The organism is Oceanisphaera psychrotolerans (assembly GCF_001870485.1).
GTDB lineage: Bacteria > Pseudomonadota > Gammaproteobacteria > Enterobacterales > Aeromonadaceae > Oceanimonas > Oceanimonas psychrotolerans.
On the sequence record NZ_MDKE01000006.1, the window covers coordinates 1 to 55,272 of the forward strand.

Below are 55,272 nucleotides of genomic sequence, written 5' to 3' on the forward strand. Positions count from 1 at the left end.
CCAAATATGGCGCATCGCGACGCCGGTTACACAAGAGGTGTCCATCTCATCATCCATGGCATTTCACGGTCGTGGGAGGTTGCTTCCATTCGACAGCAGGGAGTCATGATGACTGAAACGGCATTACAGGCGGCCGCCTGTCAGGCCCTGAGCCTGATGGATCTGACCAGCCTCAACGACGACGACACCGAAGCAGGCATCATCGCGCTGTGCAGGGCGGCCGATACGCCGTTCGGTACTCCGGCCGCGGTCTGCATCTATCCGCGTTTTATCGAGGTTGCGCGTCAGGCCCTGAATGAACGGGGGATCTCGGGGCGGGTCGGCATTGCCACCGTCACCAATTTTCCCCACGGTCATGACGATATCGAACTTGCCGTGCGGGAAACCCGCGCGGCGGTGGCGGCCGGCGCCGACGAGGTGGATCTGGTGTTCCCCTGGCGGGCTCTGCTGGCGGGGAATGAACAGGTGGGGCTGATGATGGTCCGCGCCTGCAGGGCCGCCTGTGGTGAGGCCACACTCAAGGTGATTATCGAAAGCGGGGAGCTGCAGGAGCCTCGCGTTATCCGGCGGGCCGCCGAGCTTGCCATCGAAGGCGGGGCCGATTTTATCAAAACCTCCACCGGCAAGGTGCCGGTTAATGCCACTCTGGCGTCCGCCGATGTTATGCTTAAGGCGATACGCGACTCGGGCCAGGATGTCGGCTTCAAGGCCGCCGGCGGCGTACGGACCGCCGAAGACGCGCAGCAATATCTGCGGCTGGCCGCCAACGTCATGGGGGCCGACTGGATCAACCCTCGCCATTTTCGCTTCGGCGCTTCCAGCCTGCTCGATAATCTGCTGCAGACACTGGGCGAGGGTGATGCGAGGGCGCAAGAAACCGGCTACTGATACGGTCTCCTTGGTGGCGGACAGGTAGCTGGCTACCCATGGGGCCGGTCACCATTCATGGCCGGGTATTGATGATGACAAGTCACCTGGAGACAGAATGAAACGTGCAATAGTGCTGGTACTCGACTCCTTTGGCATTGGCGCCTCGGCCGATGCCGCCCGCTTCGGTGACGAAGGGGCCGACACCCTGGGGCATATCGCCGCGGCCTGCAACCGGGGCGAGGCGGACAAGGGACGAAAGGGGCCGCTCAGTCTGCCCCATCTCGCCCGGCTTGGCCTTTTTCACGCGCACCGGGACAGCACCGGCCAGGTGGCCGAGGGGGTCACCCTGCCCACCGAAGTCACCGGCAGCTACGGCTACGCCCAGGAGCTGTCTTCCGGCAAGGATACCCCTTCCGGCCACTGGGAACTCGCCGGGGTGCCGGTGCTGTTCGACTGGGGGTATTTTCTCGATATCGACAACAGTTTTCCCCCGTCACTGCTCGACGAGCTGATCGAGCGGGCTCGTCTGCCCGGCATTCTGGGCAACAGCCATGCCTCGGGTACCACCATCCTCGAGCAGCTGGGTGAAGAGCATATCAGGAGCGGCAAGCCTATCTGCTACACCTCGGCCGACTCGGTATTTCAGATTGCCTGTCATGAAGACCACTTTGGCCTGGAACGGCTCTATGAATTGTGCGAACTCGCCCGCGAGTTGCTGATGCCTTACAACATCGGTCGGGTCATCGCCCGGCCGTTTACCGGCGAATGCGCCGCCGACTTTGCCCGCACCGGCAATCGACGGGATTACAGCATTGCGCCGCCGGCCCCGACGGTACTGCAGAAGCTGGTGGAAGAAAAAAATGGCGAGGTGGTGTCGATCGGCAAGATAGCGGATATCTATGCCCACTTCGGCATCACCCGCAAGGTCAAGGCCACCGGCATGGATGCACTGTTCGATGCCACCCTGAACGAGCTCGAGCGGGCCGGTGACCGCACCCTGATCATGACCAACTTCGTCGATTTCGACTCCAGCTTCGGTCATCGCCGCAACATCGCCGGCTATGCGGCCGAGCTGGAAGCCTTCGACCGCCGTTTGCCCGAGCTGCTGGCCAGGCTGCAACCGGACGATCTGCTGATCATGACGGCGGATCATGGCTGTGATCCCACCTGGGTGGGCACCGAGCATACCCGTGAACATATTCCGGTGATCTGCCTTGGTGGCGGGCTCGAACCCGGCTCCCTCGGCGGGCGCGATACCTTCGCCGACGTCGGTCAGAGTCTGGCACGGTACTTCGGCACCAGCCCCATGGATTACGGCTCGTCGTTTTTGCAAGACTGAGCACTGCAGGAGCAGCGCACCATCATGCAGCGAGCCTATCTTTCAAGCGGATGCCTGGTTAATCGCCTCGCTGCGTTCACGTTTTACCAACAAAGGAACCCGTAACCCATGGCGACTCCCCATATCAATGCCGAACGCGGCGACTTTGCCGACACCGTACTGATGCCGGGCGACCCGCTGCGCGCCCGCTATATTGCCGATACTTTCCTGTCCAACGTCAGGCAGGTGAATCAGGTACGTAACATGCTCGGCTTTACCGGTACCTACAAAGGCCGGGCCATTTCGGTGATGGGCCACGGCATGGGCATTCCCTCGGTATCCATCTATGCCAAGGAGCTGATCACCGAATTTGGCGTCAACACCCTGATACGGGTCGGCTCCTGTGGTGCCGTTCGCGATGATGTGGCGCTCCGGGATCTGGTGATTGGCCTGGGTGCCAGTACCGACTCCAGGGTCAATCGTATCCGTTTCATGGAGCATGACTTTGCGGCCCTGGCCGACTTCGAGCTGGTCACCCGGGCGGTGGCGGCGGCCAAGATCTGTGGCGTTCCGGTCCGGGTGGGTAATATCTTCTCGGCCGACCTGTTCTATTCGCCCCAGCCCGAGCTGTTCGAATTGATGAAAGACTACGGCATTCTGGGGGTGGAGATGGAAGCGGCAGGGCTGTACGGTGTGGCCGCCGAATACGGCGCCCGCGCGCTGACCATCTGTACCGTGTCCGACCACATACTGCGGCACGAAGCATTGAGCTCCGATGAACGCGAGACCAGCTTCAACGACATGATGGAGGTGGCGCTGGAGTCGGTGCTCCTGGGCGACTCAGCCTGAATGCTTCGCCGGCGGTGAGGTGTTCGCCACCCGCTGCCGGCCTTGCCGCCGGCGTTTTAGCCCCAGGCCTGCCAGTATGCCCAGCAGAGCACTGAGCGGCAGCAGCCAGCTCAGGTGATGCAGCAGCTGTTGCCAGATACCGCGTTGCGCTACCGTCAGGTCCGAGGGGGCCAGTTGCAGGCGCAGGAAGCCGACCGGCCTGTCTTCCTGATACAGCGGCCGGATGTAGGGCGACTCCCCTTCCTTGATGAGGCCGGAGCCTGCCAGTAGCTGTCCGCTACCATCATAGAGCTGGGCTGCCATCACCAGTCTGGCGCTGAGCAATTCATCCACCAGCTGACGCTGGCTCTCGTTGTCTTTTGTCTGCAGGGCTCGAATCGCCTGCAGCTCGGCGTAATCCGCGAGCGGTCCGGCGAGGGTGCGCTGGGGCAGCTGGCGCCAGCGTTGTCCCAGCTCGGTCACTTGCAGCCATTGCCAGCCGGTGAACGACACCAGCAGCAGGATCAGTAACCCTGGCAGGGTTTTGTATATAACAGGGAGAACTTTCCGCATAGTGACCAATATTGTCTCTTGCCTGGCGAAAAAGCAATACGCTACCCTGAGCGCCGGTTTTTGTGAAGATAGGAACTCCAAGTGGCACTGTTAATGGACGTTTTACCCGAGAAGGTGCGCGACTGGGCACCGATGCTGTCTGGCGGCACTCATCTCTGGCAGCAGGGGCAGCTCACGCCCGGACAACTGGCGGAGTCCGGCGGGCATCTGGTGCTGCTGGCAGAGCAGCTGGAAAAATCCGCGCTGCACCACAGCCTGAAGATACTGGACGAAGAAGGCGTGATCGTAGAAGTCTCCGGGGTGAAGCTGGTTGCAGAGCGGGATCTGCTTAGCCTGCGCTTGTCTGCCTGGTCACCGGCGCTCAAGGCGCGTCTGCAAGCGGTGGCCGATGGCTGGGATCTGGCGTGTGTTCCCGCCCTGCCACAGGCGGATACCATGGGGCTGGTGCTGATGGACATGGACTCCACCGCTATCCAGATGGAGTGTATCGATGAAATCGCCCTCCTGGCCGGGGTGGGAGAAGAAGTGGCCGCCGTTACCCGGGCGGCGATGGAAGGGGCTTTGCCGTTTTCCGAAAGCCTGCGCCGGCGGGTCAAGGCGCTGAGCGGTGCCGATGCCGCCATTATCGAGCAGGTTATCGCTCGTATGCCACTGATGCCGGGTCTGATTACCCTGGTCGAGGGGCTGAAAGCCATGGGCTGGAAGGTGGCGCTGGCTTCTGGTGGCTTCACGCCCTTTACCGGTCACCTGCAGCAAACACTGGGTCTGGATGCAGCCTTTGCCAATACCCTGGAAATTCGCGATGGGCGCCTGACCGGTGAAGTGCTTGGCGATATCGTGGATGCCGAAGCCAAGGCCCGGATCCTGGTTGAGCTGGCCGAGCAATATGATATTCCCATCAGCCAGACGGTTGCCATTGGCGATGGTGCCAATGACCTGTTGATGCTGGCTCAGGCCGGCCTGGGCGTCGCCTTGCACGCCAAGCCGCTGGTACAGGAAAAGGCGCCGGTGTGCCTTAACCGGCTGAGCCTTGAAGGGGTGCTGGGGTTGCTGCAGGCGCGTTGAGTGTCTGCCGCCACCTGACCATGTCGGTGATGTCAAAGACCTGGCCCAGGGCGGACAACTCCGCCAGTTGTCGTTCCAGCTGCTGGGCCTTGTGCAGAGACGTCTGAGTCAGCTTGTTCCATTCGGGTACGAAATAATCCAGTTGCCGCAGTTGCAGGCGATTGACGATAAGCAGGCTGACTCTAAGCTCCCTGGCCTGGCGGGGATCCAGCAAAAAAGCACGCTGACTGGCATCCGGGTTCATTCGGTGCCACTGCTTTTCGCTGCTATCTGCCGCCACGGCGGTCCAGATTTCGAGACACTGGTGGCTGTTCCCGTCCGGGCGCAGCAGTTGGGAGAATATGGACTGCAGTTGCTGGCGCGATACCAACCGGCTGAAATGAGCCTGCTGGTCGTCGTTGGATAAAAACGTCATCAGCTCGCCCTGCGAGGGGCTGGCGATGGCGCCCTGTACATAAAATCCCCCTTCGTTGCGGCCCAGCATAAAGGTGGGGGCCGAGAGCTGTTGCAGGGCCTGGCGAGCAAGCCAGGTCAGCCAGGCCGGGGCGTGGGCGGTGTCCGGCCGGGCGCGCAGTTTGTCCTGATTCTGTTCGAGCAGGGCGGAGAAGAACTGAAAGCCCGGGTGAGCCTCCTCCTTGCCCTCGATACGCAGATGCAGGATCTTGCCGTTACCACTCTGGTTGACGACCCGGTAGGGCAGGTTTTTCAGTTTCCACTTGCGGCTGCGTGTACTTAGCTCGGTCAGGTTGATGTCAACCAGACAGGGAAGATCGAGTCGTACCGGCTCGTCCAGAATTATTTTTATGCCGCTGTTGGACACGTCTTCCGTGTGTCCGGGTTTAACTTGCCCGGCGATGGTCAGCTCCACCACACTCTGATATTTGAAACGGACTTCCCGTCGTTTGGACGCCTGCTGAGCCAGAGGGGTCACGCTGATCTTGCGTGGCCGGGCCTGACGGATAAAGGGAGCCAGTTGCTGGATTTTGACCTCGGCAGGGACCGGTGCGATTAACGCCGGCAGTGGCGTCAGCCAGAGCTGCCATTTCAGTTGCTGCAAGCGGCGTACACTCTGTTGATCCAGCGCTTCGGTATCCTGATCGGTAAAGTCCAGCGGGCGAATGCTCAGATAATAGCTGTGCAGGGTACCGGCCCGCAGCCCTTCGTTAATAAACACGGAATAGGCCTGATGCCGTTCCAGTTCATGCTGGTCGGCGACAAAGTGGAACCGCTGGCTCTGGCCATGATAGTGGAAGTAATACAGCAACAGGGGGCGCAGGGGCTGGCGCCCCATCTGTAATATCCGTTCTGGAGGCAGCAGGGTGGTCAGCAGATCGCCGGGGGCGTCTTGCTGCCAGGTGGTCAGGGTTTTGCCGTGGTGTCGGTTGCTCAGGATTTTCTGCAATTCGCCCTGCCCATCAAAAAACAGCGGCAGGCTGAGGCTGTTGTCCAGCAGGACTCGTCCCCAGCAGTGAGAGCGTGCCGTGCTGTACAGATCTTCCGCATCCAGACCGTACCGAGGGCGCTTTTGCTCGATAAACCGGGTCAGCGCCTCTTGCATGTCGTCGTCTGCGTCCATGCGCCGCATCTTGAGACGCTCCGGCTCGTCCGGACTCTGGTTCAGATGATAGCGTCTGGGTGTGGACAGACAGCCGAACCCGGGCAACTGGCCGAGTTCGGGGAAGGACACCATGATCTGCTCTGGCAGGCGCCGGGCGTAGGGCATCTGCACCAGCAGGCCGTTTGCGGAAATGTCCAGGCTGTTGCCCTGCAATGTCTCATCTTGCAGGTGCAGCCGGACCGGCGTCACGAAGCGCAGGCGGTTTTCCTTGCGCCGGGTGCCTGCGCCGGCTGCTGCCAGGGGGAAGTATTGAACTGGGCGGGTTGTTTGCGCAGGGCTGCCAGCTCGGCAAGCAGTGCTTCGTACAGGCCGCGGGTGTATTCTCCGTTGAATTCCTCAAGCAGTACCTTGAAACGGCGCTCCAGAGGCTCCGGCAGCATGTGATCCAGGCCCTGATGGCGTACCAGCTGACACTGCTCCGGAAACAGGCTGCGCAGATCCAGTACGCGTAGACAGGGGCTGGTGAGGCGACGAACCTCTGCCTGTAGCTTGAAGCGAGTCTGACTGTCGGCGGTGGGCAACAGGTTATCCAGTAGTCCATCCAGATCGTGGTGGTAGCTGAGGGAGACCAGTTTATCGAGCAGGGGCTTGTAGGGGCTGAGATCCATCTTTGCCTGGGGTTGAGTGGGTGAAAAACTTGGTCCAGTATAACAGCTCGTTAATGAATGAGTGAGTATGCATGGCCAAGTCCAAAACGGCATTTGTCTGTGGTGAATGTGGTGGCGAGTTTCCCCGCTGGCAGGGACAGTGTTCCGAGTGCAAGGAGTGGAACACCATCAGCGAAATCCGGCTGGCCCCGGCGGCCTCTGCCGGCCGCAACAGTCGTTTTTCCGGTTATGCCGGTGCCCAGGACAGCAAGGTGCAAACCTTGGATGAGATTTCGCTGACCGAGATCCCCCGTATCAACAGTGGCTTCAAAGAGCTGGATCGGGTGCTGGGCGGCGGCATGGTTGCCGGATCGGCGATTCTGATTGGCGGTAATCCGGGCGCGGGCAAGAGTACCCTGTTGCTGCAGGTGATGTGCGGCCTTGCCAGCCGAATGAAGACGCTTTATGTCACCGGTGAAGAATCCCTGCAGCAGGTGGCGATGCGGGCCCAGCGCCTGGGGTTGCCGCGGGATCAGCTGCGCATGCTGTCGGAAACCAGCGTCGAGCAGATCTGTCATACCGCCCGGGAGGAACGGCCGGCGGTGATGGTGATCGACTCCATTCAGGTGATGCACGTGGCGGAGGTGCAGTCGGCACCGGGGTCGGTGAGCCAGGTGCGAGAGGCGGCGGCCCAGCTGACCCGTTTTGCCAAGCAGCAGGGGGTGGTGATCCTGATGGTGGGCCATGTAACCAAAGATGGCTCTCTGGCCGGCCCCAAGGTGCTGGAACACTGTATCGACTGTTCAATCCTGCTGGACGGTGCCAGCGACAGCCGCTTTCGGACGCTGCGCAGCCACAAGAACCGCTTCGGGGCGGTGAATGAGCTGGGGGTGTTTGCCATGACCGAAACCGGCATGAAAGAAGTCAGCAACCCTTCGGCCATTTTTCTGAGTCGGGGTGAAGAGCAGACCACGGGATCCGTGGTGATGGTGATCTGGGAAGGCACCCGGCCCCTGTTGGTGGAGTTGCAGGCGCTGGTGGATTATTCCCAGCTGGCCAACCCTCGGCGGGTCACCGTCGGCCTGGAGCATAACCGGCTGGCCATGCTGCTAGCGGTGTTGCACCGTCACGGCGGCTTGCAGATGGCGGATCAGGATGTGTTCGTCAACGTCGTCGGTGGGGTGCGGGTCGAAGATACCAGCGCCGATCTGGCGCTGTTGCTGTCGCTGGTGTCGAGCTTTCGCGACAAGGCCTTGCCTCAGGAGCTGGTGGTATTCGGGGAAGTGGGGCTGTCGGGAGAAATTCGCCCGGTGCCGTCGGGTCAGGAGCGGCTGATGGAAGCGGCCAAACATGGTTTTACCCGAGCCATAGTGCCCTGGGCCAACCGGCCCAAGCAGGCGCCCGCAGGCATGGAGGTGATCGCCGTCAAGAAACTGGACGAGGCGCTTGAAGCGCTGTAATCCGGTGAGCGGCTAGTCTTCGGTCACCAATTGCGCCAGCTGGCGCTGAAGCAGCGACTCGTCGGCCAGGTTGAGCTCAATCAGCCGGCGCAGATGCCCCGCGCTGTCGATATCCAGCTGCAGGCATTCCAGCCCTATGTAGCCGTCCCGGTGATAGCGCTGGCGGGCCTTCATGATGATACGCTGGCCGTGACCGTCCAGTGACAGTTGCAGCTCGTATTCGTCGCCGTCCTGCCCTGGCCAGTTGTCATTCACCGTGGTCAGGGCGCCGTGCAGGGAGAGGTCATGCACCCGGGTCGGATAATGATGGCCGCTGGCGTCGATCAACCAGGCTCCCGCCTCGAAACCGATGCGTGCAAACAGTCGGCGTTCAGCCATGGGGTGCTCCTGTTCAGGCCGGTTCGGCTTTGCCGGTATCCAGATGATCCACCAGTGAAATGGCCGATACCAGCCGATCTTCAAGCTCAAACCGTTCTTCGAGTATTTCACCGAGTTGGCTGAGATCGCCATCCAGTTCCATCAGGGTGTCTTCACTGGCCTGGGTATATTTGTCATGAAAGTTCAGCGCCTCATCGGTATTTTTCTTGATGAGCGGATAGATGCGTTCGGCCAGCACGCGAGCATTACCCCGGGCCGCTTCATAGGCGGCCACCACATAATCGTAGATTTCAAAGTGACCGGTGCAGACATAGTCGACCAGCTGGCCACAAAACTCCACCAGCTCTTCTTCGGTCGGCAGTGTCTTCTTGTCGGTGGACAGGCGGATATATTCGACCAGCAGGTTCTGGCGGGCATTGATAAAGGTATCCAGCGCCTGGTGCTTGCCGGCCAGCTGAGCCTTGGTTTGTTCCATTTTCCTGAGCATGATTCCCTCCTTGGGCTACCTGAGCAGGTGGCTACCCTCATCATTAAAGAAAAGCGCGGCACAGGTCAATAGGTGTACCAGCAACTTGGGCGCCGGGTCGCTATTATCCTTGTGGTCCCCTCATCCGTTGCGGTGGTGCTCACGCAGTTTTTCCGATTGTGGTATCTGATGTTACAATGCGGACAATTTGCCACCTGATCTGGAACGACGGGATGAAACCACTTAAGAATGACAGTTACTTACGCGCCCTTTCACGCCAGCCGACGGACTATACCCCGGTATGGATGATGCGCCAGGCGGGCCGCTATCTGCCCGAATACAAGGCGACCCGGGCTCAGGCCGGTGACTTTATGTCGCTGTGCAAGAATGCCGAACTGGCCTGCGAGGTAACGCTGCAACCGTTGCGCCGGTTCCCACTCGATGCGGCTATCCTGTTTTCCGATATTCTGACCATTCCCGATGCCATGGGGCTGGGACTGTACTTCGAGACCGGAGAAGGCCCCAAGTTCGAGCGGCCGATAGCTTCCATGGCCGATGTGCAGAAAATCGGTATTCCGGATCCGGAAGGCGAGCTGGGTTACGTGATGAATGCGGTGCGTACCATCCGCCGTGAACTGCAGGGCGAAGTGCCGCTGATCGGCTTCTCCGGCAGCCCCTGGACCCTGGCCACCTATATGGTGGAAGGCGGCAGCTCCAAGGCCTTCACCAAAATCAAGAAAATGATGTATGCGGATCCTCAGGCCCTGCATCTGCTGCTCGACAAGCTGGCCGACAGCGTGACCAGCTACCTCAACGCCCAGGTGGCGGCCGGTGCCCAGTCACTGATGATCTTCGATACCTGGGGTGGCGTGTTGACCCCGCGTGACTACAATGACTTCTCGCTGCAGTACATGGCCAAGATAGTCGATGGTCTGACCCGCGAAAACGAAGGTCGCCGGGTACCGGTGACCCTGTTTACCAAAAACGGTGGCCAGTGGCTGGAAGCGATTGCCGCTACCGGCTGTGATGCGGTGGGCCTGGACTGGACCATCAATATTGCCGATGCCAAGCGCCGCATCGGCGACAAGGTGGCACTGCAGGGCAACATGGATCCTTCCATGCTCTATGCACCCATTCCCCGCATCGAACAGGAAGTGGCGACCATTCTGGAAGGCTTTGGTGAAGGCCCCGGCCATGTCTTCAACCTGGGTCATGGCATTCATCTGGATGTGGATCCGGAGCATGCCGGCGCCTTTATCGAGTCGGTACACCGCCTGTCCCGGCCGTATCACGCCAAGTAAGAGCTCGATGGAGCATCCGGTAATAAAAAAGCGCCTTGAAGGCGCTTTTTTCATGGGATGATGCTGCCGGTCAGCCGGCAAATTCCCGCTTGTATTTCTCCACGGTCGCGAGGAAGGTTTTCTTCTCGGTACCGGCCAGGCCATCGGCCATCGGCAACTTGACCTGCATGGCGTCCACGGCTCTGTTGTTGACGTGGAATTCGTAATGCAGGTGCGGACCGGTGGAACGACCGGTGTTGCCGGATAGAGCAATACGCTGGCCTCGGCGCACGGTGTCACCCTGTTTGACCAGAAACTTGCTGAGGTGCAGGAAGCGCGTGGTGTACTGGCGACCATGACGGATAACCAGATAGTTGCCGGCCAGACGATGGCGCACGGCCTTGACGACGACACCATCGCCCGGCGCCAGCACCGGTGTGCCTGTCGGTACTGCAAAGTCGGTGCCCTTGTGGGGTTGGACCCGTCCGGTAATGGGGTGTTTGCGGCTCAGGTTGAAGTTGGAGCTGAGCCGGGCATGACGTTCCAGCGGAATACGAATGAAGCCCCGTTCCAGGCTTTCGCCCTTGTCATCGTAAAACTTGCCATCTTCGTGGCGAAAGGCGTAATAGGTACGGCCCTTGTTGGTGAGTTCCACCGCCTGCAGTTCGGATTTTCCGGTGCTCTGACCCTCCACGTATTCACGCTGTACCAGCACCTTGAAGCTGTCGCCCTGGCGCAGATCCTTGGCGAAGTTGAGCTGCCACTGGAACAGGTTGGCGACCCGCTGGATCTGACTGGCAGACAGGCCGGCATTTCGGGCACTGATATAAAAGCTGCCGTTGATCACACCGCTCAGGGCCCGGCTTTCCCAGTTGCTTTCTTCGGTTCTGAGCCGGCTCTGGTAGCCATCGCCATCGCGGGTAAAGATACGGGTATGCAGCAGATCCCGCTTGATCTTGAACTCCTGCAGCAAATTGTCTTCATCGAGCAGCAGCGACAGGGTCTGACCGGGCTTGATGCCGTCGAGAGCTTTACCCTTGTCGGCGTCCAGCAATTTGTACATGGTGGCCAGGGGCAGTCCCAGGCCATTGAAAATGGTACTCAGGGTATCGCCATTTTGTACCACGTATTCCTGCCATTCGGGTTCGGTGGAGGCGATTTCATCCAGGGCATCGACCGGTTCAATCGGGCCGATATCATCGCTGGGCAGGGTATAGAATTCGGTGTTGTCGACCTGCTCTTTGGCGGCTTTCTGCGGCAGGTTCAGGCTGGCCGGGATGCTGATCCTGACCGGTTGTTCGCTCATGTTGTGAGGGGAAGGCAGCATCACGGTGGTGAGCAGGGTCAGGCCGCTGAGAAAGACGATACCGTACAGATGCCGTTTGGGTAATGATACCGGTATGCCTTGCAGTCTGGATTGTATCGGGCGGAGAGGATTCATCCGGATTACCTGTGCCTGTTAGTTGCTGAAAAATGAATGCAAAAAACCGTTTTATCCATCTAAACATAGAGCCAAAGATAATAAAACGGTTAATATTTATCACCAAATGGTCCATTCGAGCGAGACCACCGTGGTTAGTGCATGGTGCAGTAATTAAGTTCCATACTATACCGGACTTTTATTCCATTTTTTAGGGTTCATTCAGCAAGCATGCGGCCATGGCGTTGGCCAGCTGCTGCATAAAATCAAAGTAGCCCTGGGGACCGGGCTCGATAGCGGCCCCAAGGGGGTCCAGTACGCCGGTGCGGGCGCCGGTATTGCGTACCACCGCTTCAATTACCGCCGGCCGGAACTGGGGTTCGGCAAAGACACACTGTGCCCTAGACTGCTTCAGCGCCTGGTGAATATTGGTCAGGGTTCTGGCACCGGGGGAGCGTTCCGGGTTCACGGTAAAATACCCGAGTGACGGCAACCGGTAATGGTCTTCCCAGTATCCATAGGCGTCGTGGAACACGAAGTAACCGATGCCGGCGGCCGGGGCCAGTCGGGCGGCCACCTGACGGTCGGTTTCTTCCAGCCCGGCCCGGAAGGCGGCCAGGTTTTTCCGGTATCGCTCGCCATTGGCCGGATCAAGCTGGCTCAGACGCTCGGCCAGCAGGGTCGCCATTTTTTCTGCGTGATGGGGATCGAGCCAGATATGAGTGTCCAGCTCGCCATGATGATGATCGTGTTCGTCGTCATGGTTTCCGGCCGTGATTTTATCGCTATCATGGTCTGCATGGTCTGCATGGTCTGCATGGTCTGCATGGTCTGCATGGTCTGCATGGTCTGCATGGTCTGCATGATCATCGATGTCGATCTGCGCCATCAATGGCAGGCTGTTGGGCTGGCTGGCGAGCAGCGGAGTCAGAAAGCCTTCCAGTTCGGGACCGATCCAGACCACCAGATCCGCCTGCTTGATCCTGCGCACATCGGATGGGCGCAGGGCGTAATCATGGGGGGAACTGCCCGGAGGCAACAGCAGCTCGGGGGCGGGACCGCCCTCGGTGATGGCACTGGCAATCAGTTGCAGTGGCTTGATGGTGGTCAGCACTTCCATGGCGCGGGCCTGGCCGCTCTGCAGCAGGGACAGCGTCAGCAACAGGGGCGATGCCAGTAAAAACAGGGCTCTCATGATGGGTTTCGTCCGGATTGGTGATAGAGTTCGGCAAGCAGGCAATGTTATAATATTACAAATTGAGATGTAAAGGCGTTAAGCGAATGACCAAGCTGGTTGAACTGACCGACGTCGGGCTGGAAATCGAGGGTAATGTCATTCTCGAACGAATTTCACTGACCCTGAACCGTGGCGAAATACTGACCATTGTCGGACCTAACGGCGCCGGCAAGAGCTCGCTGATGAAACTGGTGCTGCGCCTGAACGAAGGCAATACCGGCCGGTTGTGGCGCAAGCCGGGGCTGCGCATCGGCTATGTGCCGCAAAAATTGCACCTCGACCCGGTACTGCCATTGACCGTGGCCCGTTTCATGAGCCTGTCGCATGGTCGTCGGTTGACGGTGGCTCAGGCGCTGGCCAGGGTAGGGGCCGAGCGATTGGCCGAGCGGGCCATGCAGGCGTTATCCGGCGGTGAAATGCAGCGTATCCTGCTGGCGCGAGCGCTGATGATGGAGCCGGAATTACTGATCCTGGACGAGCCCGCCCAGGGGGTGGACGTGCATGGACAGACCGAGCTTTATACCCTGATCAAGCAGCTTAGCGACGAGTTGCAGTGCGGCGTGCTGATGGTGTCTCACGACCTGCACCTGGTGATGGCGAGTACCCACAGAGTCATTTGTCTGAACCAGCATATCTGTTGTCATGGCGAGCCGGAACAGGTGGCGCGTCATCCCGAGTTTGCCCGTTTGTTTGGTCGGCCGGAGCTGGCCCAGCTGGCGGTGTACACCCACCATCATGATTGTGACGAAGACCACCACGGAGACGTAAGCCATGTGGGATAGTTTTCTGCTGTATGCCCTGTTGGCCGGGTTGGGCATCGCCCTGCTGGCGGGTCCGCTCGGCAGTTTTGTGGTCTGGCGACGGATGGCCTATTTCGGCGATACCCTGGCCCATTCTTCTCTGCTGGGGGTGGCCCTGGGCCTGTTGCTGCACATAGATCTGACCCTGGCGGTGCTGGTGTCTTGTCTGTGTCTGGGCATCTTGCTGGCGGCGTTGCAGCGGGCCAGCTGGTTGGCCACCGATACCCTGCTCGGCATTCTGGCCCACACCGCCCTCTCACTCGGACTGGTGGCACTGGCCTTTATGGATAATGTACGGGTCGATCTGATGGCCTATCTGTTCGGAGACCTGCTGGCGATCCAGTTGACGGATCTGTACTGGATCTACGGTGGTGGCCTGGTGCTGCTATTGATCCTGCGCCGTTTCTGGAGCCAGTTGCTGTCCATTACCGTCAGCGAGGAGCTGGCGCGGGTGGAGGGGATACGAGTCGAGCCGCTTAAATTATTGTTACTGCTGATGATAAGCGTGTTGATCGCGGTGGCGATGAAATTTGTGGGGGCACTGATCATCACCTCCCTGCTGATCATTCCCGCCGCCACCGCCCGTCGTTTCAGTCGCACGCCGGAGCAGATGGCATTGTATGCCAGTGGCCTGGGGATGCTGGCAGTGATCGGAGGATTACAGTTGTCATTCAGTCACGATACCCCCGCCGGCCCCTCGGTGGTGGTGGTGGCCGCCACCTTGTTCCTGCTATCGCAACTGGTACCGAAACGGGGCTGAGAGCACAGCTGTATATGGTTATCGCTCTGCTGCGCAGAGCCCGCCGGCTAAAGCGGCGTCTACAAGGACAGGGTGTGGTTTTGTAGGCGCCACTTTAGTAGTCGGCGCAAACCATCAGATGGTGTTGGTATTGCAGAAATAACGCCGATCTCACAGTCCCATTTGTTTTATAGCTGATGGCTTACGGCTTAAAGCTGCCCTTCCCCCAATACTTCATGTACCCGCGTCCGCAGTGCCGGCAGCTCCTCCTGCTCGAACCAGGGATTCTGGGTCAACCAGCGGCGGTTGCGCGGAGAGGGATGAGGCAGCGGCAACCGGTCGGGGGCAAAGTCTCGCCAGTGGCGTACCGTGTCGGTCAGGGTGCGATAGCGGTTGCCCAGATAATAACGCTGGGCATACTGGCCAATCAGCAGCGTGAGCCGGATATGGGGCAGGGCGGCCAGCAGTTGCTCATGCCAGGCGGGTGCACATTCCGGGCGGGGCGGCAGATCGCCGCTTTTGCCCCGGCCCGGGTAGCAGAATCCCATGGGCATGATGGCGACCACGGCGGGATCGTAGAATTGTTCCCGGCTCAGCTGCAGCCAGCGGCGCAGGGTGTCGCCGCTGGGATCGTTCCAGGGAATACCGGTCTCATGGACCCGGGTACCCGGGGCCTGACCGATGATCAGGATCCGGGCGTCGGGCGCCATTTGTACTACTGGTCTGGGGCCCAGCGGCAGATGGGCTTCGCAGAGCCGGCAGGCCCGGACCCGTTGCAGCAGCCGGTCGAAGTTCTCGCTCATCAGTATCCCAGATTGAAATTCACCAGCCCTTCCATCGGTTTGCCCTCGATGTATTTCAGATAGTTGCGACTGAAACGGGTCACTATCTGATCCGGGAAGCTGTAGCCGGCGTTGTGCGGGGTAATCACCACGTTGGGCATGTCCCACAGCGGGCTGGCGCTCGGTAGCGGCTCGGTGGTAAACACATCCAGTACCGCCGCACCGATGTTGCCATGACGCAGGGTCTGGATCAGCGCGCTTTCATCCACTGCATCGCCGCGCCCCACGTTGAAGAAAATAGCCCCGGGTTTGAAATGTTTCATGCGTTCGCTATCGAACAGGCCTCGGGTCTGGGGGGTGGAGGGCAGTATGCTGACCACTACATCGGCCCTGGGAAGTACCTTGTTCAGGGCCGGGAGCTGGTAGGTATGATCGAAGCCGGGGGCTTCGCGCCCGGAGCGGCTGATGCCCAGCACTTCCATCCCGAAGTGGGCCGCAGTGGCGGCCACCTGCTGGCCGATGCTGCCGGTACCGATGATCAGCATCGTCTTGCCACGAATGCTGTGATAGGGCAGTAGTTGCCAGTTGTGCAGCCGCTGCTGCTCCCGGTAGTGGCGCAGATGACGAGTGAGCGACAGCAGATGGGCAAACACATATTCACTGATCAGGGGGCCGAAGATGCCTCTGATATTGGTGAGCTGGTAATCCTGACGGCAGTCGGGGCTGAGCAACAGATCGACGCCGGCATAGGTGGACTGGGCCCACTTGAGCGCTCGTGCTTCTTTCAACCGTGCGCGAAGCCGGGCCGGCTCGCCCAGCAGGATATCGGCCCGGGCAAGCGCGGCCTGAATCTCGTCCTCCTGTTCCGGGGCCAGTATGGTCAGTCCGGGCAGATAGGCCTGTTTCAGCAGCGCCTGATATTCGGCGTTATCCTGGCTGAGCAGTAACAGGGTATGATTGGCCATACCTTCTCTCCTCAATATGCTTTGTGTGACAGCGTTTTATGCGACAATGGCACAAGCATAAACTTATTTCAGCGTTTCCCGCATAAAGTGTGAGCCCCGGCCGTAAACGGTCAACATGGCCACGGTGCGGTAGCCCCAACCACAAGGAAATATCCGTGTTCGGTGATAAATTCTACAAAAAAATCAACAAGCTGGCACCCTGGCAGCAAACGGTGTTTGCGCTGGCGCTGGCCGAGCGGATGTATCCCAATTATCGGCTGTTTGCCGATACTTCTTCATTCGGCAACGGCGAGCGTTTTCGCGACACCCTGGATGTACTCTGGACCTATCTGACGGTCAAGGGGTCCCGGGTGGATTTGGGTGCCGAGCTGGAATCGTTCGAGGCATTCATTCCCGATCCGTCACGTTTTGAAAGTTACGGGGCCTACCCGGCTCTGGACGCCTGTGTTGCCGTGGGCGCGGCCTATAACTCGGTGATTTGTCGTATCGGAGAAGAGGCGATCGAAGCCAGCGGTGCGTCGCTGGGAACCGTTGCCGGTTTTGCCGAGCTGCTGGCGGAACGGGATTTGAGCGAAGAAGAGCTGTATGAGAATGAACTGATGGCGGCGGAAATGGAGTTCCAGGTGGAGTTGCTGGAGCGGGTAGGCCAGCCGAGAGCGGCCGAAACCATTCTGGCCATCCGGGATTTTGCCGCTCAGGACGGGGTCTCGAATATAGGCATCAGTCTGGAAGAGTAATCGTCGGTATGAGGCGGGTGGATATAAGAGTGTGAAGGGTGAATAGCAAGGCGTGAGGGGAGTGGTTTACCCCTCGCGTCTTCTTATTCGTGCAGCAGGCTGCCGACCTGTAGCAGGGGGGCCACATCCAGATCGTCGGCGTTCATCATCGAGGAAATACGCTGTACCGAAGACAGCAGCAGGTTTTGCTCCCAGGCCTCCAATGCCTGAAAACGCTGCAGAAAGCTGTCTTGCAGCGGCCGTGGGGCCGTTTCGAGTTTGGCCTTGCCATCCTCGGTCAGCACCGCATGCACCTTGCGCTTGTCGGTCTGGCTGCGCTCCCGGCGTACCAGCTGCTTCTGCTCCAGCCGGTCGATAATGGTGGTGGCGGTGGCCTGGCTCATGTGAGTGGCCTGGGCCAGCATGCGCATGGTGATATCGCCATGCTCGCTGATGGCCTGCAACAGCAACAGCTGGGGGCCGGTCAGGCCCGAAGCCTTGCTGAGCTGACGGGAGTGGAGGTCGATGGCTCGGATGATCTGGCGCAGCGCCACCAGCACTTCTTCATGTTTTTCCAAGGTACTCCCGCCGATAGCTGACTGAATTTGCGCGCACCATAGCGTAAATTGACCGCTGTTTAAAGTCCTGCGGGAGCCGGCACATGCTTTAAGCGGTTCTGTCTGGGACAGCCCGGCAATTGTATGTACAATTGGAATCGTTACAGGAGGCCACGTGACTCAATCCATTCCCCTTTATCAGCAGATCAAACAACATATCCTGATTCGAATCGAGTCCGGAGAATATCCATTGCACCAGCAGATACCACCCGAGCAGGAGCTGGCCGAGCAGTTCAAGGTCAGCCGAATGACGGCCCACAAGGCGATTCGGGATCTGGTGCAGGAAGGCTACCTGATGCGTCGGGCCGGACTGGGTACCTTTGTGACCGAGCCCAAGGCCGAATCGCCGCTGGCGGATATCAACAATATTGCCGACGAGGTACGAAGCCGCGGTCACGAATACAGCAATAGCGTGAGAGTGCTGGAGGCGATTCGAGCCAATGAAGAAGTGGCGCTGCAGATGGGGATGCGGCTCAATGCCCGGGTGTTTCACTCGGTGATCGTCCACCTGGAAAACAAGGTACCCATCCAGGTGGAAGAGCGTTTTGTTAATCCGGCGCTGGCGTCCGGTTATCTGCAGTGTGATTTCAGCCAGCAGACTCCCAACGCCTACCTGGTGGAGCATTGTCCGCTGTCGGATCTGGAGCACATAGTTGAGGCACGAATGGCGCCCGTCATGGTCCGTGACTGGCTGCAATTACGGCAAGAGACTCCCTGCCTGCTGGTGACCCGGCGTACCTGGTCCATGCATCAGTTGGTCAGTTTCGCCCGGCTTTGGCATCCGGGCGACAGATACAAGCTGCGGTCAACGCTGAAGCTTTGACCGGCGGGAGCGGGGATTAGGGACTGGATAATGCCCCCAGAATCCAGAATCCAGAATCCAGAATCCAGAATCCAGAATCCAGAATCCAGAATCCAGAATCCAGAATCCAGAATTTTACCGCCACTGACTGAGCTGCAAGTCCAGGCTGTGTTCACCATCGGTCAGCTGGATTTCATTTTCCTGCAGGGTGGCGAACAGATCGATGCTGCGCTGGCACAGCTCGGCCAGCCGAGCCGGTTGCGGATCGTCCAAATGGTAAATCTGCAGCCGCGGCAGCTGAGTCAGTTCGATCTGATGCTTGTTCCACCATTCCTGTGCGCTGCGGCCGCCGTAGCTGTACACCACCACCTGTTCGGCCCGGGACAGCGCCTGCTTGATGCGCTTGACGCTGGGTTCACCCAACTCCACCCATAGCAGGATGCGGCCATCCGGCGATTTCTGCCACAACTCCGGCTCATCGTCGGTGCTCAGGCCCTTGGTAAAGCTCAGATCTTCATCCGCATGGCGCATAAAGGCCAGCAGGCGCACCATCATCCGGGTTTCGGTTTCCGATGGATGACGGGCCACGGTCATGCTGTGTTCTTGATAGTAATGTCGGTGCAAGTCGCTGATATTCATGCGAACTTTATGCAGGGTGGCAGTCAGGGCCATGAGGTCGTCTCGCGTAAAAGACGACATCTTAACGGTAAGCCGCAGTCGGAGCCAGCCCGGCACGCAGAAGCGGCCGGGCGGGGAGGGATCAAGGAGCGATCAGCATGGCCACGGGAATGGCCAGCAGCAGGCTCAGAAAGGCACGGATAAACCATACCAGCACCAGGGTGCCCACTTTCAGCGGCAGTCGGGTGGCCAGAATGCAGGGAATCGACGCCGAGAAGAAGAGTATCGAAGACACACACACCACACCGGCGGCGAAGCGGGCGACAAAGTCGGCTTCGGCCATCAGCAGTGCCGGCAAAAACATTTCCGCCAGTCCCGAGGCGGTCGCCTTGGACAACAGCATGCCGTCTTCCACTCCCCACAGCCAGGTCACCGGGTAGAACAGGTAACCCAGCCAGTCGAACATCGGCGTGTACTTGGCCACCAACAGGCCAATCAGCCCCACCGACATGATGGACGGCAATATGCTGATGGTCATCACCAGACCATCCTTGAAGTTGTCGACCACGTTCTTGCCCAGGCTCGGCGCCTGCTCGGCAATTTCCAGACCACTCTGCCAGGCAATACCCAGACGGTTACCGTTCTCACAGGCCGGTTCCCGGTGTTGGGCCTGGTTATCCAGCCGTGACAATGGCGGCAGCCGTACCGTGATGGCGGTCACCACAAAGGTGATCAGCAGGGTCAGCCAGAAATACTGGTTCCAGATCGCCATCAGCCCCAGGGTCTTGGCCACGATAATCATGAAAGTGGCCGACACGGTGGAAAATCCGGTGGCGATAATGGCTGCTTCCCGGGCCGAGTAATGACCGGACACATAGACCCGGTTGGTGATCAGCAGGCCGATGGAGTAGCTGCCGACGAAGGAGGCCACCGCATCAATGGCGGAGCGGCCCGGCGTGCGCCAGATGGGCTGCATCAGCTTCTGCACCAGGATGCCGATGGCTTCCAGCAGGCCATAACCCACCAGAAAGGCGAGAAACACCGAGCCGATGGGCACGATCAGCCCCACCGAAATTACCAGTTTGTTGAACAGAAACGGCAGCATGTCCGGCGTCTGCAGGGCGGCGGGGCCGGCGCCGGTGAGCGCGAGAATGCCGGCGACCACTCCCAGCCACTTCAGCAGCAGAAAAACGCGATCGGTCAGGCTCTGCTTCCAGCGGCCGGTGATCAGCGGGTAAACCGCCCCGGCCAGTATCATCGCCATGGCATACCAGCCGGCGCCGGCTTCACCCAGGGCGCCGCGCAGCCAGCCCACCATGTGATCCAGCGGTATGCTGGTCTTGCCCTGCAGGCTGATGGGGATGAAGAAGATAAATATGCCAATCGCACTCAACCCGAGCAGCCGACCCACGGCCTTGCCAGGGGCGCTGGATTGCTCCGTAACCTGATTCATAGGAACTCCTTGTAACTGGTGATAAGTAAGCACTGAGGGTAATGAATGACTAATGTATATACAAAATTAAATAAAGTTAATGATGTGTATATTTTTAATGTGGGTTTGGTCAATTTTTTGGCTGATTTGGTTTAAAGGGGTTGCCAGATAAAAAAAATAGGTTTAAATGTATATACAAATAACGCATCAAGGACGCTTTCATGAATCAGTCATCACCTCGCCTCTGGGTAAATGCCTCTCTGTTCGATGGCCTGAACGGCGCCGCCGAGCCGATGGCGGTGGCCGTGAAGGAGGGCCAAATTGCCTGGCTCAAGCCAATGAGCGAACTGAACGCCGCCGATCAATCCGGTTTCGAGTGCGTCGATGCAAAGGGCGCCCTGATGACCCCCGGACTGGTTGACTGCCATACCCACCTGGTGTTTGGCGGCAACCGGGCCGGCGAGTTTGAAGCCCGACTGGAAGGGGCGAGCTACGAAGAGATTGCCCGTGCCGGCGGCGGCATCATCAGCACGGTGCGCGCCACCCGCGCCGCCAGTGAAGACGAGCTGTTCGAGAGCGCCAGGCCCCGCCTGCAGGCCCTGATGGCCGACGGCGTGACCACGGTCGAAATCAAGTCCGGTTACGGCCTGGATGTGGAAAACGAATTGAAGATGCTGCGGGTGGCGCGCCGTCTCGGCCGTGAGCTGCCGGTTCGGGTGGTTACCACCCTGCTCGGTGCCCATGCGCTGCCGCCGGAATACCAGAGCGATGCCGACGGTTACATCGAGCTGGTGTGCAGCCGGATGATACCGGCGGCCGCCGCCGAAGGACTGGCCGATGCGGTAGATGTGTTCTGCGAGAACATCGCCTTCTCGGTCGAGCAGTGCGAGCGAGTCTATGCCGCCGCCAGGGTGCATGGCCTCGCCATCAAGGGGCACACCGAACAGCTGTCCAATCTGGGGGGCAGCGCCGCCGCCGCCCGGGCCGGTGCGCTTTCGGTGGATCATATCGAATATTTGGATGAAGCCGGGGTCAAGGCCCTGGCCGAGGCCGGCACCGTGGCCACCCTGTTGCCCGGCGCCTTCTACATGCTGCGCGAGACCCGGCTGCCGCCCATCGAGCTGCTGCGTCGATACCGGGTGCCGATGGCGCTGGCCACCGATGCCAACCCGGGCACCTCGCCCATCTTCAGCCTGAAGCTGATGCTGAACATGGCCTGCACCCTGTTCCGCCTGACCCCTATCGAGGCCCTGCGCGGCGTGACCGCCCATGGTGCCCGGGCGCTGGGATTACAGGCAGAAGTGGGCCGTATCGCCCCCGGACTGCAGGCCGACTTCTGCCTGTGGGACACCACCAATCCGGCGGAACTGGCCTATAGCGTGGGCCTGCCCCGATTAACGACACGCATTGTTGCAGGAGTGGAAGCATGAAACCGGACATGAGCGCCTGGAGTGGCCGGGTCGATCCCGAGGCCAATACCGCCCGTTGGCATCAAGAGGTGCAGCCGTTCAGCCCTGCGTCCGAGCCGGGCACGACCCTGATCGGTTTTTGTAGCGATGAAGGGGTGCGCCGCAACCAGGGCCGAGTCGGGGCAGCTCAAGGCCCTGCCGCCATGCGCAAGATGCTGGCGAGTCTGGCCTGGCACCAGTCGGCCCCGGTTTATGACGCCGGCGATGTGGTCTGTGCAGGCGAAGATCTGGAAGCGGCGCACCGCGCCCTGGCCGAGCGGGTGGCCGAGTGTCTGGCACATCGGCAACTGCCCATCGTCATGGGGGGCGGCCACGAGGTGGCTTTCGGCTCCTGGAGCGGTCTGGCGCAACACCTGGCGACGCAAGAAGCATGCCCCCGTATCGGGATCATCAATTTCGATGCGCATTTTGACCTGCGGGACCCGGGCTTTGTGGTGTCTTCCGGCACCCCCTTCGCCCAGATAGCCCAGGTCTGTGAGCAAAAAGACTGGCCGTTCCAGTACGCCTGTCTGGGCGTGAGCCGGGGCTCCAATACCCGGGCCCTGTTCGACAAGGCCGAACAGCTGCAGGTACTGACATGGGAAGACAGAACCATGACTCAGAGCCGCCTGACCGAGATGCACAGCGAGCTGGGTGACTTCATCGGTCGCTGCGACCACCTGTACCTGACCATCGATATCGATGTGTTTCCCGCCGCGCAGGCGCCCGGTGTCAGTGCACCGGCCGCCCGGGGGGTAGCACTGGATGTGATTGAACCATTGATTGAACAGATTACCGCCAGCGGCAAGCTGCGGCTGGCGGATTTGGCCGAACTGAACCCCGAGTATGACGTCGATGGCCATACGGCCCGGCTGGCGGCTCGGTTAATTCATACTTTGACACTGTAAGAGGGACCCACCATGTCACAGCAAAATACGTCACAACAAAATACGTCACAGCAAGACAAGCGCCATGCCCCCGGTCGCGTTATCGAATCACCGACCGGTGTGAACAAAGTCTGCAAGAGCTGGCTGACCGAAGCCGCCTACCGCATGCTGCACAACAACCTGCACCCGGACGTGGCCGAGCGCCCCGAAGATCTGGTGGTGTACGGCGGCATCGGCCGTGCGGCCCGTGACTGGAACTGTTTCGATCGCATTGCCGAAGTGCTGACTCGCCTGGAAGACGACGAGACCCTGCTGGTGCAATCCGGCAAGCCGGTGGGGGTGTTCAAGACCCACGCCGACGCCCCGCGCGTGCTGCTCGCCAACTCCAACCTGGTGCCTCATTGGGCCAACTGGGAGCACTTCAACGAGCTGGATAAGAAGGGGCTGATGATGTACGGCCAGATGACCGCCGGCTCCTGGATCTACATCGGCTCTCAGGGAATAGTGCAGGGCACCTACGAAACCTTCGTCGCCGTCGCCAAGCAGCACTTCAACGGTGAAGCCAAAGGACGCTGGGTACTGACCGGTGGTCTGGGTGGCATGGGGGGCGCTCAGCCGCTGGCCGCCACCATGGCCGGGTTCAACTGTATTACCGTCGAATGTGACGAAACCCGTATCGACTTCCGCCTGCGCACCCGTTACGTCGACAAGAAGGCCTACAGCCTGGACGAAGCGCTGGGCATGATCGATGAAGCGAAAGCCAAGGGTGAAGCGATTTCCGTCGGTCTGCTGGGTAACGCCGCCGATGTATTCCCGGAGCTGGTCGCGCGCAACATTACCCCGGATGTGGTTACCGACCAGACCTCCGCCCACGATCCGCTGAACGGCTACCTGCCCCAGGGCTGGACCATGGAGCACGCCGCCGAGATGCGCAAGCAGGATGAGGCCGCCGTGGTCAAGGCCGCCAAGCAGTCGATGGCGGTACAGGTACAGGCGATGCTGGATCTGCAGAGCCGCGGTGCCGCTACCCTGGATTACGGCAACAACATCCGCCAGATGGCGCTGGAAGAAGGCGTGAAGAATGCCTTCGACTTCCCCGGCTTCGTGCCCGCCTATGTGCGTCCGCTGTTCTGTGAAGGCATAGGCCCGTTCCGCTGGGTGGCCCTGAGTGGCGATCCGGAAGATATCTACAAGACCGATGCCAAGGTGAAGGAACTGATCCCGGACAACCCGCACCTGCACAACTGGCTGGACATGGCGCGTGAGCGTATCGCCTTCCAGGGGCTGCCTGCCCGTATCTGCTGGGTCGGCCTGAAAGACCGCGCCCGGCTGGCGCTGGCCTTCAACGACATGGTCAAGAACGGCGAGCTGAAAGCGCCCATAGTGATAGGTCGTGATCATCTGGACTCCGGCTCCGTTGCCAGCCCCAACCGCGAAACCGAAGCCATGCTCGACGGCTCCGATGCAGTTTCCGACTGGCCGCTGCTGAATGCCCTGCTGAACACGGCGGGCGGCGCGACCTGGGTGTCACTGCACCACGGTGGTGGGGTAGGAATGGGCTTCAGCCAGCACTCCGGTGTGGTGATCGTGGCCGACGGCACCGATGCCGCCGCCGTCCGCCTGGGCCGGGTACTGCGCAATGACCCGGGTACCGGTGTGATGCGCCACGCCGATGCCGGTTATGATATTGCTATCGATTGTGCCCGTGAACAGGGTCTGGATCTGCCAATGGTTAACAAGGATTAATGTGATGACAACGCTGACGATCAACCCCGGAAAAATGACCCTGGCCGAGATGCGCCAGGTCTACGAACAGCCGGTCCAGATCAAACTGGCCCCCAGCTGCCACGACGCCATTCAGGCCTCTGTTGACTGCGTTAACCGCATGGTCGCCGAAGATCGCACCGTGTACGGCATCAACACCGGTTTTGGCCTGCTGGCCAGCACCCGTATCAAGCCGGAAGATCTGGAAACCCTGCAGCGCTCTCTGGTGTTGTCCCACGCCACCGGCCTGGGCGAACTGATCAGCGACGAGTTGGTGCGCCTGATCATGGTGCTGAAGATCAATGGCCTGGCCCGTGGTTTCTCCGGCATCCGCCTGCAGGTGCTGGAAGCGCTGATGACCCTGGTCAATCATGAAATCTATCCCTGCATTCCGGGCAAGGGCTCCGTCGGTGCCTCCGGCGATCTGGCGCCGCTGGCCCACATGAGTTGTGTGCTGCTGGGTGAAGGCTCCGCCCGCTATAAAGGCGAAGTGATCAGTGCCGGTCAGGCGCTGGAAATTGCCGGCCTCACACCGATGGCCCTGGCACCGAAAGAGGGCCTGGCCCTGCTCAACGGCACCCAGGTGTCCACCGCCTTCGCCCTGCGCGGCCTGTTCGAGGCGGAAGACCTGTTCGCCAGCGCCATCGTCATCGGCGGCCTGACCGTGGAGGCCACCCTGAGCTCGCGTCGTCCCTTCGACCCGCGCATCCATGAGGTGCGTGGCCAGCAGGGGCAAATCGACGCCGCCGCCGGTTACCGCCATGTACTGGGCGAGTTCAGTGAGCTGAGCCAGTCTCATAGCAACTGCACCAAGGTGCAGGACCCGTACTCTCTACGCTGTCAGCCCCAGGTCATGGGGGCCTGCCTGACCCAACTGCGTCAGGCCGCCGAGGTGCTGCTGGTAGAAGGCAACGCCGTGTCCGACAACCCGCTGGTGTTTGCCGACGACAACGACGTGATTTCCGGCGGCAACTTCCACGCCGAGCCGGTGGCCATGGCGGCGGACAACCTCGCCCTGGCGATTGCCGAAATCGGCTCCCTGAGCGAGCGTCGGGTATCCCTGATGATGGATACCCACATGTCCGGTCTGCCGCCCTTCCTGGTGGAAAACGGCGGCGTCAACTCCGGCTTCATGATCGCCCAGGTCACCGCCGCGGCGCTGGCTTCCGACAACAAGGCATTGGCGCACCCGCACTCGGTCGACTCGCTGCCGACCTCCGCCAACCAGGAAGACCATGTGTCCATGGCCCCCAACGGTGGCCGTCGCCTGTGGCCGATGGTGGAAAACAGCCGCGGCGTGCTGGCCATCGAGTGGCTGGCCGCCTGTCAGGGCCTGGACTTCCGCGATGGTCTCAGGACCACCGAAGCGCTGGAGGTTGCGCGTCAGACCCTGCGTGAAAAAGTCAGCTACTACGACAAGGACCGCTTCTTCGCGCCGGATATCGAGCAGGCCGATGCTTTGCTCAAGGCCAACAGCCTGAGCCATCTGGTACAGCCGGGTCTGCTGCCCAGCCACTGAGCATGAATGCACTGTTAGGGGTATGTGAGGGGTTGCTTGGGCAGCCCCTTTTTTGTTGTCGGTATTGAGGGAACAGGCATGACATGAGCAGGCCATACGCGGGTTGTCCCTTGCCGAAGCTGTCGGGATGGAAGGGTTTGATTGGGTAAAAAGCAACTGATTTTGATTCTTATTTGTTTTAGACTCATCAGCCATTCCATAAGGAGGTGTCAGATGAGAATAACGGTTGGAGTCGCCCTGCTGGCGGTATTGTCCTTTCAGGTGCTGGCCGGGATTCAGGTCACCGATGACAGGGGAGTAAAGGTAGCCATGACCCAGCCGGCCAGCCGGCCGGTGGCGATTTCCACCTTTGCCGCCGATACCCTGGTAGCGCTGGGCGTTGCGCCGGTGGCCGTCACCCAGTTTGGTGAACAGGACAGGCCCGGTTATTTGGGGGAGGCCGTCAGCGGGGCGGTCAGCCTGGGCGCCAGGGGACAACCCAATCTGGAGCTATTGTCCGAGCTGGCACCGGATACAGTGCTGGCGGTACGGCGCTATACCGAGACCATCGCCGGACGACTCGACGCCATCGCGCCCTATGTGGCGTTCGATGATCTGACCCTGTCGGACAGCCTGAAGGCGGTGTCCGACATCGGCACCTTGGTCGGCAAGTCGGATCAGGCCGAACGGCTCAACCAGGATTTCCAGCAGACCCTGAACGAGATGGCCGGGCAGGTAGGGGAGCGGGCCGGGCAGCGCATCGCCCTGCTGGTGACCGCCAGCGAACAGCCCTTCGTCTATTACGATCATTTCCTGCCGGTAGAGCTGGCGACCGCGCTGGGCCTGCACAATGTGGCCGGGGCCAGCCCCGGCTGGCCGGGCAAACTGCCGTTCGGCTTTCGTATGCCGCTGGAGCAACTGCTGGCTGCCGACCCGGATATCCTGGTGCTGTTTCCCAGCGCCCAGCCCAGGGCCTTTGTCAAAAATCCGCTGTGGAAGCACCTCAAGGCGGTGAAAAACCAGCGGGTCTACCTGGTCGGTCAGCACTGGAAAGAGGGCGGTGGCCCCATCGCCCGGGAGCTGATCCTGCGCCAGCTGGGGCACCTGGCCTATCCGGATCTGTTTGACGCACCCGCCGATCTTCCGGCCGACCTGGCATTACATTCCTTTCGATGAAGTCACTTATTTTCGCGCTGATCCTGGTGCCGGTGCTGCTCTGGTGCGGGCTGGCGCTGGGCCGCCTGCCGCTGTCTTCGGCCCAGATATGGGCGGCATTGCTGGGGCAGGGCGAGGGCCTGGCCAGTGTGGTGGTATGGGAGCTGCGCCTGCCGCGGGCCTTGCTGGCCTTTGTGGTGGGCGCCAGTCTGGCGCTGTCGGGGCTGGTGATGCAGCAGGTGAGCCGTAACCCGCTGGCGTCCCCCGGGCTGACGGGGGTCTCCGCCGGTGCCGCCCTGGCGGTGGTCGCCGGTATCCTGTTGCTGAAAGCCGGCGTTAACCTGACCCCCTGGCTGGCGATCATCGGTGGCCTGGGCGCCGGCCTGTTGACCTTGCTGCTGGCCGGAGGCCGGCAGTTGCAGCCAACCCGCATCGTGCTTGCCGGGGTGGCGGTCACCGCCCTGTGCGGCGGCCTGACCACCACCCTGTTGTTGCGGGCGGAGGCGGACGCCGGTGAATTCCTGTTCTGGATGGCGGGTGGCGTGGCCGGCCGTAGCTGGCCTCAACTGCTGTTATTGCTGTGCTGCATGGCGCCGCCGCTGCTGGCCCTGTGGCTGACCCGGCGCAACCTGGAATTGCTTAGCGGTGGTGACGATATGGCATTGAGCCTGGGTCTGAAACCGGCGCGCTGGCGGGCCTGGTACCTGGTGCTGGCCACCGTGCTGGCGGCATCGACGGTGGCGGTGGCCGGTCCCATCGGGTTTGTCGGCCTGCTGGCCCCCCATATGGTGCGGTTCTGCTGGCCGGGACGGCGCCTGCCCATGGGCCTGAGCCTGCTGCTGGGTGGTGTCTTGCTGATGAGCGCCGACCTGCTGGCCAGGCTGCCCGGCACCGCCCAGGAAATCCCGCTGGGGGTGATGACCGCCCTGCTCGGCGGCCCGCTGCTGCTGTGGTTGATGGTGAAGGAGAAGGTATGAGACGACTGTTGCCTTCGCTGGGCTTGCCCCTGCTGCTGGTGCTGGCAGCCTTTATCGCCCTGATACAGGGAGCGGCCAGCGTGCAGTTTACCAACCTGGTGGCGCTGATGGCGGGCGAGGCCGGGGAGCATATCCATCGGGTGGTGATGGACTACCGCATGCCCAGGGTGCTGCTTGGGGTGCTGGTGGGTGCCCATTTCGCCCTGGCCGGCTACCTGCTGCAGCTGATCACCCGCAACTCCCTGGCCGATGCCGGGGTGCTCGGCATTTCTTCCGGCAGCGGGCTGGCGGCGGTGACGGTGTTTGTGGTCATGACCCGGTTACTGGGCCAGGACGCTTCCTATCAGCTGGTGCCGGTCACCCTGTCGCTGCTGCCCTGGTTGACCCTGGCCGGTGGCCTGCTGGCGGGCGGGCTGCTGTGGGCGTTATGGCGCAGCACCGGGCTGAGCCCGGTCCGGCTGGCGGTGGTCGGTGCCACCTGCGCCGCCATTTTTTCCGCCCTGCTGATGGGCGCGTTGGTGCTCTGGGGCCAGGCTACCAGCGAAGTGATCATCCTCTGGCTGGCGGGCACCCTCTATGGTGCCGGCTGGGACAAGGTCTGGGCGCTGCTGCCCTGGAGCCTGGTACTGCTGCCGCTGGTCACCGGCCTGGCCCGCCCCATGGTGCTGCTGAGTCTGGACCGGCAGAAGGCACAGACCCTCGGCTTTAACGTCACCCTGTGGAACGGCTTGATGCTGGCGCTGGCGGTGGCTCTGGCCGCCAGCGCCGTGGCCATGAGCGGGCCGGTCGGCTTTGTCGGCATACTGGTGCCCTGGCTGGCCCGCCGGCTTTGCCCGCAGGGTGTATCGGCCCAGCTGTGGGCCTGCATCTGGCTGGGCGGCTTGCTGGTGGTGATCGGCGATACCCTGGGCCGAGTGTTGATGAGTCCGTTCGAGCTGCCGGTCGGCGTGGTGACCGCCCTGGTCGGCTGTCCCTTCTTCCTCTATCTACTCAATCGCAAGGTATGAACATGCTGGAAATCGACAGGCTGAGTCTGGGCTATGGCGAGCAGCGGATTGTCAACGGCATCAGCCTCGGGCTGGACGCGGGGATCTGCGCCCTGCTCGGTCCCAACGGCTGTGGCAAGAGCACCCTGCTCAAGGGACTCGCCGGCCTGCTGACCCCCGAGGCGGGGGAAATCCGCCTGCAGGGCCGGCCGCTTGGTCAGTGGCCGAGACGGGAGCTGGCGCGCCAGCTGGCATTTATGCCTCAGCAGCCGACGGCGCCGGACGAGATCCGGGTGGAGCAGCTGGTAATGCTGGGCCGCTATCCTCACCTGGGATTGTGGCGTCGTCCCGGCCAGGAGGATCACGATCGGGTGGACTGGGCGATGCGGCTGACCGGGGTTGCGGAACTGGCCAGTCGCCAGCTGCGCAGCCTGTCCGGCGGCCAGCAGCAGCGGGTCTGGATTGCCATGGCCCTGGCTCAGCAGGCGGCTCTGCTGTTGCTGGACGAGCCGACCACCTACCTGGACTGGGGCTACCAGCTGGAAACCCTTGAGCTGCTCAGGGAGCTGAACAGCGAGCAAGGCTTGTCGGTACTGATGTCGCTGCATGAACTGAACCAGGCAGCCCGCTATGCAGACCAGTTGGTGGTGATGCGTGAAGGACGGCTGATTTGCCAGGGCAGTCCGAAACAGGTGCTGAAGCGCGAGCTGATCGCCGATGTGTTCGGTGTCGATGCCATCATTTCCAGGGACGAGGACGGCTATCATTATGCCCTGGCGCGGGGCACGGCCAGGTAGGCGGCAACGGAATTGATAAAAAGTTCAATTTTTAATTGAAACTAAAGGCTTAATAAAAAATAATAAGCAAATATTAATCATTATCATTTGGGTTTTGTTTTTATGTCTTTTGCAGGGAAAGTAAATAATGTGGCCGCCGGTTTCCGGCGTCGCCCCTTGAGTGTTCTGGTCAGCCTGGCGTTGATGCCGGCCATGCCGCTGGCTGCCGAGGAAGTGGCCACCAGCCAGCTGGAACAGGTGGTGGTCGAAGGGGACTGGCTGGGCACTCCCAGCAAGGAAAACGCCAAGACTTACACCGGGGCGCGCAACGTGGTGGAAAGCGAGGAGCTGCACGAGCGCGCCGCCCTCAACCTGGAGGATGCCCTGCGCCAGGTACCCGGTGTTCAGGTACTGGATGAAACCGGCACCGGCATATTGCCCAACATCGGGGTGCGCGGCCTGAACCCGCTGCGCAGCGAACGGGTGCAGATGCTGGTGGACGGCTATCCGATTGCCATCGGCCCCTATACCAATGTGGGCGTGTCGCTGTTTCCGGTGACCTTGCCCAGCCTGGAAGCGGTGGATATGGTGCGTGGCGGCGCCGCCGTACACTATGGCCCCAACAATGTGGGCGGTGTGCTCAACCTGGTCACCAAACCCATTCCCAACGAGATGGAGCAGACCCTGCGCGAGCGGCTGCTGATCGCCGACGGCACCGGCCATGTGATGACCGATACCTACTACCGGGTGGGCGGCTTCGTCACCGACAACCTGGGCCTGCAGTTCCAGGCCAACCTGCAGAAAGGCAATGGCTTTCGCGATCATTCGGACACCGAGGTGCAGAGCTATATCTTCGATGTCGATTACTTCCTCGACGATATCAACGAGCTCAAGGCCCAGCTGCAGTACTATGATGTGACCGCCGACCTGCCCGGCGCCCTGAGCCCGGCCGCCTATGAGGCCGATCGTACCCAGTCCCAGCGCTCCCGTGATGGCTATGATGCGGATATGTGGCGCGCCAGCCTGACCTGGATCCATACCCCCAGCGACGATCTTGAATTCCAGTGGCGTAACTTTGCCCATGATGCGGATCGGACCTTCTTCTTCGGCCAGGATCTGACCTCCGGTGGCAACTGGGCCGACCCTGAAGGCACCGCCAGCCATGTGGCCGACTCTCCCCGGCTGTTCAAGGTCTATGGCACCGAGCCGCGGGTGACCAAGCAGCTGGGTAACCATACCCTGATGCTGGGCGGCCGTTATGTGCGGGAAGAGGTGGACTTCGATGTCAATCGCCTGGAGCTGGCCACCGGTAACTACACCTCGGTGCGGGAGTGGGACTTCGCCACTGACGCCTATGCCGCCTATGTCAGCGATACGGTGCGCTTTATGGACGATCGCCTGGCCATCACCCCGGGCATCCGTTACGAAGAGGTGCGCACCGACTATCAGGATGCCATTTCCGGTGCCGTCAGTGACAACCATGCCACCGAATGGCTGCCGGGCCTGACCCTGGGCCTGCAGGCCACCGATGATGTGTTCCTGTTCGCCAATGCCCAGCGCTCTCTGGTGCCGGTGCAGACCGCCCAGGTGATCAGGGAAGGCGATGTGGCCAACGAAACCGCCTGGAACTACGAGCTGGGCGCCCGCTGGCAGTTGACCGACAACCTGGAAGCTTCCGCCACCCTGTTCCGTATCGATTACGAAGACCAGATTGTCTATAACAGCACCGCGTTGATCTATGAGAACCTGGGCGAGACCCGCCAGCAGGGCATCGAGCTTGAAGGTCGTTGGCAGGCCACTCAGGAGCTGGCGCTGGGAATGGGCTATACCCTGCTGGATACCGAGCAGCTGACCGGCGACTACCAGGGCAATGAGCTGCCCAATGCGCCGCGCCACCATGTGAGCGCCGATGCCACCTACGAGGTGGGTCCGTGGACCGCCAGCGCCAATGCGCTGTATGTGTCCGAGAGCTTCAGCGATGCGGCCAATACGGTGGATGAAACCGCCAATGGCAGCGCCGGCGAACTGCCCGCCTATACCCTGGTCAACAGCCGCCTGGGCCGGGATATTCCCCTGGGCAACGACATGATGCTGAACGTGGGGCTGGGCGTGAACAACCTGCTGGATGAGGACTACTACTTCCGCGGCGTGGATGTGAGTCCGGTCGGTCGCCTGCCGGCGCCGGGACGCACCTACATGCTGGAAGGTCAGCTGAGCTTCTGAGGCTCATCGTCTTCTTCATATCACTACAGGGCCTTCTGGCCCTGTTTTTTTATCCAGTACCACCATGCTACACTCGCCACCTTTTCAGCCGGGGGTGTGGTCGATGGCGGATTTCAGAACTCATATCAAGGTGGCCGCGGTGGTCAGCGGCCTGCTGGCGGGCACCATGGCCTGGGCCCAGCTGGTGACCCTGCCCGAGGCGGGCCTGCTGTGGCTGGCCGGCTCTCTGGGCGGCATCATGCCGGACATCGACGCCGACTCTTCCCGCTCCATTCGTATCATCTTCCGGCTGTTCGGTATTCTCGGCACCATGCTGGCGCTGCTCTATGGCCGACAATATCTGCCGCTGGTCGATACCCTGGTGCTGGGGGCCGGGGCCTATCTGTTGGTGCGTTATCTCCTGTGCTGGCTTTTTGCCCGTTTTACCGTACACCGAGGCGCCCTGCATTCGCTGCTGGCCAACCTGGTCTTTGCCGGTGGCGCTGTGGTGGTGAGCTCCCGTCTGTTCCGGCTGCCGGCAGAGCTGGCCTGGCAGGTGGGGATCTTCGTGTTTGCCGGGGCCTGTATTCATTTGCTGCTGGATGAGCTGTACAGCATCGATCTGGAAGGGCGGCGGCTGAAGAAGTCCTTCGGTACCGCGCTGAAAATCACCGAATGGCCGGCACCGATACCCAATCTGCTGCTGCTGTCTCTGCTGGCGGGCTGCTGGTGGCTGGCGCCCAGCACCCCGTCCCTGTTGCTGGTGCTGCAGCGGCTATTGCCGCTTTCCCACATCTGATAAGATAGCGCCGCTGGCATGAGCCGCCACCGCTCAGTACAACCACAATAATCACCGGGGCGACGGCCAGTACAGGTTTAACATTCCACACACAGGACACAAGTGATGAGTCTTGCAGACAAGGTATTGGCCGTTAACAACGACCTCCCGATCCGTACCCGCCAGCCGGTGCACAGTGGCAAGGTCCGCTCTGTTTACTGGCTGACCGAAGAAGACAGCCGCCGCCTGATCCGGGAAAAAGGCTATAACGTGGCCGCCGATGCGCCTCTGGCCATCATGGTGATCAGCGATCGCATCTCCGCCTTCGACTGCATCTGGCACGGCGAGGGTGGCATGCAGGGCGTGCCCGGCAAGGGCGCGGCGCTGAACGCTATTTCCAACCACTGGTTCAAGCTGTTCCGCGAGCAGGGCTTGGCCGACAGTCATATCCTGGATATTCCTCACCCCTTCGTGTGGATAGTGCAGAAGGCGACCCCGGTGAAGATCGAGGCCATTTGCCGCCAGTACATCACCGGCTCCATGTGGCGCAGTTACGCCAAGGGCGAGCGCGAGTTCTGCGGCATTCGCCTGCCGGATGGCCTGCAAAAGGACCAGCGGCTGCCCGAGCTGCTGATGACTCCGTCCACCAAGGGCATTCTCAAGGGGATTCCCGGGGTGCCGGAGGCGGACGACGTCAACATCACCCGCCAGAATATCGAAGACAACTTCGCCGCCTTCAACTTCCGCAACCCGGACGATATCGCCCGTTACGAGCGGTTGCTGAAGGAAGGCTTCGAGGTGATAAGCAATGAACTGGCCAAGCTGGATCAGATGTTTGTCGATACCAAGTTCGAGTTTGGTTACGTCACCGACGCGGCGGGCAATGAAAAGCTGATTTACATGGATGAAGTGGGTACCCCCGACTCATCCCGTATCTGGGACGGCCCGGCCTATCGCGAAGGGCGTATCGTGGAAAATTCGAAAGAAGGCTTCCGCCAGCTGTTGCTCAACCATTTCCCGGATCCGGATATTCTGCTCAATAAAGAGCGCATGCCCGAGCGGGAAGCGCTGGCGCGGGACAATGCCTTGCCGGTCGAGGTGCTGATGAATGTGTCTCGTACCTATGTGGGGATCGCCGAGAAGGTAACCGGCCAGAAGCTGGAATTATCCGATAATCCCAAGGCGGATATCATCGCCATATTGCGCGACCAGTACGGTCTGATTGATTAAGCGAAAAAACCCGGGAGTTCCCGGGTTTTTTTATGATGGGAGCCGAAGCGGCGGTTTAACGGGTGCCGAATACCACTATGGTCTTGCCGTGGGCTGAGATCAGGTTCTGTTCTTCCAGCATCTTCAGGATACGGCCGACGGTTTCCCGGGAGCAGCCGACGATCTGGCCGATTTCCTGGCGGGTAATCTTGATCTGCATGCCGTCCGGATGGGTCATGGCGTCCGGCTGGCGAGCCAGGCTGAGCAACGTTTCGGCGATACGGCCGGTCACGTCCAGGAAGGCCAGATCGCCGACCTTCTGGCTGGTGGTTTGCAGTCGGCTGGCCATCTGGGCCGACAGCCGCAGCAGGATTTCCGGATTAACCTGGATCAGCTGGCGAAACTTCTTGTAGGAAATCTCGGCCACTTCACAGGGCGACTTGGCCCTGACCCAGGCGGTGCGCAACGGGCTTTCGTTTTCTTCAAACAGCCCCAGCTCGCCGATGAAGTCACCCTGGTTGAGGTAGGACAGGATCATTTCCTTGCCGTCTTCATCCTTGATCAGCACCGCCACAGAGCCTTTTACTATGTAATAGAGGGTTTCGGCCTTTTCTCCCGCATGGATCAGTGAGCTTTTTGCCGGGTATTTATGAATATGGCAATGTGACAAAAACCATTCGAGGGTAGGGTCACTTTGAGACTTGCCAATAACCATGGACTTTCCTCTTTCTTGACTCGGGCCGAACGCCTGGCGAACAGGCTGCCTTGCCTTGATGCGTAGATAATTCGCTAGCATAAAAGGCTTGTGCCCTGCCATCAAGGGCCTTGAGTTTTTTATCCCCCTCGTCGGCTCCCGGACGATAGGCTAAGATGCGGTTTTTCAATGAGGAGATGTTATGAAAGCCAAGGTAACCTGGTTGGAAGGAATGTGTTTCGAGGGACTATCCGAGTCGGGTCACAAGATGGTGCTGGACGGCACCAATCCGGGCAAGGGCGCCAGCCCGATGGAAGCGGTGCTGCTGGGCGCCGGTGGCTGCAGTGCCATCGATGTGGTGTCCATTCTGGAAAAGGGACGTCAGCAGGTCACCGGCTGTGAAGTGGAGCTGGATGCCGACCGGGCCGAGAATCCGCCCCGGGTCTTTACCGCCATCCGGCTGCACTTTGTGGTGACGGGTCAGGATCTGGCCGAGAAGCAGGTGGCTCGCGCCGTTGAGCTGTCGATGGACAAGTACTGCTCGGTGATGAAGATGCTGGAAAAGGCGGTTACCGTCGAATCTTCCTATGAGATCCGTAGCGCCTGAGTAATCAGGTAAAGTCGGGCAAAGGGTCCGCTCCGCCGACTCGCCGTGGATACCTCCATGTAGGCTCAGCCGCACCATCCGTGGTGCGGATGGTCGGCTGAGCAGATCCCTTTGTCCTCCTTGATGCTCCGGCGTCTCCGGTTGGCGCCATTTTCAGAAAACCCGGTGTTCCAGAAGAGGTAACAGGGATTGTTTCAGCCGACCGCCACATGACAGGGCCAACAAATGCTCCTGCTATGTTGGCATTCCCGCCGTCCATGGCGGTCAGATGTCATGTGCTGAGCGTTACATGGGGCGAGCGTGCCTCGCCGTGACGAACTGTTTCAGCCTGACCGCACATCCAGTGAATGTGCGCAGCAGGTTGAAAAGTGAGTGTCATTTACCGAAGCGTGTCGGAAGAGACAACCCTGTTGCCTCTTTATGCTGTGGGGCGGTCTGCGACAGAGGCAGCCAGGTTAACGGATCTTGCCGGTTTCCAGCAATTGCTCGAGCATGGGACGCAGGATCAGCTCCATGACGAAGCCCATCTTGCCGCCGGGCACCACTATGGTGTTGCGTCGGGACATGAAGGATCCGTCGATCATCGCCAGCAGATAGGGAAAGTCCACGTTCTTGATGCCGCGAAAGCGGATCACCATCATGCTTTCGTCGGCGCTGGGAATCACCTTGGCGCTGAAGGGGTTGGAGGTATCCACCGTCGGTACCCGCTGAAAGTTGATATGGGTGCGGGAAAACTGGGGCGTGATGAAATTGATATAGTCTTCCATCGAGCGGACGATGGAGTCGGTGACCGCTTCCCGGGAGTGGCCGCGCTCGGCGGTGTCGCGGATCAGCTTCTGGATCCATTCCAGGTTGACGATGGGCACCATGCCGATCAGCAGATCCACATGTTGCGCCACATTGTGATCGTCGGTGACCACGCCGCCGTGCAAGCCCTCATAAAACAACAGATTGGTGTCTTCCGGCAGCTGCTGCCAGGGCGTGAAGGTGCCCGGCATCTGATTGAAGGGCACCGCCTCGTCGAAGGTGTGCAGGTAACGGCGGAACTGGCCGGTGCCGGTATTGCCATACTCCTTGAAAAAGTGCTCCAGCAGTTCGAAGTCGTTGGCTTCCGGCCCGAAATAGCTGATATGTCGCCCTTGCTCCCGGGCCCGGCGAATGGCCACGTCCATCTCCGGGCGGGTATAGCGGTGAAAGCTGTCGCCTTCGAGCATGGCGGCCTTGACCCCGAGCTGGGCAAACATGGACTGAAACACGGTGGTGGACGTTGAAGTGCCGGCACCCGAGGAGCCGGTAACCGCAATAATGGGGTGCTTGGCTGACATAACGAACCCTGAAATTGAGTAAACTGTGAATGTTTATACGCAGAGGGCCGGGGGCAGGTCAAGGCTTGTGACGGAACTGTGCCGCCGGCACTATGTTCACGCTTTCGTGTAATTCACTATACACAATGACCGCCTCGCCAGAGCCAAGCTGTTGTTTAACCTGAGCCAGTTTTTCGTTTAGCGAAACCTCGTGCTCGCCGTATTCGGTGCCTTCCTGTAGCACGAACTGCTCTATGAGGTTATTGAGGGTATCTTCGCTCAACTCGGTAAAGGGAATAATCATGTTTTCTCCTGATAAGGGGGCCACTGTTCGGCCAGCCACTGGGGAACCCGTTGTTCCAGCCAGTAGCGTGGCCGCCAGGGGGGACCCTGCATAAAACCGACATGGCCGCCGGTGCGACTCAGTTCATAGGTGACCGCCGGTGGCAACTCGCTGGCGTCCGGGATCACCGCATCGTTCATGAAAGGATCATCGGCGGCGTGGATCACCAGCGTCGGGGTGCTGATGTTCGGCAGTTTGTACAGACCGGAACAGCGGCGGTAATAATCCTCGGCGTCTCTGAAGCCGTGTACCGGGGCCGTGATCTTGTCGTCGAACTCGCGCAGGCTCCGGATCCGGTCGAGTTTGCCCTGCCATTGATGATGCGGATGACGACGCAGTCGCTGTTGCCAGTTGAACTTCATCCGTCCCAGCAGATAGCGCTGATAGCACCGGGAAAAGCCCCGGTTGATGCGATCGGCGCAGGCGGCCAGCTGCAACGGGGCCGAAATGACCACGGCGGCGGATAACGGATTGCGCGGATGTTCGGCCAGGTAGTTGACCAGCATGTTGCCGCCGAGGGAGTAGCCGATGGCGGCCATGGGGCGCTCCGGGTAGCGATCACGCAGCAGGGCCAATACGTAGTGTGGATCTTCGATGGCGCCGGAATGATAGGCCTGCAGGTAGCGGTTGGGCTCGCCGCTGCAGCCGCGAAAGTGCATCAGTACCGGCTGCCAGCCCTGCCGGTGCAGGGCAGCCATCATCCCCTTCGCATAATGGGACTCGACACAGCCTTCCAGCCCGTGAAACAGCAGCACCAGCGGTCGGCGTTTATCCGTTTCCGGCAACGCCCAGGCCAGATCGACAAAGTCCCCGTCCGGCAGTTCCAGGCGCTCGCGGCGATAGTTGATGCGAGTGCGATGCAGGTACTTGGCCATGATGGTCTGTACATGGGGATTGCGTGCCCACCAGGGGGAATGGAATCGGCTGGGATGAATCATCTTTCCTGTCATCAGGCTGAGGCGGACATGCCACCGGAACGGTATGGGTGTCGATAACACCATCAAGCGATAAAACCATGAGTCGATAAAATACTGGGCGGCGGACATAAAATCGAGTAAAACAAGGCTCTTCATCGTTATTTGAATCGCACATCATGGATCTTGCCCTGCTCGGCTCTGCCGCCGGCTTTGCCCTGGCCGCCTGTGGTACTCCAGGCCCCAACAATATGCTGCTGACCAGCTCCGGTACCCGGTTCGGGTACGCTCCCACGCTCAAGTTGCTGCTGGGGATCATGCTCGGCCTGCAGTTGCTGATGTTGCTGACCGCCCTGGGACTGGGGCAGCTGTTTCTGCTTTGGCCGCCGCTGCAATGGATGCTCAAAATCGTCGGCAGTGGCTACCTGTTATGGCTGGCCTGGAAGATAGGCCGGGCCAGCCCGCCGGTCGCCGGCGAGGAGGAGCCGGGCATGAGCTGGCGACAGGGCGCCCTGTTCCAGTTTCTCAATCCCAAATCCTGGCTGATGGCGATATCGGCGATCAGCGGTTTTACCCTGGCCGGCGACGGGTACTGGCTCTCGGCGGCGGCGGTACTGGCGATATTTCTGTTCTTCGGCGTCATCACCGGCCATGTGTGGGCCTTGTTCGGCATTCACCTGCGGCGCTGGCTGCAAACTCCCCGGGATTGGCGTCGTTTCAATCTGTCGATGGCCCTGCTGACCGCCGCCAGTGTACTGATGATCTGGCGTTAAGCCGGTTTTTGCGCTTAATCCTTAGAGTTTGTGGCCAAAGGGTGTAAAATCTGGGCGTTTTTTGCCCCAGGACCCCAAGATTGTCATGGTTTCAGACACAGATTTGTTTAAAGATATTCGTCCCTACCGGGACGACGAAGTCGCCGGTGCCATCCAGCGGCTGATCCGCGATGACGAATTTATCGGCGCCATCGCCAAATACCGCTTTTCCACGCTGTCCGGCATCGGTGGCTCCTTTGTCAAGGCACTGATCCGTCTGTATCTGGGCTGGCGCTGGCGCAAGCTCGACAGTGTACGCCAGATCCAGATGGAAGTGGCGGGCTACATGGAGAAGATGATCGCACGCACCACCTCCGGGATCAGCTACTCCGGCCTGGAACAGCTCAAGCCCGGCGTGGGCTATCTGTTTATTTCCAACCACCGGGATATTGCGCTGGATCCGGCGTTCGTCAACTGGGGCCTGCACTGCCACGGACTGGACACGGTACGCATCGCCATCGGCGATAACCTGTTGCGCAAGCCCTGCGCCGCCGAGCTGATGAAGCTCAACAAGAGCTTCATCGTCAAGCGTTCGGCCAAGGGCCCGCGGGAAATGATGAAGGCGTTCAGCGAGCTCTCTGCCTACCTGCGCCATTCCCTCGACGATGGCCATTCCATCTGGATCGCCCAGAAAGAAGGGCGAGCCAAGGACGGGAACGATAAAACCGATCCGGCCATTCTCAAGATGTTTTATATGGAAGGTAAACGGCAGAAGATCCCCTTCGGCGATTACATCAACAGCCTGAACCTGGTGCCGGTGTCCATTTCCTACGAATACGATCCCGGCGATCTGGCCAAGGCCCGCGAGCTGCATGCCAAGGCGACCCATGGCGCCTACGAGAAAAGCGAGTTCGAAGACGTGCAGAGCATAGTGCAGGGCATCGTCGGTCAGAAGGGGCGGGTACATGTGAGCTTCGGTCAGCCGGTGTTCGGCGACTTCGAGAATGCCGATCAGCTGGCGACGGCCATCGACCGGCAGATCCATGCCAACTATCACCTTTTCCCCAGCAACCTGCTGGCCGCCGGCCAGACCGCTCAGGTAGACCCGTCGGCCGCGGAAGTGTTCGAGCGACACATCGCCCAGATCCCGGCCGAACTGCGCGAGCTGGTGTTGTCGATGTATGCCCGCCCGGTACTGAACAAGGGCCAGTAAACTGCTGTATTAGTAAACTCCGGTATTAGTAAACTGCGGAATTGAAAAAGCCGGTAAGGTTGTCATATTGACGACTTTACCGGCTTTTTTGTTGGCAATGTCGTGGTAAAGAGGCAATAGGGTCACCTCCCTCGACACGCTACGGATAATGACACTCACCATTTCAGCCTGCTGCGAACATTCACTGGATGTACGGTCAGGCTGCAACAGTTCGTCACGGCGAGACAAGCTCGCCCCATGTAAGCTCGGAAATGCCATCTGACTGCCAGGGAGGGCGGGAATGCCGGAACGGCAGGAGCATTTTCCGGCCATGGAATTTCACGGTCGATGGAGGCGATCCCTGTTGCCTCTATCCCTGACATCTGCGGTGGCTGTAATTCCTAAATTCCGCGCTCTGAGCTGTTGTTGGAGCACCGACAGGCGATGCCGAGCTTGATGGAGGGCAAAGGGATCTGCTCAGCCGACCATCCGTGCCAAGGATGGCGCGGCTGAGCCTACACGGATGTATTTACGGCGGGTCGACGGAGCGGGCACTTGGGCCTCTTTTTCGCGGGCTGTTTCAGATCGGTTGAGCCGGTTTTATTTTTTCAGCTGTCCGATTTCTTCAGCCACTCCAGTTTCCAGTCGGCGGCCTTGTCCTGGGCCAGGGTGTCTTTCAGTCGCGGCAGCAGTTCGGTCAGCTGTTCATCCAGCTTCCAGGGCGGATTCAGTACTATCATGCCCGAGCCGTACATGCCGAAATCGTCGGCCTGGGCGCTTACGCTGAGCTCGGCGCAGAGCACCTGCTCGAAGCCGCAGTTGGCCAGGGCCTCCCGCAAGGCGCCACTGCGATCCACCTTCCTGGCCAGCAAGGGATACCAGATGGCATAAATGCCGATGGGCCAGCGTTTATAGGCCTTGGCGAGGGTGGTGGCCACGGTCTGATAATCTTCTTTCAGCTCATAAGGCGGGTCAATCAGCACCAGCCCGCGCCTGGGAGTGGGCGGCAGCAGTGCCGGCAGTCCTTCGAAGCCGTCGCGGTGATGAATGGCGACGCCGTTACCCATGTTCTGGCGCAACAGGTCCACCTCGTTATGGTGCAGCTCCATCAGGGTCAGGCTGTCCTGCGGACGCTGAAAGTGTGCCGCTACCTTGGGCGAGCCGGGGTAGAAGTCCAGTTCGTCGGTCGGGTTCATGGCTTCGATGGCGGCAAAGTAACCCGCCAGCTGCGGCCACTTGCGACGCTGTTGCCACAAGGGCGCGATGCCGGTCAGGTATTCCGCCTTTTTCTGGGTCCACTCGTGATCGAGCGCGTAGCCACCGGCACCGGAGTGGGTGTCGATATAGCAAAATCCCTTGTCCTTGACGCTGAGCGCCTCGAGGATTAACGATTGAACCGCGTGTTTGAGTACATCGGCGTGATTGCCGGCATGAAAGGCATGGCGATAGCTAAGCATGAAAGTAGTCCGTATTAACCGGCGAGTTTAAGCTGCCACAGCGGCGCGTCGGCCACCTGCAACAGGGTTAGATAGGTGAGCAGGCCGCCGCTGCCGGGGTGGGGCGGATGTTGCGCCAGCACCTGCAACAGCTCCTGTTGCTGCCAGCGCTCCAGCTCCAGCTCGTGCTGCAGCAGCTGCAGGTAATCGTCGTTGTCGAGCCGGGGCTTGAGCCGGCGCCGCAGCGCACGCCACTGGCTAAAGAGTCCCTGTCGCCGCTGCAACAGCGGCAGGAAATGGGTGGGATCAATCCCAAGCCCGCGTTCTTCCAGCATCAGCAGCAATAGCAGCAGGTTGACGTTGGCGCCGTGCTCATCCTGCAGCTGCAGGCAGGCCTGCGCCACGCCGGGGCGGGCATAATGCTGCTCGCTGAATTGCCAGAACTGCTCGGCGCCGGGCAGCATCATGCCTGCTCCAGTTCTTCCAGCTGCTCCTGCAGCTCCAGCCACTCGGCTTCCACTTCGGCCAGTTTCTGTTGCAGGGGGATCTGCGCCTTCAGCAGTTGCTGCAAGCTGGCTTTTTGCTCGGCGGCGTAAATGTCCGGATCGGCCAGACTCTGCTCGATATCGGCCAGTTGTTGCTGGCATTGTTCCATCTGCTGTTCGAGCCTGGTGATGGCTTTGCGCAGCGGCTGGGTCTGCTGACGCAGTTCGGCCTGACGGCGTTTTTCCGCTTTGCGATTCTGGGCCGAGTTGTCGCCGGCGGTGCCGACCGACTCGGGCTGGGCGGCCTTGTCCTGGGCCACCAGCCACTGATGATAATCTTCGATATCGCCGTCGAAGGGCTGCACCCGGCCGCCGTCCACCAGATAGAATTCGTCGGTGGTGGCACGCAGCAGGTGACGATCGTGAGACACGATCACCATGGCGCCCTCGAACACCTGCAACGCCAGGGTCAGCGCCTCGCGCATGTCCAGATCCAGGTGGTTGGTGGGTTCATCCAGCAACAGCAGGTTGGGGCGCTGGTAGACGATCAGCGCCAGCACCAGCCGGGCCTTTTCGCCGCCGGAGAAGGGACCGACCGGATCCTTGACCTGATCGCCCCTGAAGTCGAAGCCGCCCAGGTAATCGCGCAGGCTCTGTTCGGTAGCCTTGGGGTCGAGCCGGGCCAGATGAGTGAGCGGTGATTCTTCCAGGTGCAGGCTTTCCAGCTGGTGCTGGGCGAAGTAGCCCAGAGAGATGCCCTTGCTGGCTTCCAGCTTGCCCGACAGCGGTGTCAGCTCGCCGGACAGCAGCTTGATAAAGGTGGATTTGCCGGCGCCGTTGCGGCCCAGCAGGCCGATGCGCGAGCCGGGTACCAGGTTGAGCTTGATGTCGGACAGCACCGCCTTGTCACCGTAACCGGCGGACAGCTTTTCCATGGCGATCAGCGGAATCGGCAGGCTGGAGGGCGGGCGGAAACTGAAGCTGAACGGCGAGTCCACATGGGCCGGCAAGATCTTTTCCATCCGTTCCATGGCCTTGAGCCGGCTCTGGGCCTGCTTGGCCTTGCTCGCCTTGTAGCGAAAACGATCCACATAGTCCTGCATGTGGCTGAGTGCACGTTGCTGCTTCTCGAACATGGACTGCTGCAACGCCAGCTGCTCGGCGCGCATGCGTTCGAAGTCGGAATAGTTGCCGGTGTATTCGTTGAGCTGGCTGTTTTCGATATGAATAATCCGGTTCACCACCGCATCGAGAAAATCCCGGTCGTGGGATATCAGGATCAGGGTGCCTTCATAACTGTTCAGCCAGCGTTCCAGCCAGATCACCGCATCCAGATCCAGGTGGTTGGTGGGCTCATCGAGCAGCAGCAGGTCGGAGCGGCAGATCAGCGCCTGGGCCAGGTTGAGGCGCATGCGCCAGCCACCGGAAAAGGCGCTGACCGGGCGGCCCTGGGCCTCGTTGGCAAACCCCAGGCCATGCAGCAGTTCGGCGGCACGGGCGTGAATATGATAGCCGCCATGAGTGTCCAGCCGACCGTGCAGTTCGGCGATGGCGATGCCGTTGTGGCGGGCTTCGGCCTGCTCCAGCTCCCGGCACAGGCGGCGGTATTCCCGGTCGCCGTCAATCACGTAGTCCAGCGCCGAGCAGCTTAGCGCCGGGGTTTCCTGGGCCACGCTGGCCAGTTGCCAGTCGGCAGGCAGATTGAACTGGCCACTGTCGATGCCGAGCTCGCCCTTGAACAGGGCGAACAGGGTGGATTTGCCACAGCCGTTTTTCCCCACCAGGCCAACCTTCTGGCCGCCGTGGATAGTGGCGCTGGTGTCTTTTAACAGGGGGCGGCCGCCCCGGAGTAGTTCAATCTGGCTGAGGGTGATCATAGGTGCCCGACTCGTGACAAAAACGGCATTTTACCCGTTTTTACCGCTCCGATGACAGGGGCTTCCCAGCCAGTGACGACAATACTGCTCAAATTGTGGCACCGAAGCAAAGCCGTAGGCCTGTACCAGCGCATCGAGGCTCGGGCTCTTGGCCAGATCCCGCAGCACCAGCAGCAGGGCGCACTGACGGCGAATGTTGTCCGCATCACAATCGAAACGGCGGCGAAACTCGGGCTCTTGTTCCGGTGCCAGGGCAAAGCTGGCCGGGTTGGCGGTGATCAGTTGATGCAGTGGCGGCTGGGAGTCAACCGGCAGTATCGTCTGCTGTGGCAGCTCGTCGTGCAGTATTCGACACAGCCTGCCATGGGCGCCTTGCCAGTCTTGCTCGCCTGTCCAGTCGGCCAGTCGGGCGACGATGGCGGCCAGCAGGGGGGAGGGCGTCAGCCGACCGGCGATGGAGGGTTGCGCCAGTCGGGGAGAAAACTCGACCCGACTGAGCCGGCTGTGCGCGAAGCCATGCCAGGCAAACAGGGTATCGGCGGGCAGAAAGGCCGCCTCATGGGTGGCCAGCGGATAATAATGACGGCCCAGCTGCAGCAGACCGGCACCCTGGTGCATCATCAGCAGTACGCCTTTGATATGGCGCTGGCGTTTGCCGGGGGTGAGGTGAGGAAGAGCAACAAGCTGATGATGAATACTGTAATGGGCGGTTGTGGTCATTGTAGTCGGTTCGTTTTTGGCGGAGAATTCGGGATAAGGTTGTTGTTCAGGATGTATAAACCATGGAAACCCGTCGTAAGAAGCGTTTTATTGCCGGAGCCGTCTGCCCCCGCTGTAACGCCATGGACACCATGATGCTGTATCTGGAGCATGGTGTCGAGAAAGTCGAATGCGTTGGCTGTGGCCACACCCAGATACAGACTGACGAACAGGTCAGCCAGGCTGGCGGTGGCGAAGTAATCGGGGTGTTCAAGCCGGAATAAGCATGTGCGGCGGGCCCCGAGCCCATCTTCATTTGTGTTTTTGTCGCATTTCATCCGGGCTGGCCATCCTGTATGCTATGGCCAATATTCACGAGCAGGACCATTCCCATGAAAGTATCCGAAAACAGCGTCGTTACGCTGGACTTTACCGTCACCAACACCAAGGGTGAAATCCTCGATTCCACCGAGGGCAAGCAGCCCCTGGAGTACCTGCACGGTACCGGCTATCTGGTGGCCGGTCTGGAAGCGGTACTGAACGACAAAGTCGTGGGTGAAGACTTCGACGTGACCCTGAGCCCGGAACAGGCCTATGGCGAGCATGACGAAAGCCTGGTGCAGTCGGTGCCCGGTGAACTGTTCGATGGCATGGAAGTGGCCGAAGGCGACACCTTCGTGGCCGAAACCGATGACGGCCACCGCCCGGTGACCATCGTCGAAGTGGCGGAAGAATACGTCAAGGTGGATGGTAATCACCCGCTGGCCGGCATGACCCTGACCTTCAAGGGCGTGGTGCGCGAAGTGCGTGAAGCCACCGAAGAAGAGCTGGCCCACGGCCATGTGCATGGCGAACACGGCCATGATGATCACGAGCACGACCATGATCATTCCGGCGGTTGCTGCGGTCACAAGCACTGAGCTCCGGCTCGGTACTGAAAAAGGCGCCTCGGCGCCTTTTTTGTTAGCTGAACCTCACCCCCTCATATTTCCTCAATAATGCGGCGGTGGGGTTTCTTCTGTCTGGTTGGCGACCTCTCCCGGCTGCAATTCCTTCAGCTTTTTCACCATCAGGCTGAGCTGGGCCTTGAGCCGGGTGGTCTCGGCGCCCAGGGCGGTCATTTCCTGATTCAGTTGCTCAATGGTGTCGTCCTGAAACGACAGCCGGGTTTCCAGCTGTTCCAGCCGGTGGATAATGTCTTCATTCATGGCTCTGTTCTCTCTGATCTAGGGCCCAGGTTTCACCCAGGCCGGAGGAGCTGACGCTGTAAATATGCTGTTTGTCGCTAAAGGCCACGTCGTAGACCATGGCACTGGCGGGGCGTAGCCAGGTATGGAGGCCGACCTGCCAGCTTTGCAGTGGCGTGCCATCGTCCAGTTGCCATAGCTCCAGTCGGCGGGAGGTGCTGCCGGTCAGCAATCGGTTATTGGCCGGATCCAGCCGGGCGCTGATAAAGGTTTGCCCCCGGTAAGGACCCTGCAGGCGGGACACCCGTTCACCCGACGGCAGGCGGTGCAGCTCTCCCACTCCCTGAGCGTCGGCACTGAAGGCAAAGCGGCCCTCGGCATCCAGACGCACCAGGCTGATGCTGTTTTCATGTTGCCACCGGCTCAGGATGGCGGCGTCACGGGTTTGCCATAACAGCACCTGGCCGTTCTGGCTGGCGGTCAGGGCGTAACGGCCGTTGGCGGACAGATCGACCGAGTTGATACGGCTGTTTTCGCCCTCGAGCCGATGCCCCATAAACAGCAGGCGACGACCGCTCTGCAGGTCGATATATTCGACCTCGCCATGGTGGTAACCGAGCAACAGGCTATTGCCATCGTTGGCCAGTGCCAGGGCGCGCAGGGAATGTTCAAGCTGATAAAAGCCGAGGTTCTGGCCGTTCTGCAGTGACCAGACGGCCACCGTATGTTCGCTGGCCGTGGCTGCGCTGCGACTGTCGGGAGAGATGGCCAGCAGCAGTATATCTTCGGTGGATTCCCCCTGATACCACTGGTAGAGCGGGCGGGGCTGGTGCTGCTGCCACACCTGCACCGGGCTGGGGCCGCTGGCGACCAGGGTAAAGCGCCCATCGGCACTGGTTTGTGCCGCCAGTACCGTGCCCTGAGCATAACGGCTCTGCGCCACCGGTTTATCGCCCGTATCGCAACCGGCAAGCAGCAGAAAAGTGACGCACAGCGTCACGGTCAGCAGATGGGGGGGCATTTTTATGAGCTTGGGCTTTCGCATCGGCAACGTGAAACGGTAGTATAGGTCCGGATTGATAAGCATCTCATTTTCCATGGGGTTTTTCCCCTGTTCTGGAGTGAATAATGAAAAAACTGTTACAAGTCAGTTTGCTGGCCTCTGCCGTGTTGGTGGGTCTGAGTGGTTGTAAAGAAGAGCAGGCATCGGCTCCCGCCCCGGCGGAGAAGACGGCACCGGAGCTGACCAGCTTTGAAGCCAAGTCGGCCTATGCCATCGGCCTGTCCATGGGCCGTTACATCGGTTCTACCCTGGACAAGCAGCAGGAGCTGGGTGTCAGCCTGGATAACGACATTATTCTGCAGGGCGTCAAAGACGGCTTTTCCGATGGTGGCGAGATGAGCGACGAGGAAATCCAGACCGCGCTGACGGCCTATGATGAGCACATCAATGGTCTGATAGAAACCCAGGCCAAAGAGCAGGCGGCGGCCACTCTGGAAGAGGGCAAGAAGTTTCTGGAAGAAAACGCCAAGCGTGACGGCGTCAAGGTAACCGAGTCCGGCCTGCAGTATGAAATGCTGACCGAAGGCGAAGGAGCCAAGCCGGCGGCCGAAGACGTGGTCACCGTTCACTATACCGGTACCCTGGTCGATGGCACCAAGTTCGACAGTTCCGTCGATCGGGGCGAGCCGGCCAGCTTCCCGCTCAATCAGGTGATCCCGGGCTGGACCGAAGGCGTGCAACTGATGCCGGTAGGCTCCAAGTACAAGCTGTTTATTCCGGCTGAACTGGGTTACGGCGAAGCCGGTGCCGGCAGCATTCCCGGCAATGCTGTGCTGATCTTCGAGGTCGAGCTGCTGGACATCAAGGCTGCCGCCCAGCCCGAGGCGGAAGCCAACCCCGAAGCTCCGGCTGCGGAGTAAGGGAACCAACGGCGCCTCAGGGCGCCGTTTTTATTTTAGCCTGCAGCGCCATCCAGCCGCTGTCGTCCTGCAGCAGCCGTTCTTTCGCGGCTTTGCTCAGCCGCTTCAGGCGGTATTCCAGCTTGAGTGCCTGAGACTGACTGGCCACGGTGCGTTGCCACACCAGCTCTGCCGGGCGCCGGGACCAGACATAACGGGAGGCGCGTGAGGCTTGCTGATTGTGCTCCATGCAACGGCGCGCCGGATCCAGGCTGATACCGGCATAGAGGCTGCCATCGCGGCAGCGCAGCAGGTAAAGAGACCAGGGGGAAGCGGGGCGGTCGGCGGTGTCGTGATTCACTTTGTGCTCATCGTTCATGGTGACCGTCGAAGATATAGCTGTTTATTAACGTCACGCCGCAGCGCTTCATTCACGCAGGGGGGCCAGAGGAATGCTGACCAGCTGGGGCGGATAACAAAGCCCGCTGGTGCAGCCCTGATAACGGATGTCGACCCGGCCTTCGGGCTCTAGTTGTTGCAGCGGTATGGTCAGCTCGAGCCCCTGATAATAGACCTGAGTTTTACCGAAATACTCGTCTTCGTGCGGAGTGCCTGCGGGCAGCTCCCAGTCGCCGAAGCGGACCTGGTCGGGGATCACCGACAGCCGGTGGCGATACAGGTAATAGCCAGGCGCAATGGTAAACTCCAGCCGCAGGCCCGCGGGCGTCTGTTCGCTGTTGAGTACAAAGGCCTGCTCCACCGGCAGAAACCGCGTGTGCTGTGCCGGCTCGGGGGCCAGGCCCAGCCATTCCAGTATGCCGGCCTGAGCCGGTATGGCAGCCAGGGCGGCGGCGAGCGATAATGACAGCGGACGGAGCATGGGGCCTCTTGCATGGATGTGATCGGCGGGCAACAGCCACGACAAACAAGGTGCCGCCGGAACAGAGCCGTCACTATAGCGCCGCCGGGGATGAAAATCACCGCAGACGAGATTTGAAAATAACGCCATTCGTCCCCATGTTGATGGTTTCACCCTAATAAGCGCCGCCGCAGGCGCAAGATGAGGTCTGAGTGGGTAAGATTTTTTTGTTGTTTGTCGGCGCCACCCTGCTGGAAATTTTCGTGTTTATCGAGGTTGGCTCGGCCATTGGCGCCTGGAGTACCATAGCGCTGATCATGCTGACCGCCATTGTCGGTATCAGCCTGGTGCGCATTCAGGGCATTCAGACCCTGATGGAAGCCCAGCGCAAGGTCAATCTGGGCGAAGCCCCGGCCCGGGAAATGCTGGCGGGTATCATGCTGGCCATGAGTGGCGTGTTGTTGCTGTTGCCGGGCTTCGTCTCCGATCTGGGTGGCCTGCTGCTGCTGTTGCCACCGGTACGAGCGATGCTGATCGAACGCTTCATGAGTCGGGCGCATGTGCGCAGTCAAAAGGGACACACCTTTACCGCCGAATATCATGAATACAGCGAGACCCGGACCACCCGGGAGCGGCTGGGCAGCCGGGAAGAAGGCACCACCTTCGACGGTGAGTTTCAGCGCAAGGACGATGACAAATAGCCTCTATGCCAGCGGGTGATTGATTTTCCAGGGGAAACGCCGCCAGGCGAAGGCTCCGGCGATAATGCCTGCCAGCAGGTTGGCCACCAGAATGCCGGTGAAGATCCCTGCTTCACCGGCCCAGCGGGCCCCCAGCCAGGCCAGCGGCAGCAGCAGGCCGAACAGCCGGATGCCGTTGAGCAGCAGCGAAATACTCGACACCCGCAGCCCGTTCAGGGCCGATGCCAGCAGCATGAAGCACCCCTGCAGTCCATATCCCAAGGGCACCAGTCGCAAATAGAAGGTCAGGTGCCGGCTCACCTCGGCGTTGTCGCTGAACTGGCGGGCCAGCCAGGGCGCCAGCCACCACAGCAGTCCGAACACCAGCAACTGAAAGCCAAGCGCGAAGCGCATCGACAGCAGCAAGGCCAGCCGGCTGCGCTGATGCAGGCCGGCACCGGTATTCTGGGAAATAAAAGGCGCCAGTACCGAGCTCAGCGCCATCATCACGATCAGCATCAACGCCTCCAGGCGGGAGGCGGCACCGTAAGCGGCGACCACTTCCTTGCCCAGACCGGCCAGGATGATCATCAGCACGGCGGTGCTCAGCGGGGTCAGCAGATTGGTGAATGAGGCGGGTATGGCTACCTGCAACAGCTGGCGCCAGTGACTGAGCAACAGTTCCGAGCGCAGTAACGGCCACGCCAGTAGCCGCTTTCGGTACCGCAACAGCCACAGGCCCACTATGGTGGCCATCAGCCAGGAGCAGGCCGAGGCGATGGCAGCGCCCCTGATGCCCAGTTCGGGAAAGGGGCCAACACCGAAGATCAGCAGGGGATCGAGCAGGCCGTTGACCAGCCCGGCCACGATCATCACCAGGCTGGGCGTGCGGGTATCGCCGGTGGCACGGATGGCAGCATTACCCACCATGGGCAGGACCAGCAGCGGCATCGTCAGATACCAGATCAGCATGTAGTCGTGGATCGGCACCAGCAGGGCATCATCGGCGCCCAGCAGCCGGAACAGCGGGTCTATGGTGGTCGCCCCTGCGCCAGCCAGCAGGCAGACCAGTGCCAGTGCCAGCAGCAGGCTGTGGCTGGTGAACTGGGCGGCTTGTTGCTGGTTGCCGGCCCCCAGCGCCTGCCCCAGGCTGGCAGACAGGCCCGCGCCGAGCCCCATGGCCAGCGAAATCACCACGAAGGTGACCGGAAAGGTAAAGCTGATGGCCGCGAGGGCATCGGTGCCGAGCAGACCGATGAAAAAAAGATCGACCAGATTGAAGGCCTGGATGGCGACGATTCCGAGCGCCATGGGCCCGGCCATTCGGGCCAGTTGCGGGCCAATGGAGGCGGTCAGCAGCGAGTTGTGTTGTACCACTAATGATCTCTTGAGGTCGGTGGGCGAAGGCCGGTAAAGCCGATGCCCATGATACCGCCAGCGTTGCCGCTTTAAAAAAATTTTATGCTTTGCCCTTGAAGGGAGAAAATGCGCTCCCATATAGAAGGTCAACGGAACAGTTTGCGGCCGCCGGCCGTTTATCTCACTAGGTAACAACACTCATCAGGAGAGTTATCGATGAACATTCGTCCATTGCACGATCGCGTTATTATCAAGCGTATTGAAGCCGAGTCCAAATCTGCCGGAGGCATCGTTTTGACCGGCTCTGCCGCCGAAAAATCCACCCGTGGTGAGGTGCTGGCGGTAGGTAATGGCCGCACGCTGGACAGCGGTGAAGTCAAAGCCATGTCCGTCAAAGTGGGTGACAAGGTTATTTTCAACGAAGGCTTCGGTGTGAAAACCGAGAAGCTGGACGGTAAGGAAGTTCTGATCCTGTCCGAAAACGACATTCTGGCTATCGTCGAATAATCATCCGGTTTATCTACTTTAAAAGGAATATGAACAATGGCAGCTAAAGACGTTAAATTTGGTAACGACGCCCGCGTAAAAATGCTGAAAGGCGTGAACATCCTGGCCGATGCCGTAAAAGTGACCCTGGGCCCGAAAGGCCGTAACGTGGTACTGGACAAGTCCTTCGGTGCTCCGACCATCACCAAGGACGGCGTGTCCGTGGCCAAGGAAATCGAGCTGGAAGACAAGTTCGAGAACATGGGCGCCCAGATGGTGAAAGAAGTGGCTTCCAAGGCCAACGACGAAGCCGGTGACGGCACCACCACCGCCACCGTACTGGCTCAGTCCATCGTTAACGAAGGTCTGAAAGCGGTAGCCGCCGGCATGAACCCGATGGACCTGAAGCGCGGTATCGACAAGGCCGTGATCCAGGCCGTAGAAGAGCTGAAAGGCCTGTCTGTACCCTGTAAAGACACCACTGCCATCGCTCAGGTTGGTACCATCTCCGCCAACTCCGACGAAACCGTGGGCGCGCTGATTGCCGAAGCCATGGAAAAAGTCGGCACCGACGGTGTTATCACCGTGGAAGAAGGCCAGGGCCTGCAGGACGAGCTGGACGTGGTAGAAGGCATGCAGTTCGATCGTGGCTACCTGTCTCCCTACTTCATCAACAAGCAGGAAACCGGTACCGTGGAACTGGACGACCCCTTCATCCTGCTGGTTGACAAGAAAGTCTCCAACATCCGCGAACTGCTGCCGGTACTGGAAGGCGTAGCCAAGCAATCCAAGCCGCTGCTGCTGGTTGCCGAAGACGTGGAAGGCGAAGCCTGGCCACCCTGGTGGTGAACAACATGCGTGGCATCGTTAAAGTAGCCGGCGTGAAAGCCCCGGGCTTCGGCGACCGTCGCAAGGCCATGCTGCAGGATATCGCCATCCTGACCGGTGGTACCGTGATCTCCGAAGAAGTGGGTCTGGAGCTGGAAAAAGCGACCCTGGAAGATCTGGGCCGTGCCAAGCGCGTGGTCATCACCAAAGACAACACCACCATTATCGATGGCGTGGGTGAAGTGGCTTCCATTGAAGCTCGCGTGGCGCAAATCCGCCAGCAGATCGAAGATTCTTCTTCCGATTACGACAAAGAGAAGCTGCAAGAGCGCGTGGCCAAGCTGGCCGGCGGTGTTGCCGTAATCAAGGTCGGTGCTGCCACCGAAATGGCAATGAAAGAGAAGAAAGCCCGCGTTGACGATGCCCTGCACGCCACTCGTGCTGCGGTAGAAGAAGGTGTGGTCCCGGGCGGCGGTGTGGCTCTGGTTCGCGTTGCCAGCAAGCTGGGCGAACTGCGTGGCGACAACGAAGACCAGAACGTGGGTATCAAGGTTGCCCTGCGCGCCATGGAGTCTCCGCTGCGCCAGATCGTTACCAACGCCGGCGAAGAAGCCTCCGTTGTGGTATCCAAAATCAAGGACGGTGAAGGTAACTTCGGTTACAACGCCGGTAACGATACCTACGGCGACATGCTGGCCATGGGTATCCTGGATCCGACCAAGGTCACCCGTTCTGCGCTGCAGTTCGCCGCTTCCGTGGCCGGTCTGATGATCACCACCGAAGCGATGGTGACCGATCTGCCGAAGGACGATGCACCGGCCATGCCGGACATGGGTGGCATGGGTGGCATGGGTGGCATGATGTGATCTAAATCACATTGATACCTCCTGGTCTCAGACCATGACCTAACAAACCGGGCCCCAGTGGCCCGGTTTTGCTATTTATGGAGTGTGTACATGTGACCGACAGCCTGAATGATAAGGCGGCCCCTGGCCCGGCCGGGTGATTTAGAGATGGTGCCTGTTGATATCAATATGATAAATTCAGCTGCTTTTGAGTCCTTATTTGCCGGGGCATGGTCCATTCTTGCCGGCCATGAGCCCGGTTTGTCGGTTGTAAGGAGAAGTGTGGTAATGAGACTGATAGGCGGGGTGCTGATGTTGCTGCTGTCGTGGCAGGCTCTGGCCGCGGAACCCGTGGTGCTGACCCTGTATGGGGACATGCGGCTCGATGGTCGACAGTATGAGCGGATAGACTACAGTCTGAGCGAGTTGCAGGCCTTGCCCCAGGGCAAGATCATCACGGCCCATCCCTGGGTGTCTGAACCCCATCAATACCGAGGGCCCGATCTGGTACTGCTGCTGGGGCAGTTGTTCGGTCATCGCCGGGTCACGAGCCTGTATCTTGAGGCTTTGAACGGTTTCAGCGTGACCGTCGACTGGTCGCAGGTCGCTCCCTTTTCTCCTATTCTGGCCTGGCAGGATAATGGCCGGGTAATGAGCCGTCGCAATAAGGGGCCCTTGTGGCTGATGCTGCCTTTTGATCGGCTGTCCGAGACACAGCAGGCCAACTTCCGGCATTTCATGGCCTGGCAGCTCAGGGTGATTCGAGTTCACTCGGAGCCGGAATGAGCCCCTTCATTTCTTCGTCCGAGCATCCCGGCAATCAATACGGCCGTGTTCATCCGCTCAAGATAATGCTCGGCGGCCTGCTGTTGCTGATCATGGTTATTTTTGGGGGAGGGGCGACACATTCCCTCATGAATATCCGGCAGCATAACGACCTGCTGGAGCAGCGTGCTTACGAAATGCCCTGGTCGATGATGCAGTTGCAACTGGAGTTGGGACGTTTTCTGGATGCGGTGCGATTACGGCATGCAGATGCCATCAGTCAGGACGATCTGATGCTGCGCTACGATATTCTCTGGAGCCGGACACCGGTACTGCTCAATAGCCAGTTCAAGGACTCCATCAGCGCCCGGCCCGACTTGTGGCTGCTGCTCCAGCAGATTGAAACGCGGGTCCAGGGGTTGGAATCCTCGGTGATGGAGTTGCAACCCGGCTCTCCTACCTATCGCTTTATCCTGGCCGAATTGAGCCCTTATCTGGAGCCGCTGTCCAGCAGTGTCACCGCCACTATGCACAATAATGTGCACTTTTATACGCAATACGATCAGGTTTACCGAGAGCTGGGCAGGCAGCTTTATACCCGTATTATCGGGTTCGGGATTACGCTGCTGCTGCTGCTGCTGCTGCTGTGGAGGCAACTGTGGCAGTATCGGGTGCAGCAATTGCAGGATCCGCTGACTGGACTGCCCAATCGTTTCGTACTGCAACGGCACATGGCTCAGATGATCGAGCAGGGACTTCCCTTTAGCGTGACGGTGCTGGAGCTGAAGGACTTTTCCCAGCACCAGCACCGTTTCGGCTTCGAAGTGGCCGACCGGTTGCGGCAGGTCTTCAGCCATCGTCTGCAGCAGAGCCTACACCCTCATGAATTCATCGCCCAGCCCGGACCGCAAGAGATCGCGGTCGTGGCCCGCGGCGTGGTGGAGCTGGAAGAAGTGCGTGCCCAGCTGTCCCGTTTTCGCCAGGCTTTGCTCGACAAGGTCTCGATCGATGCCTACGACTTTTACATGGAGCCCTTGATCGGGGTGGTGCTGTATCCGGCAGATGCGGACAACCTGGTGGATCTGCTGGCCCGGGGCGAGCTGGCGCTGGAACAGTGCAAGCGGGAGCAACTGCCCTATGTGATTTTCGATCCATCCTTGTTGAAGGACATGTCGCGCCGGCAGCAGCTGGCCCGGGATCTGCCGGCGGCGCTGGACAGCAACAGCCTGAGCCTGCAGTTGCAGCCGCTGGTTGATTCACAGGGCGGAGAATGTCATGGCCTGCAGGTGCTGTTGAACTGGCATCATCCTGGCTTTGGCATGATCCCGGCCGCGGAGCTGGTGCGCATCACCGAGCAATATCAGCTGTCGGAGCGGGTGTTCAGGTGGTTATTGCCGCAGGTGCTGCGACCATTATCCGGCTGGCGGCAGGCGAATGGAGCACCGCTTTTTCTCAGTCTGACGGTGTCGCCGTCGCTGTTTCGCCACGGGCTGGAGCACCTCATCATGCCGCTATTGGAGCAACATGATCTGCAGGCCGATGCGCTGGTACTGGATGTTAATGAAACCACGGCGATGCGTGATGTCCATGAATCCCTGAGCGTGATGGCGGGGATCCGTGCGGCGGGGATCCGCATCCTGCTGTCCGACTTCGGCAGCGGCGGCTCGGCCTGGGGATATCTGTCCCGAATGCCGGTTAGCTGGCTCAAGCTGGATCCGACCTTTTGCAACGGTATCGAACGCGAAGGTGAACCACGACATCAGCTGGATACCCTGCTGGCGCTGGCACGGGTGCTGCAGCGTCCGGT

The 55,272-nt window shown here is 60.3% G+C and carries 56 protein-coding genes and 1 pseudogene (1 of these 57 only partly in view); 32 read left to right on the forward strand and 25 right to left on the reverse strand.

Features of this window, described 5'->3' with window-relative positions:
• The first annotated feature begins 108 nt into the window (after window positions 1-108).
• From deoC to deoD, 3 genes are all read left to right on the forward strand, one after another.
• Window positions 109-888, forward strand: a complete 780-nt coding sequence (deoC, locus tag BFR47_RS02350; protein ID WP_071471664.1) for a deoxyribose-phosphate aldolase — start codon at window positions 109-111, stop codon at window positions 886-888.
• 97 nt (window positions 889-985) lie between these two features.
• A complete protein-coding gene (locus tag BFR47_RS02355; RefSeq protein ID WP_071471582.1) occupies window positions 986-2,209 on the forward strand; it encodes a phosphopentomutase in 1,224 nt (407 codons plus the stop codon).
• Between the two features lie 108 nt (window positions 2,210-2,317).
• Window positions 2,318-3,037, forward strand: coding sequence for a purine-nucleoside phosphorylase (gene deoD / locus BFR47_RS02360; protein ID WP_071471583.1), 720 nt, complete (start codon window positions 2,318-2,320; stop codon window positions 3,035-3,037).
• On the opposite strand, the gene BFR47_RS02365 is transcribed toward deoD, so the two are convergent.
• A complete protein-coding gene (locus BFR47_RS02365; protein ID WP_071471584.1) occupies window positions 3,029-3,589 on the reverse strand; it encodes a hypothetical protein in 561 nt (186 codons plus the stop codon). The genes deoD and BFR47_RS02365 overlap by 9 nt on opposite strands.
• Window positions 3,590-3,676: 87 nt before the next feature.
• On the opposite strand from BFR47_RS02365, the gene serB reads away from it, so the two are divergent.
• On the forward strand, window positions 3,677-4,654 hold the full coding sequence (gene serB, locus BFR47_RS02370) for a phosphoserine phosphatase SerB (protein ID WP_071471665.1): 978 nt from the start codon (window positions 3,677-3,679) through the stop codon (window positions 4,652-4,654).
• Here the strand turns inward: serB and BFR47_RS02375 are convergent.
• Window positions 4,605-6,461 carry a PilZ domain-containing protein gene (locus tag BFR47_RS02375; protein WP_245748767.1) on the reverse strand — a complete coding sequence of 619 codons (1,857 nt, stop codon included), beginning with the start codon at window positions 6,459-6,461 and terminating at the stop codon, window positions 4,605-4,607. The two genes, serB and BFR47_RS02375, sit on opposite strands and share 50 nt — an antisense overlap.
• Window positions 6,458-6,880, reverse strand: a complete 423-nt coding sequence (locus BFR47_RS18465) for a hypothetical protein (RefSeq protein WP_245748768.1) — start codon at window positions 6,878-6,880, stop codon at window positions 6,458-6,460. Before BFR47_RS18465 ends, BFR47_RS02375 begins: the two co-directional genes overlap by 4 nt.
• Window positions 6,881-6,951: 71 nt before the next feature.
• Between BFR47_RS18465 and radA the strand changes: the two genes are divergently transcribed.
• Window positions 6,952-8,319, forward strand: a complete 1,368-nt coding sequence (gene radA, locus BFR47_RS02380; RefSeq protein ID WP_071471585.1) for a DNA repair protein RadA — start codon at window positions 6,952-6,954, stop codon at window positions 8,317-8,319.
• Window positions 8,320-8,331: 12 nt separating this feature from the next.
• On the opposite strand, the gene BFR47_RS02385 is transcribed toward radA, so the two are convergent.
• Both BFR47_RS02385 and BFR47_RS02390 read right to left on the reverse strand, forming a co-directional pair.
• Entirely contained in the window at window positions 8,332-8,697 is a 366-nt protein-coding gene (locus BFR47_RS02385) for a PilZ domain-containing protein (protein ID WP_071471586.1), read from the reverse strand.
• 13 nt (window positions 8,698-8,710) lie between these two features.
• Complete coding sequence (locus BFR47_RS02390) at window positions 8,711-9,184, reverse strand: Rsd/AlgQ family anti-sigma factor (protein ID WP_071471587.1); 474 nt, start codon at window positions 9,182-9,184, stop codon at window positions 8,711-8,713.
• Window positions 9,185-9,396: 212 nt separating this feature from the next.
• Between BFR47_RS02390 and hemE the strand changes: the two genes are divergently transcribed.
• Window positions 9,397-10,464 carry a uroporphyrinogen decarboxylase gene (gene hemE / locus BFR47_RS02395; protein WP_071471588.1) on the forward strand — a complete coding sequence of 356 codons (1,068 nt, stop codon included), beginning with the start codon at window positions 9,397-9,399 and terminating at the stop codon, window positions 10,462-10,464.
• Window positions 10,465-10,534: 70 nt separating this feature from the next.
• Here hemE and mepM read toward each other — a convergent pair whose 3' ends face one another.
• Window positions 10,535-11,884 carry a murein DD-endopeptidase MepM gene (gene mepM / locus BFR47_RS02400; protein WP_071471589.1) on the reverse strand — a complete coding sequence of 450 codons (1,350 nt, stop codon included), beginning with the start codon at window positions 11,882-11,884 and terminating at the stop codon, window positions 10,535-10,537.
• Between the two features lie 190 nt (window positions 11,885-12,074).
• Window positions 12,075-13,058: a zinc ABC transporter substrate-binding protein ZnuA gene (gene znuA / locus BFR47_RS02405; protein ID WP_071471590.1), complete on the reverse strand. Its 984-nt coding sequence runs from the start codon at window positions 13,056-13,058 to the stop codon at window positions 12,075-12,077.
• Between the two features lie 86 nt (window positions 13,059-13,144).
• On the opposite strand from znuA, the gene znuC reads away from it, so the two are divergent.
• On the forward strand, window positions 13,145-13,882 hold the full coding sequence (znuC, locus tag BFR47_RS02410) for a zinc ABC transporter ATP-binding protein ZnuC (RefSeq protein ID WP_071471591.1): 738 nt from the start codon (window positions 13,145-13,147) through the stop codon (window positions 13,880-13,882).
• A complete protein-coding gene (gene znuB / locus BFR47_RS02415) occupies window positions 13,872-14,660 on the forward strand; it encodes a zinc ABC transporter permease subunit ZnuB (RefSeq protein ID WP_071471592.1) in 789 nt (262 codons plus the stop codon). Before znuC ends, znuB begins: the two co-directional genes overlap by 11 nt.
• A 188-nt stretch (window positions 14,661-14,848) precedes the next feature.
• Here the strand turns inward: znuB and BFR47_RS02420 are convergent, their stop codons facing one another.
• Entirely contained in the window at window positions 14,849-15,442 is a 594-nt protein-coding gene (locus tag BFR47_RS02420; RefSeq protein ID WP_071471593.1) for a uracil-DNA glycosylase family protein, read from the reverse strand.
• Complete coding sequence (locus tag BFR47_RS02425; protein WP_071471594.1) at window positions 15,442-16,386, reverse strand: D-2-hydroxyacid dehydrogenase; 945 nt, start codon at window positions 16,384-16,386, stop codon at window positions 15,442-15,444. Before BFR47_RS02425 ends, BFR47_RS02420 begins: the two co-directional genes overlap by 1 nt.
• Window positions 16,387-16,541: 155 nt before the next feature.
• On the opposite strand from BFR47_RS02425, the gene BFR47_RS02430 reads away from it, so the two are divergent.
• Window positions 16,542-17,123 carry a YjaG family protein gene (locus BFR47_RS02430; RefSeq protein ID WP_071471595.1) on the forward strand — a complete coding sequence of 194 codons (582 nt, stop codon included), beginning with the start codon at window positions 16,542-16,544 and terminating at the stop codon, window positions 17,121-17,123.
• Window positions 17,124-17,206: 83 nt separating this feature from the next.
• On the opposite strand, the gene BFR47_RS02435 is transcribed toward BFR47_RS02430, so the two are convergent.
• A complete protein-coding gene (locus tag BFR47_RS02435) occupies window positions 17,207-17,680 on the reverse strand; it encodes a MarR family winged helix-turn-helix transcriptional regulator (protein ID WP_071471596.1) in 474 nt (157 codons plus the stop codon).
• A 154-nt stretch (window positions 17,681-17,834) separates the two neighbouring features.
• Here BFR47_RS02435 and hutC point away from each other — a divergent pair, with 154 nt between their 5' ends.
• A complete protein-coding gene (gene hutC, locus BFR47_RS02440; RefSeq protein WP_071471597.1) occupies window positions 17,835-18,542 on the forward strand; it encodes a histidine utilization transcriptional repressor HutC in 708 nt (235 codons plus the stop codon).
• A 114-nt stretch (window positions 18,543-18,656) separates the two neighbouring features.
• Here the strand turns inward: hutC and BFR47_RS02445 are convergent, their stop codons facing one another.
• Together BFR47_RS02445 and BFR47_RS02450 are read right to left on the reverse strand one after the other, a co-directional pair.
• Window positions 18,657-19,193 (reverse strand): YaeQ family protein, encoded by a 537-nt coding sequence (locus BFR47_RS02445; protein ID WP_071471598.1) that lies wholly within the window; start codon window positions 19,191-19,193, stop codon window positions 18,657-18,659.
• A gap of 88 nt (window positions 19,194-19,281) precedes the next feature.
• Entirely contained in the window at window positions 19,282-20,592 is a 1,311-nt protein-coding gene (locus BFR47_RS02450) for a YjiH family protein (protein WP_071471599.1), read from the reverse strand.
• Between the two features lie 200 nt (window positions 20,593-20,792).
• Here BFR47_RS02450 and hutI point away from each other — a divergent pair, with 200 nt between their 5' ends.
• The 11 genes from hutI (at window position 20,793) to BFR47_RS02505 (ending at window position 34,272) form a co-directional block, all read left to right on the forward strand.
• Window positions 20,793-22,001, forward strand: coding sequence for an imidazolonepropionase (hutI, locus tag BFR47_RS02455; RefSeq protein WP_071471600.1), 1,209 nt, complete (start codon window positions 20,793-20,795; stop codon window positions 21,999-22,001).
• Window positions 21,998-22,927, forward strand: coding sequence for a formimidoylglutamase (hutG, locus tag BFR47_RS02460; protein ID WP_071471601.1), 930 nt, complete (start codon window positions 21,998-22,000; stop codon window positions 22,925-22,927). Before hutI ends, hutG begins: the two co-directional genes overlap by 4 nt.
• Before the next feature lie 12 nt (window positions 22,928-22,939).
• The gene (hutU, locus tag BFR47_RS02465; RefSeq protein ID WP_071471602.1) at window positions 22,940-24,652 is read left to right on the forward strand and encodes a urocanate hydratase; all 1,713 of its coding nucleotides are present in this window, start codon (window positions 22,940-22,942) and stop codon (window positions 24,650-24,652) included.
• A 4-nt stretch (window positions 24,653-24,656) separates the two neighbouring features.
• Window positions 24,657-26,189, forward strand: a complete 1,533-nt coding sequence (gene hutH / locus BFR47_RS02470) for a histidine ammonia-lyase (protein ID WP_071471603.1) — start codon at window positions 24,657-24,659, stop codon at window positions 26,187-26,189.
• A 213-nt stretch (window positions 26,190-26,402) separates the two neighbouring features.
• Complete coding sequence (locus BFR47_RS02475) at window positions 26,403-27,344, forward strand: ABC transporter substrate-binding protein (RefSeq protein ID WP_071471604.1); 942 nt, start codon at window positions 26,403-26,405, stop codon at window positions 27,342-27,344.
• Window positions 27,341-28,300, forward strand: a complete 960-nt coding sequence (locus tag BFR47_RS02480; protein ID WP_071471605.1) for a FecCD family ABC transporter permease — start codon at window positions 27,341-27,343, stop codon at window positions 28,298-28,300. The genes BFR47_RS02475 and BFR47_RS02480 overlap by 4 nt, the downstream gene beginning before the upstream one ends.
• Entirely contained in the window at window positions 28,297-29,307 is a 1,011-nt protein-coding gene (locus BFR47_RS02485; RefSeq protein ID WP_071471606.1) for a FecCD family ABC transporter permease, read from the forward strand. Before BFR47_RS02480 ends, BFR47_RS02485 begins: the two co-directional genes overlap by 4 nt.
• A gap of 2 nt (window positions 29,308-29,309) precedes the next feature.
• Window positions 29,310-30,083 (forward strand): ABC transporter ATP-binding protein, encoded by a 774-nt coding sequence (locus BFR47_RS02490; RefSeq protein ID WP_071471607.1) that lies wholly within the window; start codon window positions 29,310-29,312, stop codon window positions 30,081-30,083.
• Between the two features lie 156 nt (window positions 30,084-30,239).
• A complete protein-coding gene (locus tag BFR47_RS02495) occupies window positions 30,240-32,285 on the forward strand; it encodes a TonB-dependent receptor family protein (RefSeq protein ID WP_245748769.1) in 2,046 nt (681 codons plus the stop codon).
• 103 nt (window positions 32,286-32,388) lie between these two features.
• Window positions 32,389-33,063 carry a metal-dependent hydrolase gene (locus tag BFR47_RS02500; RefSeq protein WP_071471609.1) on the forward strand — a complete coding sequence of 225 codons (675 nt, stop codon included), beginning with the start codon at window positions 32,389-32,391 and terminating at the stop codon, window positions 33,061-33,063.
• 105 nt (window positions 33,064-33,168) lie between these two features.
• Window positions 33,169-34,272 carry a phosphoribosylaminoimidazolesuccinocarboxamide synthase gene (locus BFR47_RS02505; protein ID WP_071471610.1) on the forward strand — a complete coding sequence of 368 codons (1,104 nt, stop codon included), beginning with the start codon at window positions 33,169-33,171 and terminating at the stop codon, window positions 34,270-34,272.
• A gap of 55 nt (window positions 34,273-34,327) precedes the next feature.
• On the opposite strand, the gene crp is transcribed toward BFR47_RS02505, so the two are convergent.
• Window positions 34,328-34,966: a cAMP-activated global transcriptional regulator CRP gene (gene crp, locus BFR47_RS02510; RefSeq protein ID WP_071471611.1), complete on the reverse strand. Its 639-nt coding sequence runs from the start codon at window positions 34,964-34,966 to the stop codon at window positions 34,328-34,330.
• A gap of 181 nt (window positions 34,967-35,147) precedes the next feature.
• Between crp and BFR47_RS02515 the strand changes: the two genes are divergently transcribed.
• Complete coding sequence (locus BFR47_RS02515) at window positions 35,148-35,552, forward strand: OsmC family protein (protein ID WP_071471612.1); 405 nt, start codon at window positions 35,148-35,150, stop codon at window positions 35,550-35,552.
• Between the two features lie 455 nt (window positions 35,553-36,007).
• Here BFR47_RS02515 and BFR47_RS02520 read toward each other — a convergent pair whose 3' ends face one another.
• The 3 genes from BFR47_RS02520 to BFR47_RS02530 are packed head-to-tail and all read right to left on the reverse strand — an operon-like array spanning window position 36,008 to window position 38,137.
• Entirely contained in the window at window positions 36,008-36,877 is an 870-nt protein-coding gene (locus BFR47_RS02520) for a phosphoribulokinase (protein WP_071471613.1), read from the reverse strand.
• Window positions 36,878-36,935: 58 nt separating this feature from the next.
• Window positions 36,936-37,160, reverse strand: coding sequence for a YheU family protein (locus tag BFR47_RS02525; protein WP_071471614.1), 225 nt, complete (start codon window positions 37,158-37,160; stop codon window positions 36,936-36,938).
• The gene (locus BFR47_RS02530; protein WP_071471615.1) at window positions 37,157-38,137 is read right to left on the reverse strand and encodes a hydrolase; all 981 of its coding nucleotides are present in this window, start codon (window positions 38,135-38,137) and stop codon (window positions 37,157-37,159) included. Before BFR47_RS02530 ends, BFR47_RS02525 begins: the two co-directional genes overlap by 4 nt.
• A gap of 155 nt (window positions 38,138-38,292) precedes the next feature.
• Between BFR47_RS02530 and BFR47_RS02535 the strand changes: the two genes are divergently transcribed.
• Together BFR47_RS02535 and BFR47_RS02540 are read left to right on the forward strand one after the other, a co-directional pair.
• Complete coding sequence (locus BFR47_RS02535) at window positions 38,293-38,886, forward strand: LysE family translocator (RefSeq protein ID WP_071471616.1); 594 nt, start codon at window positions 38,293-38,295, stop codon at window positions 38,884-38,886.
• A gap of 85 nt (window positions 38,887-38,971) precedes the next feature.
• Window positions 38,972-40,078: a 1-acyl-sn-glycerol-3-phosphate acyltransferase gene (locus tag BFR47_RS02540; protein ID WP_071471617.1), complete on the forward strand. Its 1,107-nt coding sequence runs from the start codon at window positions 38,972-38,974 to the stop codon at window positions 40,076-40,078.
• Between the two features lie 587 nt (window positions 40,079-40,665).
• Here the strand turns inward: BFR47_RS02540 and BFR47_RS02545 are convergent.
• From BFR47_RS02545 to BFR47_RS02560, 4 genes are read right to left on the reverse strand one after another with little or no spacing between them, the layout of a single operon-like run.
• The gene (locus BFR47_RS02545) at window positions 40,666-41,514 is read right to left on the reverse strand and encodes a 23S rRNA (adenine(2030)-N(6))-methyltransferase RlmJ (protein WP_071471618.1); all 849 of its coding nucleotides are present in this window, start codon (window positions 41,512-41,514) and stop codon (window positions 40,666-40,668) included.
• 14 nt (window positions 41,515-41,528) lie between these two features.
• Complete coding sequence (locus tag BFR47_RS02550; RefSeq protein ID WP_245748770.1) at window positions 41,529-41,960, reverse strand: TIGR02444 family protein; 432 nt, start codon at window positions 41,958-41,960, stop codon at window positions 41,529-41,531.
• A complete protein-coding gene (locus tag BFR47_RS02555) occupies window positions 41,957-43,855 on the reverse strand; it encodes an ABC transporter ATP-binding protein (protein WP_071471619.1) in 1,899 nt (632 codons plus the stop codon). Before BFR47_RS02555 ends, BFR47_RS02550 begins: the two co-directional genes overlap by 4 nt.
• Before the next feature lie 30 nt (window positions 43,856-43,885).
• Entirely contained in the window at window positions 43,886-44,575 is a 690-nt protein-coding gene (locus BFR47_RS02560) for a hypothetical protein (protein ID WP_071471620.1), read from the reverse strand.
• Between the two features lie 62 nt (window positions 44,576-44,637).
• On the opposite strand from BFR47_RS02560, the gene BFR47_RS02565 reads away from it, so the two are divergent.
• Both BFR47_RS02565 and BFR47_RS02570 read left to right on the forward strand, forming a co-directional pair.
• Window positions 44,638-44,838 carry a YheV family putative zinc ribbon protein gene (locus BFR47_RS02565; RefSeq protein ID WP_071471621.1) on the forward strand — a complete coding sequence of 67 codons (201 nt, stop codon included), beginning with the start codon at window positions 44,638-44,640 and terminating at the stop codon, window positions 44,836-44,838.
• Between the two features lie 108 nt (window positions 44,839-44,946).
• Window positions 44,947-45,474, forward strand: a complete 528-nt coding sequence (locus tag BFR47_RS02570; protein WP_071471622.1) for an FKBP-type peptidyl-prolyl cis-trans isomerase — start codon at window positions 44,947-44,949, stop codon at window positions 45,472-45,474.
• A gap of 72 nt (window positions 45,475-45,546) precedes the next feature.
• Here BFR47_RS02570 and BFR47_RS02575 read toward each other — a convergent pair whose 3' ends face one another.
• Window positions 45,547-45,762: a SlyX family protein gene (locus BFR47_RS02575; protein ID WP_071471623.1), complete on the reverse strand. Its 216-nt coding sequence runs from the start codon at window positions 45,760-45,762 to the stop codon at window positions 45,547-45,549.
• The gene (locus BFR47_RS02580; protein ID WP_071471667.1) at window positions 45,755-46,762 is read right to left on the reverse strand and encodes a WD40 repeat domain-containing protein; all 1,008 of its coding nucleotides are present in this window, start codon (window positions 46,760-46,762) and stop codon (window positions 45,755-45,757) included. The genes BFR47_RS02575 and BFR47_RS02580 overlap by 8 nt, the downstream gene beginning before the upstream one ends.
• 107 nt (window positions 46,763-46,869) lie before the next feature.
• On the opposite strand from BFR47_RS02580, the gene fkpA reads away from it, so the two are divergent.
• Entirely contained in the window at window positions 46,870-47,664 is a 795-nt protein-coding gene (fkpA, locus tag BFR47_RS02585) for an FKBP-type peptidyl-prolyl cis-trans isomerase (RefSeq protein WP_071471624.1), read from the forward strand.
• 16 nt (window positions 47,665-47,680) lie between these two features.
• Here fkpA and BFR47_RS02590 read toward each other — a convergent pair whose 3' ends face one another.
• Together BFR47_RS02590 and BFR47_RS02595 are read right to left on the reverse strand one after the other, a co-directional pair.
• Window positions 47,681-48,004 carry a GIY-YIG nuclease family protein gene (locus BFR47_RS02590; RefSeq protein ID WP_245748771.1) on the reverse strand — a complete coding sequence of 108 codons (324 nt, stop codon included), beginning with the start codon at window positions 48,002-48,004 and terminating at the stop codon, window positions 47,681-47,683.
• A 66-nt stretch (window positions 48,005-48,070) separates the two neighbouring features.
• Window positions 48,071-48,523, reverse strand: coding sequence for a protein-disulfide reductase DsbD domain-containing protein (locus BFR47_RS02595; RefSeq protein WP_083398977.1), 453 nt, complete (start codon window positions 48,521-48,523; stop codon window positions 48,071-48,073).
• 191 nt (window positions 48,524-48,714) lie between these two features.
• Between BFR47_RS02595 and BFR47_RS02600 the strand changes: the two genes are divergently transcribed.
• Window positions 48,715-49,203: an FxsA family protein gene (locus BFR47_RS02600; protein WP_071471626.1), complete on the forward strand. Its 489-nt coding sequence runs from the start codon at window positions 48,715-48,717 to the stop codon at window positions 49,201-49,203.
• A 3-nt stretch (window positions 49,204-49,206) separates the two neighbouring features.
• On the opposite strand, the gene BFR47_RS02605 is transcribed toward BFR47_RS02600, so the two are convergent.
• Entirely contained in the window at window positions 49,207-50,559 is a 1,353-nt protein-coding gene (locus BFR47_RS02605) for an MATE family efflux transporter (RefSeq protein ID WP_071471627.1), read from the reverse strand.
• Between the two features lie 198 nt (window positions 50,560-50,757).
• Between BFR47_RS02605 and BFR47_RS02610 the strand changes: the two genes are divergently transcribed.
• The 4 genes and pseudogenes from BFR47_RS02610 to BFR47_RS02625 form a co-directional block, all read left to right on the forward strand.
• Complete coding sequence (locus BFR47_RS02610) at window positions 50,758-51,048, forward strand: co-chaperone GroES (protein WP_071471628.1); 291 nt, start codon at window positions 50,758-50,760, stop codon at window positions 51,046-51,048.
• Between the two features lie 36 nt (window positions 51,049-51,084).
• Window positions 51,085-52,721, forward strand: a pseudogene (gene groL, locus BFR47_RS02615) (chaperonin GroEL).
• A 267-nt stretch (window positions 52,722-52,988) separates the two neighbouring features.
• Window positions 52,989-53,486 carry a putative pterin-binding protein gene (locus BFR47_RS02620; protein ID WP_071471629.1) on the forward strand — a complete coding sequence of 166 codons (498 nt, stop codon included), beginning with the start codon at window positions 52,989-52,991 and terminating at the stop codon, window positions 53,484-53,486.
• Window positions 53,483-55,272: the 5' portion of a bifunctional diguanylate cyclase/phosphodiesterase gene (locus BFR47_RS02625; RefSeq protein WP_071471630.1), read on the forward strand. The gene runs 145 nt beyond the window's last position; 1,790 of the gene's 1,935 nt are visible here — the first part of the coding sequence; the start codon lies at window positions 53,483-53,485; its stop codon lies beyond the right edge, outside the window. Before BFR47_RS02620 ends, BFR47_RS02625 begins: the two co-directional genes overlap by 4 nt.

Bases quoted from the DNA above. Each gene is read 5' to 3' on its own strand.
- deoC (WP_071471664.1), top strand. From the start codon at position 109: ATGACTGAAACGGCATTACAGGCGGCCGCCTGTCAGGCCCTGAGCCTG.
- BFR47_RS02355 (WP_071471582.1), top strand. From the start codon at position 986: ATGAAACGTGCAATAGTGCTGGTACTCGACTCCTTTGGCATTGGCGCC.
- deoD (WP_071471583.1), top strand. From the start codon at position 2,318: ATGGCGACTCCCCATATCAATGCCGAACGCGGCGACTTTGCCGACACC.
- BFR47_RS02365 (WP_071471584.1), bottom strand. From the start codon at position 3,589: ATGCGGAAAGTTCTCCCTGTTATATACAAAACCCTGCCAGGGTTACTG.
- BFR47_RS18465 (WP_245748768.1), bottom strand. From the start codon at position 6,880: ATGGATCTCAGCCCCTACAAGCCCCTGCTCGATAAACTGGTCTCCCTC.
- radA (WP_071471585.1), top strand. From the start codon at position 6,952: ATGGCCAAGTCCAAAACGGCATTTGTCTGTGGTGAATGTGGTGGCGAG.
- BFR47_RS02385 (WP_071471586.1), bottom strand. From the start codon at position 8,697: ATGGCTGAACGCCGACTGTTTGCACGCATCGGTTTCGAGGCGGGAGCC.
- BFR47_RS02390 (WP_071471587.1), bottom strand. From the start codon at position 9,184: ATGCTCAGGAAAATGGAACAAACCAAGGCTCAGCTGGCCGGCAAGCAC.
- hemE (WP_071471588.1), top strand. From the start codon at position 9,397: ATGAAACCACTTAAGAATGACAGTTACTTACGCGCCCTTTCACGCCAG.
- mepM (WP_071471589.1), bottom strand. From the start codon at position 11,884: ATGAATCCTCTCCGCCCGATACAATCCAGACTGCAAGGCATACCGGTA.
- znuA (WP_071471590.1), bottom strand. From the start codon at position 13,058: ATGAGAGCCCTGTTTTTACTGGCATCGCCCCTGTTGCTGACGCTGTCC.
- znuC (WP_071471591.1), top strand. From the start codon at position 13,145: ATGACCAAGCTGGTTGAACTGACCGACGTCGGGCTGGAAATCGAGGGT.
- znuB (WP_071471592.1), top strand. From the start codon at position 13,872: ATGTGGGATAGTTTTCTGCTGTATGCCCTGTTGGCCGGGTTGGGCATC.
- BFR47_RS02420 (WP_071471593.1), bottom strand. From the start codon at position 15,442: ATGAGCGAGAACTTCGACCGGCTGCTGCAACGGGTCCGGGCCTGCCGG.
- BFR47_RS02425 (WP_071471594.1), bottom strand. From the start codon at position 16,386: ATGGCCAATCATACCCTGTTACTGCTCAGCCAGGATAACGCCGAATAT.
- BFR47_RS02445 (WP_071471598.1), bottom strand. From the start codon at position 19,193: ATGGCCCTGACTGCCACCCTGCATAAAGTTCGCATGAATATCAGCGAC.
- BFR47_RS02450 (WP_071471599.1), bottom strand. From the start codon at position 20,592: ATGAATCAGGTTACGGAGCAATCCAGCGCCCCTGGCAAGGCCGTGGGT.
- hutI (WP_071471600.1), top strand. From the start codon at position 20,793: ATGAATCAGTCATCACCTCGCCTCTGGGTAAATGCCTCTCTGTTCGAT.
- hutG (WP_071471601.1), top strand. From the start codon at position 21,998: ATGAAACCGGACATGAGCGCCTGGAGTGGCCGGGTCGATCCCGAGGCC.
- hutU (WP_071471602.1), top strand. From the start codon at position 22,940: ATGTCACAGCAAAATACGTCACAACAAAATACGTCACAGCAAGACAAG.
- hutH (WP_071471603.1), top strand. From the start codon at position 24,657: ATGACAACGCTGACGATCAACCCCGGAAAAATGACCCTGGCCGAGATG.
- BFR47_RS02475 (WP_071471604.1), top strand. From the start codon at position 26,403: ATGAGAATAACGGTTGGAGTCGCCCTGCTGGCGGTATTGTCCTTTCAG.
- BFR47_RS02480 (WP_071471605.1), top strand. From the start codon at position 27,341: ATGAAGTCACTTATTTTCGCGCTGATCCTGGTGCCGGTGCTGCTCTGG.
- BFR47_RS02485 (WP_071471606.1), top strand. From the start codon at position 28,297: ATGAGACGACTGTTGCCTTCGCTGGGCTTGCCCCTGCTGCTGGTGCTG.
- BFR47_RS02490 (WP_071471607.1), top strand. From the start codon at position 29,310: ATGCTGGAAATCGACAGGCTGAGTCTGGGCTATGGCGAGCAGCGGATT.
- BFR47_RS02500 (WP_071471609.1), top strand. From the start codon at position 32,389: ATGGCGGATTTCAGAACTCATATCAAGGTGGCCGCGGTGGTCAGCGGC.
- BFR47_RS02505 (WP_071471610.1), top strand. From the start codon at position 33,169: ATGAGTCTTGCAGACAAGGTATTGGCCGTTAACAACGACCTCCCGATC.
- crp (WP_071471611.1), bottom strand. From the start codon at position 34,966: ATGGTTATTGGCAAGTCTCAAAGTGACCCTACCCTCGAATGGTTTTTG.
- BFR47_RS02515 (WP_071471612.1), top strand. From the start codon at position 35,148: ATGAAAGCCAAGGTAACCTGGTTGGAAGGAATGTGTTTCGAGGGACTA.
- BFR47_RS02520 (WP_071471613.1), bottom strand. From the start codon at position 36,877: ATGTCAGCCAAGCACCCCATTATTGCGGTTACCGGCTCCTCGGGTGCC.
- BFR47_RS02525 (WP_071471614.1), bottom strand. From the start codon at position 37,160: ATGATTATTCCCTTTACCGAGTTGAGCGAAGATACCCTCAATAACCTC.
- BFR47_RS02530 (WP_071471615.1), bottom strand. From the start codon at position 38,137: ATGATTCATCCCAGCCGATTCCATTCCCCCTGGTGGGCACGCAATCCC.
- BFR47_RS02535 (WP_071471616.1), top strand. From the start codon at position 38,293: ATGGATCTTGCCCTGCTCGGCTCTGCCGCCGGCTTTGCCCTGGCCGCC.
- BFR47_RS02540 (WP_071471617.1), top strand. From the start codon at position 38,972: ATGGTTTCAGACACAGATTTGTTTAAAGATATTCGTCCCTACCGGGAC.
- BFR47_RS02545 (WP_071471618.1), bottom strand. From the start codon at position 41,514: ATGCTTAGCTATCGCCATGCCTTTCATGCCGGCAATCACGCCGATGTA.
- BFR47_RS02550 (WP_245748770.1), bottom strand. From the start codon at position 41,960: ATGATGCTGCCCGGCGCCGAGCAGTTCTGGCAATTCAGCGAGCAGCAT.
- BFR47_RS02555 (WP_071471619.1), bottom strand. From the start codon at position 43,855: ATGATCACCCTCAGCCAGATTGAACTACTCCGGGGCGGCCGCCCCCTG.
- BFR47_RS02560 (WP_071471620.1), bottom strand. From the start codon at position 44,575: ATGACCACAACCGCCCATTACAGTATTCATCATCAGCTTGTTGCTCTT.
- BFR47_RS02565 (WP_071471621.1), top strand. From the start codon at position 44,638: ATGGAAACCCGTCGTAAGAAGCGTTTTATTGCCGGAGCCGTCTGCCCC.
- BFR47_RS02570 (WP_071471622.1), top strand. From the start codon at position 44,947: ATGAAAGTATCCGAAAACAGCGTCGTTACGCTGGACTTTACCGTCACC.
- BFR47_RS02575 (WP_071471623.1), bottom strand. From the start codon at position 45,762: ATGAATGAAGACATTATCCACCGGCTGGAACAGCTGGAAACCCGGCTG.
- BFR47_RS02580 (WP_071471667.1), bottom strand. From the start codon at position 46,762: ATGCCCCCCCATCTGCTGACCGTGACGCTGTGCGTCACTTTTCTGCTG.
- fkpA (WP_071471624.1), top strand. From the start codon at position 46,870: ATGAAAAAACTGTTACAAGTCAGTTTGCTGGCCTCTGCCGTGTTGGTG.
- BFR47_RS02595 (WP_083398977.1), bottom strand. From the start codon at position 48,523: ATGCTCCGTCCGCTGTCATTATCGCTCGCCGCCGCCCTGGCTGCCATA.
- BFR47_RS02610 (WP_071471628.1), top strand. From the start codon at position 50,758: ATGAACATTCGTCCATTGCACGATCGCGTTATTATCAAGCGTATTGAA.
- BFR47_RS02620 (WP_071471629.1), top strand. From the start codon at position 52,989: ATGAGACTGATAGGCGGGGTGCTGATGTTGCTGCTGTCGTGGCAGGCT.